This is a genomic window from Bacteroides sp. HMSC067B03, from assembly GCF_001811315.1.
Classification (GTDB): domain Bacteria; phylum Bacteroidota; class Bacteroidia; order Bacteroidales; family Bacteroidaceae; genus Bacteroides; species Bacteroides faecis.
This window is the reverse complement of the sequence record NZ_KV804410.1, coordinates 96,890-143,357: the sequence shown is the minus strand read 5'-3', so window position 1 is coordinate 143,357 and position 46,468 is coordinate 96,890. Positions and strand designations below refer to the sequence as shown.

Genomic DNA, 46,468 nt, shown 5'->3' with positions numbered 1-46,468 from the left:
AGAAATATGACAAGGCGCTGGGTGCTTAGCCTACTGCTACACCACAGAAGAAACTGAAAAACTGGAGCTTACCCGGCTTACGGAAAAGCTGGATGGAAACATCGAGCTGGCTATCAGACAGCTTGCCGAAAACAAGCGGCAGGAAAACAAACAATCCTTTAATCCATAAAACACAATGAGTAAGAAAGATTTATTAAGCCAATGCAGGGAAGCGCTCGGAGACGCCACCCTGACCAATCTGGACCTGCTGAACCTGATTGGGGAGATGAGAAAGGAACTGGAACATGACCGCATCTGCGGGCACTGAATGAACAGGGAAGGCGGCTCGACGCTGACCATCCGTAAATCCAACCGGGTGACGGACGGCTTCAAGGGATACAAGGCCACGCTGTTCGCCGGAGAAAGGGCCTACGTTGAAATCAATATCCCGCTGCGCGGCGGTGACGACCTTTTCCTGCACGGGAACAGGGATGCCGGATGCATCGGGTATTTTTCAGGCAGCGAGGTGTTGCTGTTCGGCAGTTACGGTCTGTTTGCCCGTGACGACGACAGCCGGTATTTACTGACTAAAGAAAGGAGATAGGGCATGAAGAAGAGAACGATAATTTTGTTTATGGCATTGTCATCCCTTTCAGTGACAAGCAAGGCGCAATGGACGGTGATAGACCCCACGAACCTCGCACAGAGTATCGTGAACTCGGCCAATGAAATCGTACAGACCTCCTCGACGGCACAGAACATGTGGAGCAATTTTCAGGAGACTGTAAAGATTTATAAGCAAGGGAAGGCTTATTACGATGGTGCGCCCGTATAGGTGATATAATGAATGTAGCATTGGCAAGCTATTAGGTATGTGTTCCAATAAATTACCTATCATCACCGGCTTATCTGCCCACGAAAGGACGGCAGGGAGTATAGCACGCCGGAAAACCATAAGCCAATTAGTTATCAAATTGCCGCTGAATGGAGAGATGAAACAGATAGATATGAGGATAAAATCCAAACTGATTAAATGATAGTCCAAGTGGTCATAGTACGGTCTATAGTGAAAGATAGCTTAACTCGCTATATCGTAACACCTCTGATGCGAGCGTCGTGTAGCAGAGGCAGGAACTTGTTACGACACAACTGCCATAAGCAGAAACGGACGGAAGTCATATCCGACAATCTATCACAGCCATGTTATTATATCATAAACGGGGATTGCCTAAACCGGAAAGCCAGTTGTAAGGCTATGAGGTACAGACCTCTGAATATTCGGCAAGGCAACGGAGCTTCCGTAGTAGTCCGAGCAAGGGAAAGCCTTGTACATGGCGAAGGGAAGCAGCTAATAATTTTAATACAAATAACGGAAAATGTGTGAGACATTATGAGAAGTCCAGCGAATGTATTAAACAGTTTGAATCGACACAGCAAGGACTTGAATTACAAGTACGAGCGTCTGTACCGTATTCTTTTCAATACGGAGATGTACGCCGTTGCCTACCAGCGGATTGCCCCCAAACAAGGCAATATGACGGAGGGGACGGACGGCAAGACCATTGACGGCATGAGCATCAAACGTATTGAAAACCTGATAGCATCATTGAAAGATGAAAGCTACCAGCCCAAACCGTCAAGGAGAACATATATACCCAAGAAAAACGGGAAAATGCGTCCTCTGGGTATTCCTGCTACGGAAGATAAGTTATTGCAGGAGGTGGTTAAAATGGTATTGGAAACCATATACGAGGAGAGTTTTGAATACACTTCGCATGGTTTCCGTCCCAAACGGAGCTGTCACACCGCCCTTAAGCAGATTGAAAAATCATTCTGTGGGGTGAAATGGTATATTGAGGGCGATATAAAGGGATTCTTTGACAACATCAATCACGATGTGATGATAGGAATCCTCGAAGAACGCATCAATGATGTCCGTTTCATTCGGCTTATCCGTAAATTCCTGAATGTAGGATATATCGAAGATTGGGAATATTTTCACACATATAACGGGACACCGCAAGGTGGCATCATCAGTCCAGTACTTGCCAATATCTATCTTGATAAATTGGACAAGTACATGGCAGAGTATGCAGCAAAATTTGATAGGAATGCCCGTAAAGAAGTGAACCCACAGTACAGACACTACCAACGTAAGAAAGAACGAGCTAAAAAGGCGTTGAAATCAGCAGTAAGTCTTGAAGAAAGAAAACTGCTGGTAGGACAAGATATAATTTAGTGCAAGGTGCAAGTATATATCTATATATATAGTTTGCACCTTTGTACTAAACGCTAAACATTGATATTCAAAGATTTGCATGAATCGGAACAGTGTTGTATCTTTGAACCGAAGTTTTAGGCAGACAATGAACAGCCAAAGGACGACAAACAAACGTCTTTTTTGAAACCTAAATTGTACCCCCTAAGGCATTGACGTATTGATAAAGAGTTGAATTAAAGCGACATAAGGAGATAGGTTCATTACCCTGTCTCTCCGCTCATGAAAAGTGAACAATGAAACAAATCCCTGTAAGCTAGATGCTTGTAGGGATTTTTTTTGTTTTAGTTTACACGAAAAGCTAAGAATAATGTATTTCTCCGGTGTACTGTTCGGTGTCCTTTTTTGCCCTGCATTTTTTTTTGCTACCGAATAGGATTATAATTCGTTGTTTTTCAGTGCTTTGTGCGCTGTTAGATTGCCTCTGATTTAGTTGTTTTGCTATGTGAAACTTAAAAATTAAAGAAAGATGGAAAGAGCAATTTTTAGCCTCTTGTTCTACATTCGTAGGACGAAATTAAATCGGCATGGTGAGGCGCCGATCCTGATGAGGATTGCTGTGAACGGTGTTCGTGCGGATGCATCAATAAAGAAAACGATTTTACCTCAACTTTGGGATGCCGATAAAGGCAGAGCCGTGGACAAAAAACGTGAGGAGAAGGAATTGAACCTGTACCTTGATGCGATTTATGGGAGGGTTCTCAAAATTCAACGTGATATGGAAATTGAAGGGGATAATGTAACTGCTTCGAAAGTTTTAGCCCGTTATCTTGGAAAGGGAGATTTTATTGACCGTAGTTTATTTGATATTTTCCGTGAACATAATGAGAAATGCAGGAAGTTGGTTGGTATAAGCATGGCCGATGCAACAGCGCAACGTTATGAGACAACATTAAAGGCATACACAGGATTTTGTGTGGGAAACTTATCGCAAGAAAGATTTTCTCTTGAGTGAAATGTCTCAGCAGTTTGTGGAAGACTATATGTTTTGGTTGTTGACTAAAAAAGAATGCTGCCATAATACTTCGATGCAATATTTGAAGAACTTTCAAAAAGATCATCCTTCTTTCCCTGACAAAAGGATGGTTGAAGAAAGACCCTTTCGCTGAATATAAATTCACGCTTGAGGCGGTAGACCGTGATTTCTTTGAAGATTCTGAAATTCAGAGAATACTCAGCAAAGAAATTGCAATATCCCGGTTGGCCCAGGTGCGTGATACTTTTATCTTTTGTTGCTTTACCGAGCTGACATTTTCGGATGTCAAGCAATTGAAGCAGGAAGATATTGTCGAAGATTCCAACGGGGTTAAGTGGATCAGGAAAGAATGTCAGAAGACCAAGATTATATGTAATATCCCTTTGAGGGATATTCCGCTGCAGATTCTGAAGAAGTATGAGAATAATCCTCAGTGTGTCATCAAGGGAGTGTTGCTGCCGATTCTATGTAATCAAAAAATGAATGGGTACCGTGTGCCCGTAAAGGTTGCGTAATGAATGTCTCTTTAGCAAGAGACTAGACTAGATTCTAAGTCTACTCCCAACCGACTTATCCGGCGGGGAAACCCAATGGGAGTGTCGCATGTCGGTTGCAGCATGGCCGCCCTAATTGCCAAGAGCGAGTGCATCGCTGGGGAGAAAGACAGACACGAGGATGAAGCCTATACTGGTTGAACGATAGTTCAGTGAGGCATGTTGGACTTGTGACGAAAGGCAGTTGTATTGTCACACCGTGGCTCTCTCATTTGTCAGGTAGCCTTTGAGAGCATAGAACATAGTTACGGCACAACCGCAATAAGCGGAGAAAAGAACGAAAGTCGCATCCGACAGTCTGTCGCGCTAATAGTCATTACGAAACTAAACGGGGATTTCCTAAAGCGGGATGCCTATGGAAACGGGGGCTATGTATGAAGATACTGAATACCCGATATGGAAACGGAGCTTCCGTAGTAGTCCGAGCCATTTACGAGAGACACTTTGAGGATACCTCGCATGGATTCCACCCCAATAGAAGTTGCCACACTGCATTAAGAGACATAAAGGCTACATTCAAAGGAACACGATGGTTTATTGAAGGCGACATCAAAGGCTTCTTTGACAATATTGACCATAACATTATGATTGATATCCTCAGAGAGCGCATCTCCGATGAACGGTTCCTGCGATTAATCCGCAAATTCTTAAATGCAGGCTATATGGAGAAATGGACATACAATAACACTTACTCGAAAACACCACAAGGCGGTATCATTAGTCCTATTCTAGCTAACATCTACCTTGACAAGTTCGACAAGTATATAAAAGAGTATGCCGATAACTTCAATAGAGGCAGAGGACGTAGACTAACCCAAGAGTATCAGCGTAACCGGAATCAGAGAAATGCATTACGATGGAAGCTAGAAGCAGAAACGGATGAAAATCGCCAAGTTGAACTGAAATCAAAAATTGCCGAAATGCGCAAGAAGACGTTGGATATTCCAGCAACAAGGGACATAGACGACGCGTTCAGAAGATTGAAGTATGTGAGGTATGCCGATGACTTTCTTATAGGGGGGATCGGTAGCAAGGAGGAATGCGAGAAAATCAAGGCTGATGTTACGACGTTCATGAGTGATAAACTCAAATTGGATATCTCGCAGGAAAAGACCTTGATTACCAACGCACAGGAACCTGCAAAATTCTTTGGATATGAAATCAATACACGCCGATCTATGGACCATACACGCACACGGAGTGGACTACAACGACGCCCGTGGCTGGGCACAATTGTGCTGAAAGTATCTTACGAAACCGTACTTAAGCGTCTTCAATCCTATGATGCTGTGCTTATCACACAAGTCAACAGGAAAGAGACACTTAAACCTTCGTCTCGTAAGTATATGGTAAATAGACAAGACGCAGATATCCTGGCGCAATACAATCTTGAATTGGGGGGATTCTACAACTACTATTCTATTGCGGACAGTATCGGCTATTTCGGTTGGAAGTTCAATTACTTCATGAAGTATAGCATGCTCAAAACTCTCGGTCGCAAGCACAAAAGAACCGTCGGACAAATACTTGAAAAGTACAAAGACGGAACGGATGTGATTATCCCTTATAAGGATAGCAAAGGCAACGCGAAACAAAGAGTATGGTATAACGGCGGATTCAGATGCAAACGCTTCACCGGCATCTATGAGGATAACCATTACGACTACATACCGAACACCATGTATCTCCCTACACTTGTGGAAAGGCTTAAAGAGAGAAAGTGTGAATTATGCGGTGCAATGGGAGATCTTGTGATGCATCACATACGTAACATCAATCAGCTTAAAGCTGACACAAAGTGGAATGTTGTGATGATTACAATCAATAACTTACATCCTGTGAGCCAATCAATAGGTAACGATTTAGAAACGAGCGAACTGCTTTGATACGCCTTATCTTGCACAATATTAAAGAGCGACTTAACTATTGGCAAAGATACGAAACTTATCTTATCAACTAACATTTTCCATACATTTAATCACCGTGATTATACCGAAAAACAATCTTATGAGAATTGCATTTTCCGGAAAAAAATTGTTTTTTTACTCAAACTCTCATTAAACTTAAAATTTTTTTTCCTGTTTTCGTTAAACGAAAACGAGACGGTTTAACGGCATTCCGCCGATAACCGTCCCCCAAGAGATAAGTTTTGGAGTCGGTTATCTTTAAAAAAGGAAAAATAAGAGAATGCCTTTAAAAAAAGTTATATCACAAACGTTTTATAACAGCCAATGGCAATTCTGCGCACTCTTTAATTGTCATAATATCCACATTCTTTTCCTTTAACTTTCTGGCGATCGTCAGTTTTTTCATTGTCATGAGACAATTCGGAAAATAATTTTTCGGACAAATAATTTATCGCATTGACAATTCTTTCTTTCCTCCCCCCAACTCTTTGGCCTCCATATATTTGCCCTTTTCCATAAAAAGGCGTAATTTTGCGGGGTGAAAAGTAGTGCGATTAAAAAAATGAGGTGTGAACACGCGGACATAGCATACAATGCCGTGCGCTCGATGGCAAATACGGTGGAGGAAAGAAAAAAATACGCTTTCCCCGCTATTTTTATGCCTGAAAATTTGGCGGTCTGCCAAATTCTTCTAAACACACATTGCGCCGTCTGTTCTTCGCGCGTAATATACTTATTTTCAGTTCCTACGCAAATAGCGTATCCTTTTCTTTTCTGGAAATATCCTATTCATTAGGCGAGAGGGCGGTATGTGGTTGAATATTTATACGCTCGTCACCGTTGTCTCGGCTATTATCCTGACAGCTTTTGGGTTCCAGTTATGCGGGGTCGATATTTCACGCAAGAAGGAAACGCGGAAACTGCGCACGTCACGCGCGATACTGACCGCCTCTTATTTCATCCTTGCCGGGGCGACTGTAGCTGAACTCCTCGTCAATAGGGAGGGCGACCCGAAAATCATAGCCACACTCACCATCGCGACCGCCGCTTATCAGTCGCTGCTGTTTACCGCCACGCTGTTCATCTTTATCTGTCCGCTGTATGTCACCCGGCGGCGGGTGTGGACGCAGGTCGGTATCGTGACGGCGGCAGTGGCCTTGTTCATGCCCGTTGCCCTCGCGACCGATATTCGCTGGATATTTCCGGCGGCACTGGCGGTTTATGCCGGGCAACTGACGTATTACACATGGCTCTTTCGCCGGAAGTATGCCGAAAGCCTCGCGCAGTTGGAGGATTATTACGACGAGGAGCAGGACTCGCGGCTGCGGTGGACAAAATTCGGGTTTTACGCCGCCCTTGCCGTCGGGGTGGCGGCCAGCGTGTCGATGTGGTTGCCGCCGATGGCCTATAATCTTTTCACGGTGGGATACGTCGTCTTTTACGGGTGGTTCTCCAGCCGTTTCTCCAACTACGCGGCAAAGGTGAATTATTACCTGCCCGCGCTGACGGAACAACCGGAAATAAAACCGGAATCGGAGCAGCCGTCCGTGCCGGAGGTTGCCGCCACGGAACTTTCCGATGCAGAACGGTGGGAAAAGACGGAACGGCTGCGCGTGACTCTCGAACAATGGGTGGCCGACAGGGGATATGCCGTGCAGGAAGATAGACGCGAACAGATTGCGCGGGAATTGGGCACGACCCCCAACTTCCTGCGGTGGTATTTCAGAGAGCAGATGTCGCAGGACTTCTTGTCGTGGCGTGTGGGGCTGCGCATCGAGTACGCCAAGGAATTATTGTCGGAAGAACTCGGCATATCAATGAACGAACTCGCGCAAAAGGTCGGGTTCAATACACGGGGAAATTTTTATACCTATTTCAGAAAGGTTATGGGAGAAACCCCGACCGAATACTTAAATCGGATAAAACTGAAAAACAGAACCGAAAGTTGATTCTCAAAAAAGCCTTTGCCGTACCTCCGCGGCAAAGGTTTTTTGCTTGTCCGAAGTGGTTTATTTCGTAATCGAATGAAATAAACCAGTTTATTTCGTATTGCCACACGAGATAAACCACCTCCGCTCTTGCCGTGAATGCGCGTTCCGGCTACATTTGCCTTCAATACGCAGGGGAAGACACGTCGTGACTGTCCCGCCCCGGCGGACACTCCCGAAGCGATAAAACAAAACATATCCTATTCATATTAAAAACAGAAACAAAATGAAGACAAGAACTCTATTGGCGGCAACACTGGCCGCAACGCTTGCCCTCGCGGGATGCAGTAAGAATGACGAGCCGGACGGACCAACCCGTGCCGCGGTGAACATCCGGACCTCCATCGGAGGAACTATCGATGCCGGAAACTTCGGCAGCCGTGCCGCCATCAGCGCGGACGGCAGCGGAAACTTTGAAGCGGGCGACGTGCTGGGGCTGTACGCCACCGTGGGCGCCACCGCCAAGCTCGCCAACAGCGCCTACACCGTAGGCTCGACCGCCCTCTGGTGGGACGAGTTGAGCATGACCGACCCCGTTGCCTTCGCCGCCTACTACCCGAAAGCGGAGGCTATCACAGACCCGGCGGCAACCATTTTCAACGCAGCCACAGCCACGAACCCCGACCTGTTGCTCGCCACGCCCGTCACGGCGAGTAAGGGTGAGGACGTCGCGCTCGCCTTCCGCCACGCCATGCACCGCCTCACGGTGAACCTCTCCACGGACATCGACGGCTGGGACATCGCCACGGCACGGGTATCGCTCGCGGGCATGAACGCCTCCGCCACGGTGAACATCACCGCAGGCACCGTCACCCCCGGCGAAGCTGACGCGACGGACGGCGACTACGGCACCAAGACCGGAGCCGCCGCCACTTTTGTCGTTGCCCCGCAAAAAGTGACCACCAATGCCGACTGGATTCAAATCACGATGGACGGCGAGCAGTATGTCTATAAAGTACCCGCCAACATCACCCTGCCCGGCGGCACTACGGCACCCCTCACCGCCCTCGAAAGCGGCAAGACGCTGACGCTGAATCTTGCCCTTACCCGTGACGGAGTTACCCTCACCACCGGCGACATCGCCGCATGGGACACGCAGGGCACCATCGACGGCGAGATTAACATTGGCGGAGGCGACACCCCCACCGACGGCAACATCGACATGACCGACATGACTGCCGACCAAGTAAAAGCCGCCATCGATGCCGCTATCGCCGCAGGCATCACCGAGTTCAAGCTGACAGGCCCTATCGCCAATTTAGGAATAAAGGAAGATTATACTCAATCAACGGGCAATCCTTTCTACAATACAGGAGTGACCAAGGTGGACTTGTCGGGCGTGACGGGCTGGCAAACCGTGGCATACAGCAACTTCCCGGATGTCACATCCTCTGTAGCCGGCCTCCCCGCCTATACCTTTTATGGGTGCGCGGCCTTGACGGAAGTCGTTCTTCCCGCCGAGGTAAAAGCCATTGGCCTCGGGGCTTTCCTTAGTTGCACATCGCTCTCCACCATCAATCTGAAGGACGTCACCCATATAGGAAAGCAGGCTTTTGGTTTCTGTGAGGCATTGACGGTCGTCGATTTGTCCGCGGTCATCAACCTTTACATGGAGGCTTTCCAAGAGACAGGCCTCACCGCCCTTTCCCTGCCCGAAGCCCTTGCCATCAGCGGCGGCCTTACGGCTAACAACTTCAGTAGCCATACCGGCTCTTTCGGGGATTGCGAATCGCTGGTTTCCGTCAATGCCCCGAAGCTGACAAGCACGGGATACAAATCATTTTCGGGTTGTTCGGCACTCACGACGCTGACCCTTTCCGCGCTGACGGAAATCAATGATGAGGCGTTCTACTCCTGTAAGAAGCTGACAACGGAGAATGAAGGCTTCGGCTTCGCGAAGGAGGTGACAACCGTAGGGGAGAAAGCGTTCGGTTATTGTACCGGGCTGACGAACCCGGAGTTGCCGGAAGCCACCCTGATTAACAGCTACGCTTTCACCGGATGTACAGCCATGGAGAGCTTGAAACTACCGAAGGCCACCCGATTCGGTGCCTACATCGCGAACCGTTGCAAGAGCCTCACACGGATAGAGGCGACCGCCTCCGGAGCATTAACGCTCTCCGACGGAGGTTCCTTGGACAATGGAGCTGTCTTCGGCAACCAAGGCACCACCGGCGATCTGTTCGATGCCGCCAACTGCACCCTCGTCCTCAACGCGGACAAAAACACCGGCGGCACGGGCAGCCCCACCGTGAACGGAACGACGTGGGCTAACGCCACGTGGAAGAGCATCACGAATCCGTAACGATCCAGCTCGTTTCCCGAAGTTGAACTTCGGCACGGTCAAAGCCAGACATTGGCATCGTCAACGTCAGACTTCGGGAAAGGGGAAGCGGAACGACAAAACCGGCAACGCCGGTGACGGTTTGCCGAACGGCGCGAACGATTATACACTATCCCCCCGTCCCGATACGGAAAGGAGCAGGCAAGGGCGGGGGCTATCGAAGCATTAAAACAAAAGTATTCACACTAAAAACAAAAGCTTATGACACTGATGAACAAATGGTACATCCGGCGTGACTTTTCAGTCGCTGCCGCCAAAATGGGCAAGAGAGGCATCGCCCTCTCCTCCGACGAGCCGCCCGCCGACGCTTTGTTCTGGGAAATGTGGAACGAATGCGAAGATATTGCCCGACAGGTGCTTGATACCGACTACTTCCGGGGCATACGGAACAACAACCTCGACCCGAACGCCTACGGCTCGCTGATGGTACAGGACGCCTATTACTGCTTCGAGGCGGAGAACGCTTATGCCGCCGCCGCATCCCATCCGTTGGACGACGTATGCAGCGACTTCCTGAAAGGCAAGTGTGCCAGCTACGAAGAGTACAACCTATACTACCACGGGCCGTGGCACATCCGCGACGCTTCAGGCGTCATCCCCGACGACCCCATCAAGTCCTACGCTGACTACGAAGCCCATGTGGCAGGCCACCTCGATTCGCCCTACCTCTTCTGCGTGATGCTCCCCAGCGAATACCTGTGGAACTGGATAGCGAACCAACTGCTTCCGACGGCTTCCCCCGACGGTCTCTACTACTTCTGGATAGAAGGCAACGGCGGAACACCCGATGGCGCCTACCAGATGGCGAATATGCTTGAAAACTACCGCACGCAGACGGATGAAGAGCAGGCTAAAGAGATATTCCATACCGCCATGCGGCACGAACTGGAAGTATTTTCAACAGCAACCCAATTAAATACCAACGTATTATGGCTTCGCAAAAATACATTTTAACGGAAATTAAAAAGGGCTACAACCTCTCATGGTATGTCTGCTCGCAGTGTTATTACACCGGAACGATAAAACTGTACGACGACACGGGAAAAGTATATTTCACCTGTTCCAAAACAAGCGGCGGCACCTCCTACCAGTCACTGGCACAGGGACATGTCGACTTCACGGGCAACGAACTGTACCTGTCCGTCGAAATTCCCCAAAGCACTGAAATCCGGCAAAGCATCACCGCCAACAGCGTCACCGACGCCCATGCGGTAAAAGTGGGACAGGTTTACGGCTTCTGCATCGAGGAATCCACCGACGAGGACTACAACGACTTTTATATCGACGTGGTGGGCTGGGCCAAAAAAGGATAAACCTCATTCAGCCGTCGAAATCCGCAGGATGAGGACACAGTGGAGAAAGTGGTATCCCGTGCAGCAAACCACCAAGCAGTCGGGCAACTCGCGGAACTGAGTTGCCCGACTATCAAAAGATAGTTGAGGGAGCAGTCGGTAAACGTTCCCCGCACAGATATTAGGAAGAATATAAATTTAGAAAAAGGATAAATGATGAAAACAATACAACTGATTACCCTCACTGCCACGCTTGCCCTCGCCGCGTGCAGCAAAGACAACATCCCCGACACCCCCGCGGACAACAGCGAACTGAAAATAGTAGCCACCATCGACGCGTCCCCCGATGCCGATGTCCTCCCCGCCGGGCGGTCGGCCGATACCCGTGCCACCTTCAACCCCGACGGCAGCGGCGCGTTCGCCACGGGCGACGTGCTCAGGCTTCGGGTGAGGGGAAGCGTCCCCGTCACATACCACGTGGAATATACGATAGGGACGACCGTTCTCCGTTGGGACGACTTCAAGGACATTGGCAACAAGGGTCCGCTCACCTTTGCGGGAGCTTATCCTAAAAATGCAGTGGACAACGATAATTGCTTCTATATCCTCCGCGCCGCCAACCCCGACCTGTTGATAGCTCCCACCGTCACCGTGGCGAAAGGCGAGCCCGTCCGTCTCGCTTTCCGCCACGTGATGCACCGGCTGGTGGTGAACCTATCGGGCAACGCGCTGACGGCGGACGAGTTGTCCCAAGCCAGCGTCCGGTTGAGTGAGAGTCTGTATTGCTGCGCGGTCGTAGATTTCACCAACGCCACGGCACTCGCCGACAACAGCGCTATATATGGTGATAATCCTCCCACGCGGACAGGGGCCACCACCACCTTTATCCTCGTGCCGCAAGACATACATTCGCTTAGCGAGAAGATAACCATCACCGCCGGCGGTCAGGAACTCACTTACACCTTCCCTGCCCAGCTGCCCGGCGCCACAGCCTACGACCCACCCCGCCGCCTGCAAAGCGGACGGACGCTCACGCTCAACCTCGCCATCAACACGGCAAACCGCAGCGCGGCAGCTTCCGCCAAGCCGTCCACCCGCGCCACGACAACGGACGACGCAGCCCTGACGCCGGAATGTACGGGGATAACCGTTTCCGCATGGTAAAAAAACAGCCGTCACCCGAAGCTACGCAACCGCGTCAGTCCGGCGGGACGGCAAACAATAAACTAAAATTATGGCAACACTTCCCGACCTGTCCGACCTGCCCGTCATCGCCGGCATCATCGCCGCCACCGTCTTCGCGACCTACGCCGTGATAAGCCTCACCCAGCGTCCTTACGAATCGCCCCAGTACGTGACGGCGAAGATGAAAAGTACCGTAAACCATCGCTACATCCAGTCGCGGCGATTGCTGGCGGTCGTCTACATCGCCTTTGCCGTCGCGGGGTGGTTCGTCGTCCCCCCGCTCGTCACCGCGTCCGCCGACGACAGACTCCCGTTCGTCTGACTCGTGTGCGTGAGCCTGTTTTTCGCCCTGCACGCCGAGGTACTCGTCGGGCTGTGCCTCCCCGACCGGGTCGTCTGGCGTAAGCGAATCCTGTGGTTCGTGCCCCTCGCGGTGATGTGCGGCGTCTGCCTCGCCTGGCCGCAAACCGCCACGATGCTCGCGTACATTCAGTTATGCCTCCTGTTGCTGCTCATCGGCTATTACACCCCCGCATTCTTCAAAGAATACGCCGACCTCACCTTCTTCTGCGGCGGGGACATGTGCAACGGCGACCCAGAAGACGACTTCCTGCCCGAAAGCCTCCCGTGGATTTCCCGCCTGTACGTCGCCCTGCTGCTGCTCGCCATCGCCTCGGCAGTCGGCTGCTTTGCCCCCCCGCGTCTGGTACGCGTGGCTGCTCTTCGCGCTCTACATCGCCTATGTCGTCTGGTTTATAAACCGGGTAGTCTCTACCTACACGTTGTATAGCAAGAAAATCAAACAGATGATGGGATAGAGGCTTTACTTCTTACCGCTCTGAAAAACGGGGATAAAGTACTCTCTCACGAATTAAAAATGAATAATCGGCATTTTTTATAATGATAGTAATATATATATTTTCATTAGTGTCTTCTTTACATATGATTATTGAGGTTAACGCAGACTCAGCTTGCGGACGCATCCGGACCCACAATCTGAAATATACAAATCTCCTTCAACAGTCAATCCTAATGGAGTTCCGCTTTGGTTACCTTGAACGCCTTGTCTGCCTACAACGGTAGTTATCATACCTGTATTCATATCTATTTTCCGGATAGTTTGAGTTCCGGCATCTGCAATATACATGCTTTTCTGTCCAGATTCATCTGCTATAATACTCATTTGGTTGTTCCAGCTGAATAAGCAGTCCGTCCGATACCCATTAATTACTTGAGTAGTGCTGCTTCCGTCAGCTCTCACATTAAGGTGTCCGGCATATATTTCTTCTTCCGATTCTGGTTTTGCGACATCTTGTACGCTTATGAGGGATGATACTCCATAAGAAGTATATAATTTCGTCGGATCAGTTGGGCCAAACATCATACTGACAATGTAGTTGTTTTCTGCTTCTGCCACAGATGTATTGTATTTATCATTCTTGATATATTCACATACCATATCTTCAAGTTTGAAGCGGAATAATTGTTTGGTTGCCGTACGGCCATAAAAGTAACCATCTACAGTACAATAAGCTATACAGGATGTGGAGTTGTAGTCAACTTGTTTGTCGGGAGGGTCCTGTGGCTTCAAGTAACGTCGCTTGACTTTCCAGTCGTTGGAAGGATCAATTTCATAAATGACGTTTTTTTGTGTGCTTACAGCATACAGTTTCTCTGTTACTTTATGATACATTACATCATTAACCAGTTCTGATATGATTTTCTTTGACAGGTTCTTTTTCTCACTGATTAATGCAAGACCCCCATTGTGTCCAAACCAAGAATAACATGAATAGTAATTACCTTCCGGATCACAACATCCTACTTTCAATCTCCAGCCTTCAATAGTTGTACTGGCGAGATCTCCGCCAATATTGTATCTACTTCCTGTTTTACCGCATACATTTTCCACTGTAAAACGGGAGATGTAACGGAATTTATTATCAAAAGTAAGAGCATCATTTCCTTTAACTACAGAAATGATGCAGGTATCTCCCGGCAATTTGGGAGCATAGACCATTAGAATATTTCCGACTGCTTGTGAGATGTAACCTTTCTTTTTATTAAAGTAGACTGATAATTTAGAAACATCTGTTCCCAGATTTTCACCTTCTATTATAATTTTGGAGGAAAGATATCCTGAATCCGGATAAAAAGTAGTTAGTTTTAGAGGGCCATTATAATTACTGCCTGATTTATTGTCATCCGAACAGGCAAACTGCGTTATTACGGATAATCCCATAATGATTGGCAGTAAAGTTTGTGTGATTCTCTTTTTCATAAATAGTATTTAAGTATTAACACTCCTTGTCAAGGAGAGATTTAAGTAACTTTATTTACACCAAGGAGAAGTAGAGAACTTCGCTTGATGAAGTTTCTGAACGGATTGCTAAGATGTATTTTCCATGAATCTGATTTTAGGTGAATGATTAAAGTTATATTATATGACTGCCTGTTTTTTTATGGGTATATAGGCAATATTTCATTGTGTTTTCCTAGATATAGGACTTTATCTTACTTTATACTTGATTGATCTTTAATCATGTATGCTTTTGTACTGTTATGCGTACATTAAATGGACTTATTTTTATGAATTCATAAGCATATTTGTTTATTTATTTGTGCTAAAAAAACAATATGTTATATCTTTTTTTCTTCAATTCTGAACTATGCTGTTTCGTTTCTATAAAAATACAAATTGTATCTTAGTTATTGTGGAACTTAATAGTATTATAGGGAGAAAAGATAAATAATAGTCAATGAGTGTATTATGAATAAGAATGACTTTTATTATGTTTTGAGTACTAAATTAGATGCTCAAATTGTAGTATTTTGATGAGTATTTGTTGGAAAAAACATTTTATTAGGAGGAAAATAAAGAAAAAATGAGGTTATTATATCATTCTTTAAAAAAAAAATATATTTGCACACGTAAAAATGAGATTATTGGTGAATACAAACAGTATTGGATCTATTTAAAGACAGAATCAACCAAGTTCCACAAGAACTTATTTGAAATATCAAAGTTGCCGCATCAAAAAAGTGTCCATTCCTTTATTCCGTAATGAATTAAAGCATCTATAAAACGAGAAATACTGAGTCATTATCAGATTCCTACAAAGACCTTTTATTCTCACTTCAATGAGAATAACTTCTCACCCCTATGAGAAAATTTTCTCATAGAGATGAGTATTTTTTCTCATTAAGGTGAGACTTTTTTCTCAAAGGCATGAGAATACTTTGAGAATATAATAATATATATCTGACTGTGTACTAGTATAATAAAGAATAGTAGTATGCTTCCAACTTTATATGCTATTTGAATAGCTACATAAATGTCCTATCCCTAAAAATAGATAGTTTTTGGCTTGTCTAGTTGGAATAGCACTTAAATGGCTTATAATTGAGATTTTACTTCCTGTCAACTATCTCAAAAGGCACACGTACCGAAACTCCTTTCTTCATCAGGTTAGTCAGATTGGGGTAAAGACGTTGTTTGAATGATTCCCAATTACGGGATTTCATTTGTGTCCATCCGGCTTCTGCCAATGCGAAAGCGCGGGGATATGCCATATAAGTTGCCCGGTTTATGTCCCGTATGGCTTCTCCCCATAAAGTTCCCATAACTCCGGTGATATGAGTCTGATCTTCAGCGGACACGCCATATCCCGGGTCGAATTGATACGACTTTTCCAAAGTGGTAACGGGCATGCCCCAATTATTAAACTCGGGAAAATCTCCTTTCAGTTGCGGATAATCCAGATAAGCGTACTCACCTGGTGCCATGATAAGCGGATTACCATGTTTTCGGGTGAGTTCAAGGCATGTAGGCGTCAATCCTCCGCGCCAACTTACTAAAGTCACGTTTTTGGGATAAGGAAAGAGATAGTCGTTGGCAGGTGGATAAATGTTATTCAGTTCGCACCAAAGTATAGGAGTCTTATCGTTTTCTTGGACGAATGAAAGCATGCGGCTGAAAAAAGGAATCATGAGCTGTGATGCTTTCTGATAACCTAGTTCTTTCATCATAGCCTGACAACGGGTACACTTGGTCCAGTTCTTTTCTATTACAGCTTCGTCGCCTCCTAAATGTATATAATCGGATGGGAACAATGAAGATATTTCTTTGATGATATCCTGATAGACGGAATACACTTTCTCATTATTCGCACACAACATTAAATCTGTAGTTTTACCTACTATCTTAGGCAGCGTATCGGTATGAGTACATCCCAATTCGGGATAGGCAGCTAATATAGCTACTGTATGTCCGGGGATATCCAGTTCGGGAATGACCTCGATATTCCGTTGGGCAGCATATTGGATGATTTCGGCAAGCTGCTCTTGCGTATAATAATCTTTGCCGACCAATTTAGGATGTTTTTTTATTTCGACTCTCCATCCCTGGTCGTCTGTCAAATGCAGTTGGAGTATGTTGTATTTGTAACGTGTCATCTGGTCAATGAAGAACTTCACATCATTTACCGGAAGAAAATGACGGGCAGGGTCGAGCATCAGTGCCCGATGAGAAAAGCGGGGCGCATCATCAATGTGGACAGGAGCAATCTCTTTTTGTGCAGTGGCGCACGCGTCACCTAAAAGAAGCTGATCCATCGTCATGATTCCATAATAGACTGCTCCTGCGGTAGCTCCGCTGATAGTTATTCCTTTGGAAGTTATTTCGATACGATAGTGTTCTTTTCCATCCATTGCAGGATCAATTAACAAGCGGATATCAGCATGGCCGGATTCGGAAGCAAGTGGGATTTCTACTTGCATTCTGTCATATAATATATTTTGCAGTGTATTGGCAGTAAACTGCAACTCCGGTTGACCCATATAGATGGCCGTTTTTCCGGAACGGACAGTGAAGGGTTTCCCTTTTACTGAGGTAATCTGATTGGGCATAGGCAACAATGCCGAAGTGTTATTCTGGGCAACCAGATAACCGGCTAAAAAAAGCAGGCAAAGACAAGTATAAATTTTCATGGTCGATTTGGGGGTAAATGTTTTTGTATTCATTAAAAATGGCATAAGTCCAAGTGTTGTTATTTGATTTTTATTAATCCATTCTCTTTGTCATATTTTAGCTGATAGCTATGTCCTTTTACAGTCTTGAACGAGATTGTTTTATCAGCATACTTCACGGTACAATTCTGTCCTGCCTTAGATAGGAGGGTAGCTTCTTTCAAGAGTCCGTCTTTCCATATAATACCTATCTCGAAATTTCCTTTGGCGCATACACCTTGAATTGAACCGTCTTTCCACGCATCCGGCAGGGCAGGCAGTAATTGGATGAATCCCATATGGCTCTGCAATAGCATTTCTGTAATACCGGCTGTGCCACCAAAGTTTCCGTCAATCTGGAAAGGAGGATGTGTATCCCATAAATTATCCATTGTTCCGTTCTTCAACAGATTGCCGAAAAGGGTATAAGCGTGGTTTCCATCTTGCAAGCGTGCCCATTGGTTCAGCTTCCATCCCATACTCCAACCGGTAGCTCCGTCACCACGATGTACCAATACTACTTTAGCAGCTTCTGCCAGTTCGGGAGTAGTGACAGGAGAAACGGTATGCCCCGGATGTAAGCCGAACAGATGGTTTACATGGCGGTGTTCATCTTTCGGGTCATCAATATCAACCGACCATTCCATTAACTGACCATAGCGTCCTATTTTATAAGGGGTGAGATTGGCAAGTACATGTTCCCATTGCTTACGCTCTTTTTTGTCTATTCCCAGTTCTTTACTTGCTTTGATGGCATCCAATAGGATTTCACGGATTACTGCGTGCACAAATGTAGCTCCCTGATCAATCGGACCGTGCTCCGGTGAAGTAGATGGCGCAGCTGTATATGTGCCGTCGGGCTTATGCCATAGATAATCAACTGCAAAATTCGCACTGCTCTTAATCAGTTCATATCCGGTTTCTTTCAGAAATTTCAGATTTTGGGTGTAATCATAATATTCCCAGACATGGGTTGCCAGCCAGGGACCTGCCATCGGATTAAAATTCCATGACATATCCTGACTTTCCAATGGGGTAGTAAAGCCGAAGATGTTGGCGGAGATAGATGCTGTCCATCCTCTTGCACCAAAATAAGACTGAGCGGTCTTTTCCCCCGGTTTCACTAAGGTGCGGATAAAATCGATTAACGGAAGCATACACTCATCCAGGTTTGTAGAGCAGGCCGGCCAGTAGTTCATTTGGATATTAATGTTGTTATGATAATCCACACGCCAAGGCCCGTCTATGTTGTTATGCCAGATACCTTGCAGGTTGGCGGGCATATTGCCCGGTCGTGAACTGGCTATCAGCAGATAGCGTCCGAACTGATAATAGAGTTTTTCCAAGTAGTAGTCCGGCTGTCCTTTCCGATAGTTTTTTAGTCGTTGTTCTGTCGGCAGATTTGCAGTTTTCACTGTAGGATTCAACTCCAGTTTCACCCGGTTGAACAAAGCGGCGTAGTCTTTATAATGCTCGTCCAGTAAGTTGGTATATCCTTTGGCTACTGCATCCTCCATCCATTGCTGCGTTGTTTCAAGTGGATTAACACCGACATATGTTTTAGGATCGGTGAAGTCCGGTGCGAAATTCATTTTATAATCGGTATCAGCAGTGACATAGAACACCGCTTCATCTGCGTCCTTTATTGTAAGTTTTCCATCTGAATTATTCAAAGTTCCGCCTTTCACTGTAGCTTGGATACGCACTGCATATTTCATTCCGTTGTTCTCCAGAAAAGCAGAATAAACAAGACCGTTACTGCCATCAATAGCGATTTGTCCGGTAGACATCGGATTGGGTGCATAACTGAAAATTAGATTCTGCTTACCTGGTTGGTCGGCACTGAAACGCATGACCATTACATTGGCAGGATAAGAAATAAAATAGTTGCGTTGATAAGCCACATTGTCTTTTTTGAATTGGACTACTGCCATTGCCGAGTCCAGCGACAAGATGCGTTTGTATTCGCTCATCTTTACTGTGTTCAATCCGGTTTCTATATAGAACTCCCCCATGGTGGTGAAATTACCGAAGCGGAAAGGCTTTTCTCCGGAATATTCATAAGGAACTTCACTGTTGAAATTCTCCCGTGTCAGCTTTTCTGCTTTCTGCTGGTCTCCCTCTATAAACGCTTTCCGTATTTCATCCAATATATGAGCCGACTGTTTGTTCACATTCCAATAATAATCCGCTCCCTTCGCTGTGTTAGGACCGCCACGCCAGAGTGTTTTCTCATTAAAAGTAATACGCTCCGCTTCTACTGAACCCAGAATATTGGCACCAATACTTCCGTTGCCGATAGGCAATGATTGTGATTCCCAACTGGTGTCTGATTTTCTACCGTGCCAGATTGCTTGTCCTTCCAAAGTGTTAGGGGTATCAAACCAAATAGAAAGTCCTTTAGTGTATTCTATACTTTCTGCATGTCCCGTAAGGAATGTAAATAAAATACAAAATAGAAACGAGCATTTTTTTCTCATCGTCGTTGTGTTTTTATTAATATTAGGTGTATAATGGAAAATATATTAGATGTCGGTCTTGTGACTCACCGCAAAAATAGTAAAAAAACGACTATCTCCTAAAAAAAATATTATTCTTTTCCATTTTGCTCTGGGTTTCGTTCTATATAGTATCTGATTCTTTCGGACCAGGGCTTGTTTTCGAGTGGAAACACATTAGACCGTTCCGCCCATTTATTCCACTTGATTTCCAGCTTTTTTACTAGTTTTGGATACTGGGCAGACAGGTCTTTCGTTTCAAACGGATCGGTCGATAACTCTATTAATTCCCATGGCTCATTCCGGCTGCCACGTACTAGTTTCCAGTGGTCGGAAATAATGGCGCAGTAGCTCTGATGCTCAAAAAACAGATCTCTGCCTGTGTTCTTGAACAGGCTGAAGCGGATACCATTTTCGGCGAGATTATTTATGTTGGGAGTCTGGATTTCACTTCCGTAACAACCTAGGTCGGAAAAGCCCATATCGTCGCATAAAATCAATACAATGTTAGGAGGAGTACTTGACTGGGCTTTTATGCAGGTGAAGCCTGCTCCTAATAAAAATGAAGTATATAATATTCTATTCATATTATTGCAATTTTAATAAGTTTGTGTTTATCCTATTTATAATGTGGTGATTATTCAAAATCACTCTGCTGTTTCTCTACTTCTCTCAGTTTCAGACGGTTTAATTCCTGTTGCAATTCACGGACACGCTTCTCGCAATCGGATGAAACGGTACTGGCTTTTTCATTGGTACGTCTGTCTGTTGATTGAGCTTGTATCATTTCTTCTTTATTCGTGATCAGAGTATATTCTGAGGGGAAAGTGTGGATAACCAGTTCGCTTGAAACCGGTGTATGTTTGCCTTGCCATACCACTGATGTACGAATCTTAATTTCTCCCGGTGTGGTGGTAGATCTTACAAGTACCGGAGCAGTTCCCCAGAGAACCGGACGGGGATTGGTAAAGGTTGCTTCGTCGGCAACAAGTTGCCCCTGCCCTTCAATTTCAAACTTTACTTCGTAATTGTTTAAACGTTTGATATTTCCGTTTTCATCTGCGATAGCTGCTATTACAGTCACGATGTCCGAACCGTCCGCTTTCATTTGTACTTTTTCATCGTCTGCCCAAAGTAATAATTTTGCAGGACGACGCGCAGGAGTTACTTTGTGTGTTGCAACCACCTTTCCATCCATTATTCCTTCTGCCAAGAGATAGGAATCTGCCTGTTTCCCTTTTCGCGCCAGCTTTTTGTCATACATGACATCAAAGACATCTTTGAATGTGATGATTGGCGAAGGCATGCCGGCTTCATTTACCGGCTTATGATAAGTATATTGTTTGCCTCCTTTACAATATGTAAGACGCACTTCGTCGCAGTTACTATATATTGTCACCTCTTTCGGAGAGAAAGGAGTCATGGCGTTGGCTATGTAAACCATCGGTCCGCTATCCGCTATCAGTCCTTTGTTGGGTTCGGCAGGACGCTGGGAACAGAACATATAATAAGATAGCTTAGGCTGTCGGAAAGCATCCATGATTCCTCCGTAGAATGGATCGGGGTGATACCCCCTCTGGTGGTCGAATGAATGCCAGAGGCAACCGCCCATATGCTGTCTGGAAGTTCTGTATAGTGCATCATAACTGGTGAGTTGATAGTCATTTTTGGCATATCCTTGTGCCTGTATCAACATGGGTACTTCTCCCCAGCCACGGTTGGCCCGACTGGGTGAGTTATGAGAATTCCAGTCGTCTACATTATCTCCCCATTCCCGGGTATAATAGCTGATTTTCGGGTCCAGAGATTCGGTATTAAAGGTTCCCCCGCCTCCATTTATAGGATGGGTAAAGTGGATTGGGAAGTATTCATGTCCTCTTGCAGTAACATCACATCCTGCATAACAATAGGGATACGGATATTCTTCGTTGAGAATATCCACTACATTCTTGGCAAAATCCGCAGGATACCAGGTTTCGTTCAATATAGGTTCCCACATCCATACACACGGATGATTCCGGTCTCGGCGTACCATATTACGGATATCACTAAATACCCGTTGAGCAAAAATCGGTTCGTCATTCCAGAACTGCCACCCCGGTGTGTTGACTATAACAAACAGTCCCAGTTCATCACAGGCATCCATAAATGCAGGGTCTTGTGGATAATGGGCATTACGGATGACACGCAAACCGGCATCACGTAGTTTTTTTGCATCGCGCCAGTGAAGGCTGTTAGGTAAAGCATTGCCTATTACAGCGTAGTCCTGATGGCGGTTTGCCCCAATGAGAGGATAAGGATAAGGCTTTCCGTTCAGCCAGAAACCGTCTTTACCTTTGAATTCAACGCTGCGAATGCCAATACGTCGGTAATATCCGTCAATAATGTTTTCGGCTCTATCTTTCACATAAACATGGAGCTTATAAAGGTAAGGGCTGTCGGGCGACCAAAGATGTGGTGTTTCTATGGTTGCCTTGCATGAAGATTGTTTGGCTTTCCCATTATTTACCGACAAATTAGTTTCTTTCGAAAGGACACGATTGTCGTTGTGGTCATAAAGTTCATAGACGATTTTTCCGCTGAATGACTTTTCTGAATTATTGCGTATATGGGCATCCAGTTTTAATAATGCTGATTGCTCGGATACTTTGTCAAAGGAGACAAACAATCCCCCTCCGGCAGTTTCATTTTCATAATTGGGATCGGTGATGAATACATGATTGTGGACTATCATCCAGCAATCCCGGTAAATACCTCCAAAGTAAGCAAAGTCGAGTGCATCTTGCGGTTTTCCGGGAGGATAGGAGGGATCATCGCTGTTATCCGCGCATACGGCAATCACATTATCCTCGCCATAGTTCAGATACGGAGTAACATCTACGATAACAGGCAGAAAACCGCCGAAGTGTTCTTTTAGTAATTTTCCGTTCACCCATATTTTCGACTTTCCCATAATGGCTTCGAAATGGAGGAACTGTTGTTTTCCCTTCCAGCTTTGTTCCGGAGTAAAGTGCTTGCGATACCAGACTTCGCCTTGATAATTGATGCATCCGCTTGCTTCTGTAGGCAGGTATTCTATGCCGTCGGGCAAGGATACGACATCCCAGCTTTTGTCATTAAATCCTGATTGCTCCGCTCCTTTGATGTTTCCTTTATGAAAGCGCCAGGCGGGATTCATACTATATACTGTACGTCCTGTGTTGGATAGTGAATAAAAGCCGGCTGTAGAGTAAGATGGTTGGTAGTTGTCTGCATAAGTTCCTGTTTTTCCGGCTAGCATCAGGCAGATGAGCACCGTTTTCCAGAAGATGAGGGGGTGTTTCATAATTCTTAGAGTTTACTTGATTGAGTTTTTTCTCGTATTAATAATTAGGTTATTTTGTTTTGCTATAGAACTTTGTCTGGGCAAGGTACAAATTTTCCTGTACTTCTAAACATTGGACGCTAAGCTTTATTCTTTCTTAAATATTTGCCTGGTTCGTTTGACAGTCTTTTATTATATGCGGGTGGCTTTGCACGGTAGTTAAAGAAGAAGTATTGCAGAAGTTGTAATTATCCTTATTTCCCTTTTTAGGATAATATATATTGTTGTTATCCAGTCTTTTGCAATAACTTCTTCTTCGTTTTTTAATTTTCTACTCTATATTGTCAGGTCCTTCATTGGCCTGGAGGGGCCATCCCGGATTCTGATAAATAATAGAAGTATTCAGATCATTAGGATTGGAGGCAGTAATTCTGAAGTGCGTGATAGCGATAGGATTCAGATAATGCGCTTCACACCATGAGTATCCTGCATCGTACATAAGATTATTTGTCTTCACAGTGCGGTAAGGGCATAGATATTTACCACTATTCACATAGCTTGAGACATTGGAAGTTTGTCCTTCCGTCCCTTCTTGTACCAGAAGATTTTTTCTATCCTGCATGTACTGATCCTTTAAATCGGATTCCCATATGTTAACTCCTTGAATTACAAAATGCTTAACTTGGTCCAGTGCTCTCCAGCGTTTCAAATCCAGCATGCGCAGACCTTCCGCCAGCAATTCACAACGCCGTTCACGACGGATATTGTATAATAGAGGAGAGACTTGCTTACCTGCCGAATATGCTGCCCAGTCAAGTTCTTTGGAGAGATCGGTATTGTTCACTGTTACTGTGTAGTCTCTCGGCAATCCGGCTCTTTCACGAAGATCTCCCCAATATCCTGCTGCCTCCGAACCTATGGAAGTGCCGTTATGTTCCATACAGTCAGCTTCGATGTAGTTGAGATAGGCCTCGGCTACACGATATACCGGACAACCTTCAATCGCTGTGTTACCATCACGATACCAGTTTCCTGAGAGTCCTTTACGGACCTGATAGCCTGTTACACATCTCTTTTCCGTTATATCCAAAAGTCCTGGAACCTCCGGAAGTAAATCAGGAGTACCATTCATCACATTCGGACTAAGAGTTTCATCTGGTGTCATCAGAAACAGTTGTAAACGTAAGTCCCTGTTTTTACGTACATCCAATAATGACTCGTCTCCTTTGTACTGGTCGGTTGCATAGATCGGTTTGCCATCACGACAAAGGAAACTTTCTACATATTGGCGGGTAAATCCGGTATTTCCGCCGACACGGATATAGAAAGGAGCTGAATGTACAATTTTATAATCGAGCAGATTATATGCACGCCACAATAATATTTCTGAATATCCTTCCAGGCTATTCGCTGAGAACTGAGCAAAATAGGGGTTGCTCATTTTATATTTATCTTCGTCCGTTTTAACTGTTTCATCCATGCAATCTTTCGCTGTATTCTGCACCAAAGCTGCGTTGCCGATTACCTCTTTAGTTGCCTCTTTGGCTTCTTTCAGGAAGAATGCAATTTCCGTGTCGATATTGAAGTCTGCAATGTCTTCTGCTTTTCCCGGCCATCCGCTACCACCCGGTACTAAGGCGGTACCTCTGTGATAAGTCAGCCAGGAGGCTTCGAACAGGGCTGCTCTGGATTTCAATAACAAGGCAGCATTTTTTGTGATTCGGTTCTTGCCACCGGATATATTATTGGTCAGTAAACCGATTGCCTGATCCAAGTCTTCTAAAATAAAGCGTGCTACTTTATGCCGGGGTTCCCGTTTGCTGGCCTGAGTCAGAGGTTCATTTTCATCCGGTAATGTGTTTTTTATAATCGGGAAGTCACCGAAAGTCTCCAGTTTTGACAAGTAATTCTTGGCACGAAGAAAATACATTTCACCAATATAGTGCTTGATGTTTACTTCCGAACCTTCTATCTCTCCTTTTTCAAAACGGGGAACTACTGTTTCGATAAAATAATTAGCTTCACGAATGGCTGCGAAATGCCACGGATCGTTGCTTGCAGGATTATCATAAGCTTCCGGAACTTTCCATTGGCCGGGAATCCACTTCTTATCGTAGTCAGTGGCGGCCTGATTATCAGTTGCATTATCATTCTTCCAGATACCGGCATTAAATCCCTCATGAGTCGTGAAGTTGTAATGCTTTACAGCATAGGCAGCCAAGTCATTTTCGGTAAAGAAAAAGTTGTCCGGGGTTACACTGTCCAAAGGTTCTCTATCCAGAAAATCGTTGCAAGAAGTGAGTATAAAGCTTCCCCCTGTCAGCAAAAATAAGTATTTAATTATCTTTTTCATATGTCATCAATTAAAAGTTAACACTAAATCCTGTGGAGAAAGTATGAGACAGCGGATAAGTCTTTCCCGAACTGTTCGATCCGTCCTTCGCTCCATAACCGGTATTAATCGTTTCCGGGTCAAATCCTTCGGGCAGTCCCGTAAGGGTGAACAAATTTTCTCCAGAGAAGAAGACCCGTAAGTTGGAAATACCAATTTTACGAGTAATCTGGGCAGGTATGGTATATCCTATCTGCAGATTCTTCAACCGTATATAGGCAGCATTCTGAAGATAGCGGGTTTGCGTCTTTTGATTTTTAGCAAAATTGTCAACCAATATACGCGGGAAATAGGCATTCTTGTTAGCGCTCCAGAAATCATCACCTTCCTCGCGGAAGAAATCAAGATGAGAAGTAAAGCAAGCCGACTGCCAGATACCCCCTGTGGCTCCCCAAAACATATTGTCGTTCAGCCAGGCATCACGTTTCGCCACTCCCTGAAAGAATAAACGTACATCAAAACCTTTCCAGGATGCATTTAGATCCAGTCCAAACCGGAACCGTGGAGAAGTATTACCGATGACCTTTTTGTCACCCGGATCGTTAAGGGTAGCTCCATCGGAAATCTTACCGTCGCCATTCAGGTCCCGATACATGATATCACCAGCGCCCCAGTTAGTTCCCAATGCATCCTGTCCACCTTTCGGAAGTGAAGCAAGATGAGCATCCATTTCCTCCTGACTCTTGGTTATGCCAATTGTTTCAAATCCCCATATATCACCGTTATATTTACTGACATACCAAGTAGCTATTTTGCCTGTAGTATTAGGATATTTCAAGATTTTCTGACGGTCATCGGAAAGTAACAGGTGTACTCCGTAATCAAAATCTTTAATACGATCTCTCCATCCCAAATCTAATTCAAAACCGGTAGACTGCATATCTGCATTGTTCATTTTAGGTACATTCGCCCCTAAAGTTACGGGAAGTTCGGGAGCCGGTCCTACCATATTAATCGTCTTTCGGTTGAACCAGTCGAAGCTTACGGTCAGGCGGTTATTCAACATACCTAAGTCAAAGCCTATATTCCATGACCGCATGGTTTCCCAGCCTAATAACGCTGAAATCAAATCCGGTGCATTCGCTGTGTTGGGGCGACTGTTGCTGATTAGCCAATGGGAATTAGGATCTTGAGCAACAAACTTCATTAACTGGATATACGGATATAGATTTTCCGTATTCTGGTTGCCCAGCTCTCCCCAAGAACCACGGATTTTTAGAGTATTGATGATATTGCCGGTAGATTCCATGAATGCCTCACGTGCCACATTCCATCCGGCAGAGAAGGAAGGGAACAAGTTCCAGCGTTTATCTTTTGCAAAACGTGAAGTTCCGTCATACCGGAGATTAACCTCCAACAGATACCGTTCTTTATAATCATAATTGAGTCGACCGAAGAACCCGGCTGTAGCCCAATGTGTCAGTTTGGATTTATCGATTGTCGATTCACCCGTAGCCGCATTAATATTAGGAACAGATTCTGAAATCAAGTCCAATTTGGACGCCTGTAACTGCCGCCATTTATTCACTTCGGCTTGGAAACCGACCATTCCTTTCAGATGGTGTGCATCGGCGAATGATCTGCTGTATTCACTGTATATGTTTGCATTGAAATAATTGGTACGCTCAGCCCCTTCGGTAACTTTCGATAGTATATTAAAAAAATACTACCCGATTCTTTGTGCGTATGGAAATAGGTTTGTGGACTATGAAGAGTCGAAAGAGATAGCTGGAGACGCTATTTTATGGCTGTGGGAACATCGCGAGACGCTTCAGGTCAAGACTTCTTTGGGCAGATATTTACTCAAATCAGTTTACCATAGATCTCTTAATTGTATAAAGCAAAGGCAACTGAAGAACCATGCTGATACTATGTTTTATGAAGAGATGGAAAAACTGATACATGACGTGGAGGCATACCAGTTTCAGGAACTTTCGAAAAGAGTGAAAGAGGCCATAGAGGCATTGCTTGCTTCCTATCGGGAGGCTTTTGTTATGCATCGTTTTACAAAAAAAAGCTATAAAGAAATAGCTGAGGATTCCGGGGTTTCAATAAAAACAATTGCTTACCGTATACAACAGGCAACAAAATTGCTTCGTAAAGATCTTGCAGATTTACTAACTACTATAATTGTTTGTATTATGTCGATAGTTCGTTGACTGTTGAACTTATTTTTCCGGCCGCAGACGCAGAAAAAAAGAACTTTCTTCAAAAAAGAATATTTAATTAATCAGAGAATGCTGTGATTGTATCGCAGATAAATAAAGAATAGAAAATCGCCTGCATTTGCTAAAATGAAAATCATCCTTTCTTTTATTTAAAGAATAAGCTGAATATATTGCTATGCTTTTACTTCTTTTAGCTGTCATTTGAATAATGAAATCTCTGGTAGATAGACATTGTGCTTAACTTAGTCTTTTCGGTATTTATGATTAACCAGTACGAAAACAATTTGCATATTGTTGCACTTATTTATGCATTTTTATTCTCTGTTTTGTTACTTTTAGTGCAACTGTATTTTGGATGTTATCTTAAAAATAGAACATTATTGTTTAGTAGTATATACCATGCTTGAAGTTGAATAGTGTCTCTCGAATGACGGAAAGTTATGTAAGAAGTAAAAGGAAGGTGTGTTGTATCCTCATTATTTGAATTAAAAAGTCATTTGCAGACAGAAAGATTCTCTGTATCTTTGCCGTCATGGCAGAAAGAAGTGAATTACATCCAAGAAACAAGCACAATGGGCAGTATGATTTTTCTCTATTGACGGAAAATTGTCCATCATTAAAGAAGTTTGTGCAGCTTAATCCTTATGGAAAACAAACAATAAATTTTTTCAATCCACAGGCGGTGAAAGCTTTAAACAAAGCGTTGCTAGTGACTCATTATGGTATCCGCTATTGGGATATTCCCAAGAACTATTTGTGTCCACCTATCCCTGGACGTGCAGACTATATTCATTATATTGCTGATTTGATTGATCCCGAAGGAGTAAATATGATGGTAAAAGAAGAATGTGACGACCAGCCAAGGAGACAGTGTAGATGTCTGGATATCGGTGTGGGTGCAAACTGTATTTATCCTATTATCGGGCATGTTGAGTATGGATGGACATTTGTGGGGTCTGATATTGATCCGCTATCTATAGAAAATGCACGAAAGATAGTGACTTGTAATCCTGTACTAGCGCATAAGATTGATTTGCGACTTCAGAAAGACAACCGGAAGATTTTTGATGGAATCATCGCTCCCGATGAATATTTTGATGTGACGATTTGCAATCCTCCATTCCATAGTTCGAGAGAAGAAGCGGAAGATGGGACATTACGTAAATTAAGTAGTCTGAAAGGGGAAACAGTAAAGAAAGCCAAACTGAATTTCGGTGGAAATGCGAATGAACTTTGGTGTGAGGGTGGAGAATTACGTTTTCTGCTGAATATGATTTCCGAGAGTCAGAAATACCGGGTAAATTGTGGATGGTTTACGAGTTTGGTTTCTAAAGAGAAGAATCTGGATAAACTATATGCTAAACTGAAAGTTGTACACGCATCGGAATATAAGATTATTCGAATGTATCAGGGTACGAAAAGTAGCAGAATATTAGCTTGGCGATTTGGGAAATAGAAAACTTTTTCTGGAATATTATCCGTTGAGGGATTGGCTTTTAGTCAATCCCTTATTTGTGTGTACACTCCTGGAATCAGATAGGTTGTTTTTAAAAAGAAAAATATGGTCTCTAATAAGATTCTAATAGGATTCTAACTATTCTCTAACAGGCCCTCCGAAAGAAGCCGTCTATCTTTGCGTCCGAAAATTCGGTTACTAACTTAACTTATGTTTGATTATGATGATGAAGAGAGAGTTACACATGTTCTTTGTTTGCAGTTTATTGTTTTTTACCGCATGTGGGAATAAGCAGGAATCAGAGCAAAAAAGTGGTTGTCGTATAGAAGGTGATACAGTCTATGTAACAGACCATTTCTTACTTGAAAAAATCAAAGTATCAGAGACAGAATCGGAACCCTATTCCAAGAAAGTGATAACATCCGGTATGGTACGTCCCATTCCTACCCGTTATGCTTACGTTGCTCCTCCATTTGCAGGGAGGGTCACAAAATCTTATGTACGAATCGGACAACCGGTACATCAGGGGACACCTTTATTTGAAATCAGTTCTCCTGACTTTACTTCCGCACAGAAAGAATATTTTCAGGCAGTTTCATCGAGGGAACTAGCGAAAAAAGACTTGAAACGTAAAGAAGACCTGATAAAGAATGGCGTCAGTTCACAGAAGGAACTGGAAGAAGCCCAGAATGCTTTATTGATAGCGGATAAGGAGTTTGAGAATGCTTCAGCCGCATTACGGGTATATCAAGTGGACAATCTTGGGGAAATGATATTAGGGCAGCCGTTGATTGTTCGTTCTCCTATTTCCGGTGTCGTGATCAAGGATAATATCGTTACGGGCCAGTATCTGAAGGATGATACGGAGCCGATAGCTATCGTTGCTGATTTGTCGGAGGTCTGGATTACAGCTCAGGTAAAGGAAAAAGATATCCGGTTTATAAATGAAGGCAGCAGTTTGGATATAGAAATTTCAGCATTACCCGGTACGGTTATTAAAGGTAATGTATATCACGTAGAGGAGGCGGTAGATGAAGAAACCCGTTCCATTCAGGTGCTTTCGGTCTGCGATAATTCGGGCGGACATTTGAAATTGGGCATGTATACTACTATGCATTTCCTGAGTGCTCCGGTCGAACAAATTCAAATTCCGGAAAAAGCATTATTACAGGGCGAAAAGGATAGTTATGTATTTGTGCAGATTGCTCCGGCAATTTTTGTACGGACGTCGGTGATGGTGGAGACAACAGAAAACGGAATAGCTGTAATTAGCCAAGGACTGTGTCCCGGAGATAAGATAATCAGTGAGGGAGGATATTATTTAAAATAAGAAATTATGAAGAAGGAATTAATGCTTTCAATTATACAGAAAAGATGGGTAATGCTTTGCTTGTTTGTGGTGATGTGTATCTTTGGATATTACTCATGGAAACAGCTTTCGATAGAGGCTTATCCGGATATTGCAGATGTCACTTCTCAAGTTGTCACTCAGGTGCCCGGGCTTGCTGCGGAAGAGGTGGAGCAACAGATTACTATTCCGTTGGAACGGGCCATTAATGGTCTGCCTGGTATGCACGTCATGCGAAGTAAAAGCACGTTCGGACTGTCGATGATTACCATTGTCTTTAAAGACGGGACAGAAGATTATTGGAGTCGCCAGCGTGTACAGGAAAGGTTGAATGAAGTAGAACTACCCTATGGAGCTACTTCGGGACTTGATCCGCTGACATCCCCTGTGGGAGAAGTGTACCGTTATATCGTGGAAAGTGACCAACATTCATTACGTGAATTAACCGATCTTCAGAACTGGGTAATTATTCCGCGTATCAAAGAAGTGTCGGGAGTAGCCGATGTGACTAATTTCGGCGGTATCACAACTCAGTTTCAGGTTGAAATAGACCCTTCCAAATTGGAACAATATAATTTATCTCTCAAACAGGTTATTGAAGCTATTGAAAATAACAATGCCAATGTAGGGGGGAGTGTGTTGAATCGTGGCGATCTGGGTTATGTGGTCCGGGGAATCGGATTGATCGGGAACTTGGATGACTTGGGGCATATTGTAGTGAGTACCACTTCCGGAGTTCCTGTCTTTCTGAATGACATCGGTTCCTTGAAATATGGAAATCTTGAAAGAAAGGGAGTTTTGGGGTATACAGACCGTACCCGCGACTATTCTGAAAGTCTGGAAGGAATCGTACTTCTTCTGAAACATGAGAATCCGTCTAAAGTATTGGAAGCTGTTCATACGGCGGTTGATGAATTAAATAATGAAACATTGCCGGAAGGAGCAAAGATACACACTTTTCTGGATCGTACCGATTTGGTGGACACTACTTTGAGCACTGTGTCTCATACCTTGTTGATGGGGATGGGTTTGGTAGTTCTGGTGCTTATATTGTTTCTGGGTAACTGGCGTGGCGCATTATTGGTTTCTATAACGATTCCTGTATCGTTACTTATCGCTTTTATTCTTATGCATCTGACGGATATTCCGGCTAATCTTCTGTCGCTTGGCGCTATTGATTTCGGTATTATCGTAGACGGCGCTATTGTTATGCTGGAAACGATCCTCAAGAAACGTGAAGATAATCCAGAACAATACCTTGAAGAAAAAAGCATCGCACAGCGTGCCAAAGAAGTGGGACGTCCTATTCTTTTCTCGACCATCGTTATTATTACGGCATATCTTCCGCTATTTGCCTTTGAACGTGTAGAACGCAAGCTTTTCACCCCAATGGCATTTACGATGAGTTATGCGATGGTTGGAGCACTTTTGGTTGCACTCTTATTGATTCCGGGACTTGCCTATGCCATATATCGTAAACCACGTAAGATATATAAGAATAAATGGCTGGATAAACTAAAAGATGAATATACTTGTATCGTTACTGGAATTTTGGAAACACCCTCAAAGGTCATTATGTCATCAAGCCTGGTCTTGGTAGGAGGCATAGTATTGAGTGCCGTTGTAGGAAAAGACTTTCTTCCGGAGTTGGATGAAGGTTCAATTTGGCTGCAAGTTAATTTGCCACCCGGAATTTCAGTAGAAAAGTCACGGGAGTTGTCCGATACCTTGCGTGCCCGTACAATGAAGTACTCCGAAGTTACCTATATGATGGTACAAGCAGGAAGAAATGATGACGGAACCGACCCGTTCACTCCTTCTCACTTTGAGGTATCTATCGGCATTAAGCCTTATGGGGAATGGCCGAAGGGAAAAACTAAAAAAGATTTGATTAACGAACTGGAGGAAGAATACAAGTCACTTTCAGGTTTTAAAGTCGGTTTCAGCCAGCCTATGATAGATGGGGTGATGGATAAAATAGCCGGGGCCCATAGTGAACTGGTAGTGAAAGTATATGGCGAAGATTTTCGTGAAACACGCCGTATTGCTGAAGAAATAACCCGGGTGTTGGGGACTGTGAAAGGTGCTGTCGATCTGGATATTGATCAGGAACCGCCTTTGCCGCAGTTACAGATTAGTATGAATCGTGATGCCATAGCCCGTTATGGCTTAAATGTATCTGATGTGGCGGATCTGATTGAAGTGGCTATCGGAGGTAAGGCGATTGCACAACTTTATCAGGATGACCGCCAGTATGACATCACTTGTAAGTATAAAGAAGAGGCGCGGAATACTCCGGAGAAAATAGCCGGACTTATGTTGACTTCTTCCACCGGTGCTAAAATTCCTCTTTCCCAGGTAGCTGATGTCAGATTGAGTCTTGGGGAGAGTACGATAACCCGGGAAATGAACAGACGGCATCTGACGGTAAAGCTGAATCTGCGTGGTCGTGATCTGGCGTCTTTTCTGAACGAAGCCCAAGCGACGATCAATGAGAATGTACATTATGACAAGAATAAATATACTGTCAAATGGGGTGGTGCTTTCGAAAATCAGAAGCGGGCTTATACACGTCTCTCCGTCATTATACCACTGACACTGGTGGGGATGTTTATACTGCTTTATGCCACGTTCGGAAAATTCCGGCAGGCGGGACTGGTATTATCTATTGTCCCTTTAGCACTTTTCGGAGGTATGCTTGCTCTTAATGTGCGTGGTATGACGCTGAATGTATCTTCTGCTGTAGGATTTATAGCGATGTTCGGACTTTCCATACAAAATGGAATTATCATGGTATCGCAGATCAATGGATTACGTATAAAAGGTATGGAACTCCGGAAATCGGTCATAGAAGGAGCGCGTCAACGTTTCCGCCCTATTCTGATGACTTCGGTTACTACGATACTCGGGCTTTTTCCGGCTTCGTTGGCAACAGGAATCGGTAGTGACGTACAGCGTCCGCTGGCAACAGTGATTGTATATGGATTGATGTTTTCAACACTTGTTTCCATGTTTCTGCTTCCGGCTTTCTATTATTTGGTTGAGAACAATGTTTTAAATAAAAAGAAGAACGATGAAAAAGAATATACGTTATAATGTGCTGCTTCTGTTGTTAGTTGTGGAAGTTGCGCTTATTCCGGCTTTTGCTCAAATGGCAGAAGTAAAGCCGGCTCAGTCTATTTCTTTCGAAGAATATCTGAATAGGGTAGGAAAAAATAATCTGAGTTATTTAGCTGAAAAACTCAATGTAAGTATAGCTGATGCAGAAGTGGTTGCCCGGAAAATATTCCCGGACCCTGAATTGGAGTTTGAAGCGGGTAATGAGACTTTTTCTTTGGGAGTTTCTTATTCATTAGAACTGGGAAATAAAAGAGGGGCACGTATTAAGTTGGCACGGACCCAGGCGGAGTTGGAAAGACTTGTTTTGCAACAAGGCTTTCAGGATTTGAGGGCGGAAGCTGCCGATCTTTTTCTAGATGCAATTCTTCAGCGCAACTTGCTTGAAGTACAAAAAAGTTCTTATGAGTATATGTATCAGCTGAGTCAGTCAGATAGTTTGCGTTATGTTTCGGGAGAGATTACCGAGAATGATGTCCGACAGTCAAAACTGGAGGCTCTTACTTTGCTTAATGCTGTTTACAGTCAGGAAGCAGTCTATCATTCTGCTCTGATTCAGTTGAATAAACACATGGGAATGGCTGCTGATACACTTCATGTTCCTTTGGGAAATTGGGAGAAGTTGAGCAGAGACTTTGCCCTGTCTGATCTGGTCGAAGCAGGACTAAATAATCGTATCGACCTGCTTGTCGCTCAAAAGAGCACGGAACTTACTACCGGGGAATATAAACTGACGAAAGCGGAACGAAAACCTAATATCGGAGTTTCGGTTTCTTATGAAAGAGACTGGAAAGGTTTTCTTCCTCCGGCTCGCTCTACTACTGCAGGTGTCTCCATTCCTCTGACATTCTCGAATATTAATAAAGGAGCTGTAAAAGCTGCAAAATTCCGAATTGCCCAGTCGGAAATAATGGAAAGAGACATGGAATTGCAGATACAGGCAGAGATAGCTCAGGCTTGGTTTTATTATGAGGCTGAGAAGAAAAAGGTGGCTCAATATAGAGCCGGGGTACTTGAAGATTCGCAGAAGGTACTCAATGGCATGGTATATAAATACAAACGGGGAGAAACAAGTATTCTCGATGTACTGGTTGCCCAGCGTACTTACAACGAGGTGCAACAGGAGTATCTGGAAACAATGAAAGGGTATGCTGCTTCGTTAGTGGCACTGGAAAAAGCATGCGGTATATGGGATATACGTTTTTGAGCGTTGAATAATCTGACTTTGCTGCTGGAAGAAGCAGCAAAGTCAGATATATACACTTGCCAGTCAGCAGCTTCGTTTTTTGTGCTAAATCATTGTGTGATATTCCTCTTGCTTTTTTTAGGAAGCTTTTTGATCACTTCTTCCACTGAATGGTCAATCAGTTCTTTGATAAGTTTATCATCCAGATCGCTTTCCAGATAGATACTTATCCAATATTTTTTATCGGAGTGATGCCCGAAAAAGATACCGTTATACTTCTCCATTAGCTCTGTAGATTTTTCAGGGTCACATTTCATATTAGCCCAAAACTCCCCATTCTTAGGTCGCAATCCTGTATAGGTAAACATCTTTCCCATCACTTTAAATACTAAGGTATCTTCGTCAAACGGCATACACTCCGTCGCCCCTTTTACAGACAGGCAATATTCTCTCAACTCTTCGATATTCATGATATTATCTCTAATGTATTTTCAAAAGACAAATATACCCATTTAAGTTTATCCGCTGATCTGTTTCCAAAACTTTAATCCGTAGTACTGTGTCATTTTGACGAGACAGGGCAGTGCTTAATTACTTTTGATTATGTATCTTTGCCGTTGCAAGAGCAGATGTCCTTGATTTATATACCGATAAATAGAATATGATGGAAGCGAAGTATATCACCCTGACTAAAGAAAATATAGAAAAAGAACACATTTGCTGTGCTTTCTCCGATAAGAAATGCAAGGACAGCTATGAGCTGAAAAAAGCATGGCTGAAAAAAGAGTTTGATAATGGTTATATTTTCAGACGGCTTGATGAGCGGGCAAAAGTGTTTATAGAGTACGTCCCTGCCGAAAAGGCGTGGATTCCTGTGACTGCTCCTAATTACTTGATGATAAACTGCTTTTGGGTATCGGGACAATATAAAGGACACGGACATGCTAAAGCACTACTACAATCCGCCATTGATGACGCCAGGGCGCAGGGGAAAGAGGGGTTGGTTACGGTAGTTGGTACATCAAAGTTTCATTTTATGAGCGATGCGAAATGGCTGTTACGGCAAGGATTCGAAACAGTCGAAAAACTTCCTTATGGGTTCAGCCTTCTGGCTCTGAAGATAAATCCGGCGGCTCCCGATCCAGCTTTTAAAGATTGTATATTAAGTGGAGTATGTGCGGATAAAGAAGGAGTAGTGGTTTACTATACACATCGTTGTCCGTTTGCAGAATTTCATGTTCGTAATTCGTTGGTGAATGTCGCTGAAAGTAAAGGTATTCCATTGAAAATAATTAGATTAGAGACGATGGAACAGGCACAGGATGCTCCTACACCAGCCACTATATTCAGTCTTTTCTATAATGGGAAATTCGTCACGACTGACTTAAGTGCATGCATTGACAAGCGGTTTGATAAAGCGTTAGGACTCTAATCTCTTATATTTTAGTATATGTTGTTTTTATTCAGTACTTTCGTGGTGTCTCCATAGGATGTGCGGATTCGGCTGAAAATTAAACTTTTATGGGGTTGTGCAAATGGTGATGAGTCAGTAAATTATAGTTTTACAATCACTAATGTTTCTTATTTCACTTCATTCCAATATATTCAATTCTTGCATTTTATAAAACTATGTTTTATTTTTGGGGAATAAAATTATTGGGATTATAATGAAAGGTATTCACTTGGTTGTTTGTGTTTGTTTGTTTTTATTTGTGTTTAACCAGTTCCTTTTTGCCGACAAAACTATGGAAAGTGATTCACTATATACCTATAAGTATATAAATGGGATCTATATGTCAGAGCCTGAACGTGCTTTAAATTTGTTGGAAGGTGCTGAAAGTAAAAAGACTCTGCCTCTGCGTATTATAAATGAATTACGCAGTAAGGCTTATCGTAATATGTATATGACTAAATTAGCTTTTGTGTATGCAAGGAAGTCATATTTATTAGATTCCATATCTCAGAAAGATCCTAAGCATTTGCTGAAGATGACAGTTGATTTGGCAGAACTGGCTCTGTTGATGAGTGATCATAAAGAGAGTATGAGATACGCTCTTGGTGGTCTTAAATTGGCACAAAAAGAGAAAGATAAAGGAGCGGAGGGTAAGTTGCTGTTTTGTATTGGTGAAAATAAATGGCAATTATCTTTCAAGGAAGAGGCGTATGATTATTTTGACAAAGCTATCAAACAGCTTCAAGGTGCGGAAACCAAATTGGAAATGGCTATGCTTTCATACTTCTATGGGATGAAAATGGATTATCTGCTAAATGATTCCCGGACTGAAGAAGCATTGGAGGTGGGGCTGAAATGTGAAAAACTGCTGAAAAGTATAGCTCGATTACCTGAAAAAAATGAAGCCTTTCTGGATTTGCAATATACTTATTTGTATGCTAAAATGTCATATATTTGCTATCTGGAAGGGAAGTATGAACAGGCTGAAAAATATTACCAGCAGTATTTGTCTACAAAGAATGCATATACCCCTGATGGTCAAACCTATGGAATCCCTTATCTGTTGAAATCGAAACAATATCGGAAAGTAGTAGATCGATGCCAGGATTTTAAGAAGCTTATGCAGCAGCAGCAGGATACTGTTAACTTACAGTATATTAGTATTCTTCAAAAAGAAGTAAAAGCTTATTTAGGACTGAAGGATTTTGAAAAAGTAGCCGCTTTGCGTGAGTCTATTATATCTATTACTGATAGTGTAAATAGTAAGGATAAACAAAATGCAGCTTTGGAATTAGACGCTATTTATAAGGCTACTGAGCAGGAGGAATATATCGCCGAACAGACTTTTCAGCTAAGAGTCAGAAACATATCACTTGCGTTTTTGGGATGCATTACTTTTCTGACATTATTTATGTTATGGCGGATATGGCGGCATAGCACGATAGTCAAGTATAAGAACAAAATGCTGGCGAAGTTTATTAATGAAAAACTGGCTCGGAAAGAAGACGCTGATGAATTATTGATAGAGGAGGAAACTGAAGATCCGGTAGTTGTTCCGTTGGACTTGGAACCAGACGAGGAATCATCAGAGAAAAATGATTTGTCTTTAGATGAAGTTTCCGAAAACCATGATGAAGAAGAGGCTGAGAATAAGAAAATTTTCAAAGACTTGAATCGTATCGTGGTTCAGGATCAATTGTATCTTTCTCCGGAACTGTCAAGAGAGGATCTGGCTCAGATTGTACACTTGAACAATGCGCGCTTTGCCCGGATGATAAAGGAAAATACCGGAACCAATTTCAATGGATATGTTAACGAACTTCGTATTAACTATGCAATTAAATTATTGAAACGGCATCCCAATTATACCATTCGTGCGATAGCCGATGAAGCCGGGTTTAATAGTACGCCTATTTTGTATAGTATGTTTAAGAAAAAAACGGGTATGACTCCCTATGAATTTAAGAAAGCGCAGGAGTCCTTAGGTTGATTTTGGCTTTTTCGTTAAACAAATTTCCGTTTTCTCGGTTTATTCTAATAATAAACTTAAATATAAACGGAAATGGTGCAAGTTAGGATAAAGCGAGTGTACGAAGACTTTTCAGAGAGAGATGGATATCGGGTGCTGGTAGATAAGCTATGGCCGCGCGGAATTAAAAAAGAATGGTTGAAGTACGACTACTGGGCAAAAGATATAACGCCTTCCGCTGCATTGCGCAAATGGTTTCATGAGGATATTCCGGGACACTGGAATGACTTTGTTGTGATGTATCAAAAAGAACTGGAAGCCTCTCAGGCTGTTGCCGATTTTCTGACTCTTATCAAACCTCATCCGGTGGTGACTTTGCTTTATGCGTCCAAGGAACCGGTGTACAATCATGCCCGAATCCTTCGTGATTATCTGGAAATACATCTGAAAGAGTGAAATTAAAGTAATTTTTATCTCTTTCCGCTTTCAGTCGTTCACTCAATTTCCTACCTTTGTAATCTAAATCAAAATCGTGTATCCATGAAGTATAAATTATTAGTTCTTGATGTAGACGGAACGCTTCTCAATGATGCAAAAGAAATTAGTAAACGTACGTTAGCTGCCTTGCTGAAGGTTCAGCAGATGGGAGTACGTATCGTGCTGGCATCCGGCAGACCTACTTACGGTCTGATGCCTTTGGCCAAATCCCTTGAACTTGGAAATTATGGTGGTTTTATTCTCTCTTATAATGGTTGTCAGATAATTAATGCGCAAAACGGAGAAATTTTGTTTGAACGGCGGATTAATCCGGAAATGTTGCCTTATCTGGAAAAGAAGGCAAGAAAGAATAATTTCGCACTGTTCACTTATCATGATGATACGATTATTACAGATACTCCGGAGAATGAACATATCCGGAATGAGGCCCGGCTGAATAACCTGAAAGTGATAAAGGAAGAAGAGTTTTCTGCGGCAATCGACTTTGCTCCTTGTAAGTGTATGCTGGTCAGCGATGATGAAGAATCGTTGGTCAGTCTGGAAGGACATTGGAAGAGACGGTTGAACGGTGCTTTGGATGTTTTCCGTTCCGAACCTTATTTTCTGGAAGTAGTACCATGTGCGATTGATAAAGCCAATACACTGGGTGCTTTATTGGAGCAACTGGATGTGAAGCGTGAAGAAGTCATAGCTATCGGTGATGGGGTATGCGATGTAACCATGATTCAACTGGCCGGATTGGGAGTAGCCATGGGGCATTCTCAGGATTCTGTAAAGGTATGTGCGGACTATGTGACTGCTTCCAATGAGGAAGACGGAGTGGCTGTAGCTGTCGAGAAGGCAATTATAGCGGAAGTTCGTGCAGCGGAGATTCCGTTGGATCAGTTGAATGCGCAGGCACGCCATGCGTTGATGGGTAATTTAGGTATTCAATATACATATGCCGATGAAGACCGCGTAGAGGCAACGATGCCTGTAGATCACCGGACCCGTCAGCCTTTCGGCATTTTGCATGGAGGAGCTACACTTGCGTTGGGAGAAACAGTTGCCGGACTTGGCTCGATGATTCTCTGCCAGCCGGATGAAATCGTGGTAGGAATGCAGGTCAGCGGAAATCATATTTCTTCTGCACACGAGGGTGATACGGTACGGGCGGTAGCGACGATCGTACACAAAGGACGTTCTTCCCATGTGTGGAATGTGGACGTTTTTACTTCAACCAATAAACTGGTGTCCTCCATACGAGTAGTCAACAGTGTGATGAAAAAAAGATGACCGACGAAAAAAAGAACTTGACAACTATTGATGCACTCATTCAGCGGAAACAGCCATTTGCTGTTTATCGTGTTCCGGGGGAGAGATTTCCTCGTCTGTTGACAGAAGACACCGGAGCCGTCCGCTTGATTTACGATTTGAAAGAACTGAACGGACAAAGGGGATTTGTGATTGCTCCGTTCTGTGTAGAGAAGTCATGTCCGATTGTATTGATACAGTCGGATAAGACAGGGCAGCCACTGCCTGTGGAAACCGATACGGATGAAGAGGAAGAACTAAACTTGCAAACCTATCCGAAGGAATCTTTTTTAACCCTTTGTTCAGAGAAGTATGCGACCTGTTTTCATACATTTATCGAAGCCTTGCGTGATGCTACTTTTGATAAACTGGTGCTTTCCCGAAGTCTTACTATTGGAAAGCATCCGGAGTTTTCCCCTTCAGCCGTTTTTCGTGCTGCCTGTCAACGCTATATTCATTCTTATATTTATCTGTGTTACACTCCTCAGACTGGCATTTGGCTGGGAAGTACTCCTGAAATCATATTGTCGGGCGAAAAAAATGAATGGAACACAGTCGCCTTGGCAGGAACCCAACCTTTGCTGGATGGTAAACTGCCGCAAGAGTGGGATGATAAAAACCGTCAGGAGCAAGATTATGTAGCATCTTATATTCGTCGCCAGCTTCTCTCGTTGGGTATTCATTCTACAGAGAAGGGACCTTATCCGGCTTATGCCGGTGCTTTGTCGCATCTGAAAACCGATTTTCATTTCTCATTGAAAGATAATAGAAATCTGGGCGATCTTCTGAAAGTTCTTCATCCGACTCCTGCCGTATGCGGACTGCCTAAAGAGGAGGCTTATCGGTTTATTCTGGAAAATGAAGGATATGACCGCAAGTACTATTCCGGTTTTATAGGCTGGCTCGATCCGGAAGGACGGACTGATTTATATGTGAATCTGCGCTGCATGCACATTGAAGACGAACAGCTGACACTTTATGCGGGTGGCGGATTGTTATCCTCTTCGGAGTTGAATGATGAATGGCAGGAAACGGAAAAAAAATTGCAGACGATGAGGCGTATTCTTGTGTCTGCCCCCCATAATGATTAATCACTAACAAGCTAATCACTATCAATATGTATTCGGATAAGAAAAATATACTTCAGCTAGTTGCACTGCTTGAGGCGCATGGAATTACGAAAGTAGTGTTGTGCCCCGGTAGCCGTAATGCACCTCTTGTGCATACATTGTCTACTCATCCGGGTTTTACTTGTTATGCTATGACGGATGAACGGAGTGCCGGTTATTTTGCAATGGGTCTTGCACTGCATGGCGGGCATCCTGCTGCCATTTGTTGTACTTCCGGTACGGCGTTGCTCAATCTTCATCCTGCTGTGGCAGAAGCGTACTATCAGAATATTCCTCTAGTCGTTATCTCTGCCGATCGTCCTGCTGCCTGGATCGGACAGATGGCCGGACAGACTTTGCCACAACCCGGTGTTTTTCAGACATTGGTCAAGAAGTCGGTAAACCTGCCGGAGATTCAGACAGAAGAAGATGAATGGTACTGCAACCGCCTGGTAAATGAAGCTCTGCTGGAGACGAACCATCATGGAAAAGGTCCGGTACATATTAATATTCCTATTTCCGAACCCTTATTCCAGTTTACGGTGGAATCGCTGCCCGAAGTACGAGTTATCACGCGCTATCAGGGGTTGAATGTATACGACCGGGATTATAATGATCTGATCGAACGGCTGAACAGGTATCAGAAGCGGATGATGATTGTCGGTCAGATGAATCTGATTTACTTGTTTGAGAAGCGGCATACCAAATTATTGTATAAACACTTCGCCTGGCTGACGGAGCACATTGGTAATCAGACAGTGCCCGGTATTCCGGTAAAGAATTTCGATGCGGCGCTTTATGCAATGCCCGAAGAGAAGATCGATCAGATGACTCCCGAGTTGCTGATTACCTATGGTGGACATGTCGTTTCCAAGCGATTGAAAAAATATCTTCGCCGACATCCGCCTAAAGAACACTGGCATGTATCTGCTGATGGAGAAGTGATTGATCTTTATGGTTCTCTGACTACCGTTATCGAAATGGACCCATTTGAGTTTCTGGAGAAAATAGCTCCTTTGCTCGATAACCGTGTGCCGGAATATCCTCGTGTATGGGAAAATTATTGTAAGACCATTCCCGAACCGGAATTCGGATATTCCGAGATGTCGGCTATCGGTGCATTGATAAAAGCATTGCCGGAATCCTGTGCATTACATCTGGCAAACAGTTCTGTGATCCGTTATGCCCAGTTGTATTCGCTGCCTTCTACGATTGAAGTGTGCTGCAATCGGGGTACCAGCGGTATCGAAGGATCATTGTCTACGGCAATAGGATATGCCGCAGGTTCGGATAAACTGAATTTTATAGCTATAGGCGATCTTAGCTTCTTCTATGATATGAATGCTTTGTGGAACATCAATGTCCGTCCCAATTTACGTATTCTTCTGTTGAATAACGGAGGGGGGGAGATATTCCATACATTACCCGGACTGGATATGTCGGGTACTTCGCATAAGTACATCACAGCTGTTCATAAAACATCAGCCAAAGGATGGGCAGAAGAACGCGGATTCCTTTACCAACGGGTAGAGAACGATGAACAACTCGCCGAAGCGATGAAGACCTTCGCACAACCGGAGGCCTTGGAACAACCGGTTCTGATGGAAGTATTCACCAATAAGAACAAAGATGCGCGTATTTTGAAAGATTATTATCATCAACTAAAACAAAAATAGATTATGCCAACACAAAGAGAATGGACAACCATCAGAGAATACGAAGATATTCTCTTTGATTACTATAATGGAATTGCCCGTATTACTATTAACCGTGAACGTTATCGAAATGCATTTACTCCGACTACAACGGCAGAAATGAGTGATGCACTGCGTATTTGCCGGGAAGAAGCGGATATTGATGTGATAGTGATCACAGGTGCCGGTGACAAAGCTTTCTGTTCGGGTGGTGACCAGAATGTGAAAGGGCGTGGCGGATACATAGGCAAGGACGGTGTTCCTCGTCTGAGTGTTTTGGATGTACAGAAGCAAATCCGCAGTATTCCTAAACCGGTAATTGCTGCTGTCAACGGCTTTGCTATCGGAGGCGGACATGTACTTCATGTGGTATGCGACTTGTCCATTGCCTCGGAAAATGCAATCTTCGGACAGACCGGCCCTCGCGTGGGTAGCTTTGATGCCGGATTTGGAGCGTCTTATCTGGCGCGTGTGGTAGGACAGAAAAAGGCACGCGAGATATGGTTCCTCTGCCGCAAGTACAATGCACAGGAAGCTTTGGATATGGGATTGGTGAATAAAGTCGTCCCATTGGAGCAACTGGAAGATGAATATGTGCAATGGGCGGAAGAAATGATGCTGCTCAGTCCGTTGGCTTTGCGTATGATTAAGGCCGGACTGAATGCGGAACTGGATGGTCAGGCAGGTATTCAGGAACTGGCAGGAGATGCGACATTGCTTTACTATCTGACAGATGAGGCTCAGGAAGGAAAGAATGCATTCTTGGAGAAACGCAAACCCAACTTTAAGAAATATCCGAAGTTCCCTTAATTTAAAAAACAATTTATGCTATAAAAGATGTATGAGGTCAGCTTCCGGGCTAAATAAAAACATGGTTATCTTTTGAGAATTTCTCTTTATGTTTTAATAATTTCCCTTTATAAATTGTAAAAGGGAAAACATGTTTTTATTGTTTGGAGTTATTCTGCTGAGATAGTAATCATATTTTTTATAGCATTCTTTTTTATTGAAAATGAATTGTAAGATAGAAATTGTTCCTCGGTTGCTTCATTTCAAGCAACCTGCAGGAACCTCGCGAGGCGTATATACTACGCGGAAAGTCTGGTATGTTCATTTTACTTCGCCAGAATTTCCCGGACGTGTGGGAGTGGGGGAATGTGCTCCGTTACCCAAATTGAGTTGTGACGATCTCCCGGACTACGGGAAAAGACTGGCTGACGTATGCCGATGGGTAGAAGAACAAGGAGGAAAGCTGGATGGAGAGGCTTTACGTGATTACCCCTCTATTCTTTTTGGACTGGAGACTGCTATCCGGCACTTTTTTGAAGGTACTTGGGCTTTATGGAATACAGCTTTCTCACGTGGAGAGGCAGGTATTCCTATAAACGGACTTATTTGGATGGGAGATTTTGATAAAATGCTTGTCCAGATTGAAGCAAAAATGAAAGAGGGATTTCGCTGTATCAAGCTAAAAATAGGAGCTATTAACTTTGAAGAAGAGTTAGCTTTGCTCCGTCATATACGTGCCCATTTTTCAGCTGGAGAAGTTGAGTTACGTGTAGATGCCAATGGTGCTTTTTCTCCGGTTGATGCAATGGAAAAGCTGAAACGTCTTTCCGAACTTGACATACATTCTATTGAACAACCGATCCGCGCCGGTCAATGGGAAGAAATGGCACGTCTGACTTCAGAATCCCCGTTACCGATCGCATTGGACGAGGAGTTGATAGGCTGTAATACCTTGGAAGGAAAACAAAGACTTCTTTCAGCCATCCGTCCGCAGTACATTATTCTCAAACCTTCCCTTCATGGTGGGTTTACAGGGGGAGAAGAATGGATTGCAGAGGCAGAAAAGCGAAATATAGGCTGGTGGGTAACCTCTGCTTTAGAGTCGAATATAGGTCTGAATGCCATTGCACAATGGTGCGCAACTTTTAATAATTCGCTTCCACAAGGATTGGGAACAGGAATGCTTTTTACTGACAATGTAGATATGCCCCTTGAAATAAGAAAAGACTGTTTGTGGTTTTGTAAATGACGACTCCCGACAATGATATTTGACCGGCAAAAACAACGTTTACTGTTAGAGGGAAGAGAATATACTCCCGATGATATAAGCAGACTTCTGGCAGAGGGCGAAAATGCATATCCTTCTGCCATACGAGATTTGTTCCTTTTTCTTCGTGAGTGGTTTAATGATTCACCCTTTATGAAGGTTCATACCTCCGGCTCCACTGGTACGCCTAAAGAATTAACCGTTCGTAAGGAGCAGATGATGCAGAGTGCACGTCTTACCTGCGAATTTTTAAATTTGCAACCGGGAGATAAAGCGCTGCTGTGTATGAATCTTCGTTATATAGGAGCAATGATGGTAGTGGTGCGGTCTTTGATTGCAGGTCTGAATTTATTTGTCCGTCCTGCTACCGGTCATCCATTGGCGGATATCAACGAATCATTGAAGTTTGCAGCCATGGTCCCTTTACAAGTTTATAATACGCTTCAAGTTTCTGTAGAAAAAGAACGGTTACAGCAAACGGATATTCTGATTATTGGTGGCGGAGCAGTTGACAGTGCTTTAGAAGCAGAAATCAAAAGACTTCCGGGAGCAGTTTATTCTACTTATGGCATGACTGAGACATTATCTCATATAGCCCTTCGCCGGTTGAACGGAGCATCAGCTTCAGAACACTATTATCCTTTTTCTTCCGTCAGGTTATCTCTGTCTTCTGAAAACACGTTGGTCATTGAAGCACCTCTTGTTTGCGATGAGGTTTTGCAGACAAATGATATGGCACGTATCTATTCCGATGGAAGTTTTATGATTTTAGGACGGAAAGATAATGTGATCAACAGTGGAGGAATTAAAATTCAGGCAGAAGAAATGGAGAAACGACTCCAGTCATTGATTGATGTACCCTTTGTCATCACTTCGGTTCCGGACCGGCGTTTGGGACAGGCTGTAACTTTATTAATAGAAGGACGGTTGCATTTGACAGCGATAGAAGGCAGGATACAGGCTGTGTTGGAACCGTATTATCGCCCCCAATATATCCGAATGGTTAATCATATTCCTCGGACGGAAAATGGTAAGATTAATCGTGCAGAGTGCCGCATTTTGGCACAGAACTTACATCTCGGGGGAAAGGAAGAATAAGAGTAAAGGTAGATAATCTTTCAATTCATTTCGTAAAAGTTCCATAGTCTTTTGTTTGTACCGGTTGATGGATTTTACACTGAGGTTCATTTCTTCTGCAATCTCTGCATGTGTTTTACCTTCGAAGAAACTTTTGTGAAAAACTGTGCGATAGTTTTCCGGGAGTTTGTTCAAAGTATCGTATAGCATTCTGTATAACTCATCGAGTGTATATACACTATCTGATTCTGTTTCATAGAGAGGAGCTTTCTTCTGGATTGTTTCGGCATAACTCCATTCATACTCCTGATGTTTCAGAAAGTTCAGGCAACTGTTTTTT

At 43.9% G+C, this 46,468-nt stretch carries 35 protein-coding genes and 4 pseudogenes; 30 read left to right on the top strand and 9 right to left on the bottom strand.

Annotated elements, in window-relative coordinates; translation table 11 throughout:
• Positions 1–34 precede the first annotated feature (34 nt).
• The 16 genes and pseudogenes from HMPREF2794_RS29975 to HMPREF2794_RS18845 form a co-directional block, all read left to right on the top strand.
• A pseudogene (locus HMPREF2794_RS29975) lies at positions 35–169 on the top strand (TraG family conjugative transposon ATPase); the annotation flags it as partial.
• 6 nt (positions 170–175) lie between these two features.
• On the top strand, positions 176–307 hold the full coding sequence (locus HMPREF2794_RS29820; RefSeq protein WP_005655090.1) for a hypothetical protein: 132 nt from the start codon (positions 176–178) through the stop codon (positions 305–307).
• Positions 308–583: a hypothetical protein gene (locus HMPREF2794_RS18910; protein WP_070752222.1), complete on the top strand. Its 276-nt coding sequence runs from the start codon at positions 308–310 to the stop codon at positions 581–583.
• Between the two features lie 3 nt (positions 584–586).
• Positions 587–802 (top strand): annotated as a pseudogene (locus HMPREF2794_RS18905) (DUF4141 domain-containing protein); the annotation flags it as partial.
• 567 nt (positions 803–1,369) lie between these two features.
• A pseudogene (locus HMPREF2794_RS18900) lies at positions 1,370–2,090 on the top strand (reverse transcriptase domain-containing protein); the annotation flags it as partial.
• A 636-nt stretch (positions 2,091–2,726) separates the two neighbouring features.
• A complete protein-coding gene (locus HMPREF2794_RS29635; RefSeq protein WP_070752217.1) occupies positions 2,727–3,212 on the top strand; it encodes an Arm DNA-binding domain-containing protein in 486 nt (161 codons plus the stop codon).
• Between the two features lies 1 nt (position 3,213).
• Positions 3,214–3,366, top strand: a complete 153-nt coding sequence (locus HMPREF2794_RS29630) for a phage integrase SAM-like domain-containing protein (protein ID WP_240052988.1) — start codon at positions 3,214–3,216, stop codon at positions 3,364–3,366.
• Positions 3,344–3,748: a site-specific integrase gene (locus HMPREF2794_RS29625; protein WP_070752215.1), complete on the top strand. Its 405-nt coding sequence runs from the start codon at positions 3,344–3,346 to the stop codon at positions 3,746–3,748. Before HMPREF2794_RS29630 ends, HMPREF2794_RS29625 begins: the two co-directional genes overlap by 23 nt.
• Positions 3,749–4,161: 413 nt before the next feature.
• Entirely contained in the window at positions 4,162–5,673 is a 1,512-nt protein-coding gene (locus HMPREF2794_RS18885; protein ID WP_240052987.1) for a reverse transcriptase/maturase family protein, read from the top strand.
• Positions 5,674–6,503: 830 nt separating this feature from the next.
• On the top strand, positions 6,504–7,643 hold the full coding sequence (locus tag HMPREF2794_RS18875) for a helix-turn-helix domain-containing protein (protein ID WP_070752211.1): 1,140 nt from the start codon (positions 6,504–6,506) through the stop codon (positions 7,641–7,643).
• A gap of 265 nt (positions 7,644–7,908) precedes the next feature.
• Positions 7,909–9,987, top strand: coding sequence for a leucine-rich repeat protein (locus tag HMPREF2794_RS18870; RefSeq protein ID WP_070752209.1), 2,079 nt, complete (start codon positions 7,909–7,911; stop codon positions 9,985–9,987).
• A 240-nt stretch (positions 9,988–10,227) separates the two neighbouring features.
• Positions 10,228–10,980: a hypothetical protein gene (locus HMPREF2794_RS18865; protein WP_168166613.1), complete on the top strand. Its 753-nt coding sequence runs from the start codon at positions 10,228–10,230 to the stop codon at positions 10,978–10,980.
• Positions 10,956–11,339 (top strand): hypothetical protein, encoded by a 384-nt coding sequence (locus tag HMPREF2794_RS18860; RefSeq protein WP_070752207.1) that lies wholly within the window; start codon positions 10,956–10,958, stop codon positions 11,337–11,339. The genes HMPREF2794_RS18865 and HMPREF2794_RS18860 overlap by 25 nt, the downstream gene beginning before the upstream one ends.
• Before the next feature lie 192 nt (positions 11,340–11,531).
• Entirely contained in the window at positions 11,532–12,482 is a 951-nt protein-coding gene (locus HMPREF2794_RS18855; protein ID WP_070752205.1) for a fimbrillin family protein, read from the top strand.
• A gap of 70 nt (positions 12,483–12,552) precedes the next feature.
• Positions 12,553–12,825, top strand: a complete 273-nt coding sequence (locus HMPREF2794_RS28555; RefSeq protein ID WP_139147274.1) for a hypothetical protein — start codon at positions 12,553–12,555, stop codon at positions 12,823–12,825.
• Between the two features lie 9 nt (positions 12,826–12,834).
• Positions 12,835–13,293, top strand: coding sequence for a hypothetical protein (locus tag HMPREF2794_RS18845; protein ID WP_139147273.1), 459 nt, complete (start codon positions 12,835–12,837; stop codon positions 13,291–13,293).
• A 165-nt stretch (positions 13,294–13,458) separates the two neighbouring features.
• Here HMPREF2794_RS18845 and HMPREF2794_RS18840 read toward each other — a convergent pair whose 3' ends face one another.
• From HMPREF2794_RS18840 to HMPREF2794_RS18810, 7 genes are all read right to left on the bottom strand, one after another.
• Positions 13,459–14,784: an IPT/TIG domain-containing protein gene (locus HMPREF2794_RS18840; RefSeq protein ID WP_083312131.1), complete on the bottom strand. Its 1,326-nt coding sequence runs from the start codon at positions 14,782–14,784 to the stop codon at positions 13,459–13,461.
• A gap of 1,130 nt (positions 14,785–15,914) precedes the next feature.
• Positions 15,915–17,492, bottom strand: a complete 1,578-nt coding sequence (locus HMPREF2794_RS18835; RefSeq protein ID WP_070752234.1) for a beta-N-acetylhexosaminidase — start codon at positions 17,490–17,492, stop codon at positions 15,915–15,917.
• Between the two features lie 59 nt (positions 17,493–17,551).
• A complete protein-coding gene (locus tag HMPREF2794_RS18830; RefSeq protein WP_010537371.1) occupies positions 17,552–19,990 on the bottom strand; it encodes a glycosyl hydrolase family 95 catalytic domain-containing protein in 2,439 nt (812 codons plus the stop codon).
• Between the two features lie 110 nt (positions 19,991–20,100).
• Positions 20,101–20,595, bottom strand: coding sequence for a sulfatase-like hydrolase/transferase (locus HMPREF2794_RS18825; protein WP_010537372.1), 495 nt, complete (start codon positions 20,593–20,595; stop codon positions 20,101–20,103).
• A 50-nt stretch (positions 20,596–20,645) separates the two neighbouring features.
• Positions 20,646–23,333: a glycoside hydrolase family 2 protein gene (locus tag HMPREF2794_RS18820; RefSeq protein ID WP_083312129.1), complete on the bottom strand. Its 2,688-nt coding sequence runs from the start codon at positions 23,331–23,333 to the stop codon at positions 20,646–20,648.
• Positions 23,334–23,643: 310 nt separating this feature from the next.
• Positions 23,644–25,665, bottom strand: a complete 2,022-nt coding sequence (locus HMPREF2794_RS18815; RefSeq protein WP_070752197.1) for a RagB/SusD family nutrient uptake outer membrane protein — start codon at positions 25,663–25,665, stop codon at positions 23,644–23,646.
• A gap of 10 nt (positions 25,666–25,675) precedes the next feature.
• Positions 25,676–27,304 carry a SusC/RagA family TonB-linked outer membrane protein gene (locus HMPREF2794_RS18810; protein ID WP_229137690.1) on the bottom strand — a complete coding sequence of 543 codons (1,629 nt, stop codon included), beginning with the start codon at positions 27,302–27,304 and terminating at the stop codon, positions 25,676–25,678.
• Between the two features lie 16 nt (positions 27,305–27,320).
• Here HMPREF2794_RS18810 and HMPREF2794_RS18805 point away from each other — a divergent pair, with 16 nt between their 5' ends.
• The 5 genes from HMPREF2794_RS18805 (at position 27,321) to HMPREF2794_RS18785 (ending at position 35,000) form a co-directional block, all read left to right on the top strand.
• Entirely contained in the window at positions 27,321–27,863 is a 543-nt protein-coding gene (locus HMPREF2794_RS18805; protein ID WP_055269899.1) for an RNA polymerase sigma-70 factor, read from the top strand.
• Between the two features lie 541 nt (positions 27,864–28,404).
• Positions 28,405–29,328, top strand: a complete 924-nt coding sequence (rlmF, locus tag HMPREF2794_RS18800; RefSeq protein WP_055269901.1) for a 23S rRNA (adenine(1618)-N(6))-methyltransferase RlmF — start codon at positions 28,405–28,407, stop codon at positions 29,326–29,328.
• Positions 29,329–29,548: 220 nt separating this feature from the next.
• Positions 29,549–30,658, top strand: coding sequence for an efflux RND transporter periplasmic adaptor subunit (locus HMPREF2794_RS18795; RefSeq protein ID WP_055269902.1), 1,110 nt, complete (start codon positions 29,549–29,551; stop codon positions 30,656–30,658).
• Between the two features lie 6 nt (positions 30,659–30,664).
• On the top strand, positions 30,665–33,772 hold the full coding sequence (locus tag HMPREF2794_RS18790; RefSeq protein ID WP_055269904.1) for an efflux RND transporter permease subunit: 3,108 nt from the start codon (positions 30,665–30,667) through the stop codon (positions 33,770–33,772).
• Positions 33,750–35,000 (top strand): TolC family protein, encoded by a 1,251-nt coding sequence (locus HMPREF2794_RS18785; RefSeq protein WP_010537379.1) that lies wholly within the window; start codon positions 33,750–33,752, stop codon positions 34,998–35,000. Before HMPREF2794_RS18790 ends, HMPREF2794_RS18785 begins: the two co-directional genes overlap by 23 nt.
• 84 nt (positions 35,001–35,084) lie before the next feature.
• On the opposite strand, the pseudogene HMPREF2794_RS18780 reads toward HMPREF2794_RS18785, so the two are convergent.
• Positions 35,085–35,449 (bottom strand): annotated as a pseudogene (locus HMPREF2794_RS18780) (MmcQ/YjbR family DNA-binding protein).
• 194 nt (positions 35,450–35,643) lie between these two features.
• Here HMPREF2794_RS18780 and HMPREF2794_RS18775 point away from each other — a divergent pair.
• The 9 genes from HMPREF2794_RS18775 to HMPREF2794_RS18735 all read left to right on the top strand — a co-directional run bounded on the left by HMPREF2794_RS18775 (position 35,644) and on the right by HMPREF2794_RS18735 (position 46,149).
• Positions 35,644–36,411: a GNAT family N-acetyltransferase gene (locus HMPREF2794_RS18775; protein WP_029425451.1), complete on the top strand. Its 768-nt coding sequence runs from the start codon at positions 35,644–35,646 to the stop codon at positions 36,409–36,411.
• A gap of 235 nt (positions 36,412–36,646) precedes the next feature.
• On the top strand, positions 36,647–38,422 hold the full coding sequence (locus tag HMPREF2794_RS18770; RefSeq protein WP_070752193.1) for a helix-turn-helix domain-containing protein: 1,776 nt from the start codon (positions 36,647–36,649) through the stop codon (positions 38,420–38,422).
• A 72-nt stretch (positions 38,423–38,494) separates the two neighbouring features.
• A complete protein-coding gene (locus tag HMPREF2794_RS18765) occupies positions 38,495–38,857 on the top strand; it encodes a DUF488 domain-containing protein (protein WP_022300792.1) in 363 nt (120 codons plus the stop codon).
• Between the two features lie 84 nt (positions 38,858–38,941).
• Positions 38,942–40,174, top strand: a complete 1,233-nt coding sequence (locus tag HMPREF2794_RS18760; protein ID WP_022300791.1) for a Cof-type HAD-IIB family hydrolase — start codon at positions 38,942–38,944, stop codon at positions 40,172–40,174.
• Positions 40,171–41,283, top strand: a complete 1,113-nt coding sequence (locus HMPREF2794_RS18755; RefSeq protein ID WP_010537385.1) for an isochorismate synthase — start codon at positions 40,171–40,173, stop codon at positions 41,281–41,283. The genes HMPREF2794_RS18760 and HMPREF2794_RS18755 overlap by 4 nt, the downstream gene beginning before the upstream one ends.
• Before the next feature lie 26 nt (positions 41,284–41,309).
• A complete protein-coding gene (menD, locus tag HMPREF2794_RS18750; RefSeq protein ID WP_010537386.1) occupies positions 41,310–42,977 on the top strand; it encodes a 2-succinyl-5-enolpyruvyl-6-hydroxy-3-cyclohexene-1-carboxylic-acid synthase in 1,668 nt (555 codons plus the stop codon).
• 3 nt (positions 42,978–42,980) lie between these two features.
• Entirely contained in the window at positions 42,981–43,805 is an 825-nt protein-coding gene (menB, locus tag HMPREF2794_RS18745; protein WP_010537387.1) for a 1,4-dihydroxy-2-naphthoyl-CoA synthase, read from the top strand.
• Between the two features lie 202 nt (positions 43,806–44,007).
• The gene (locus HMPREF2794_RS18740) at positions 44,008–45,033 is read left to right on the top strand and encodes an o-succinylbenzoate synthase (protein ID WP_022300790.1); all 1,026 of its coding nucleotides are present in this window, start codon (positions 44,008–44,010) and stop codon (positions 45,031–45,033) included.
• A 12-nt stretch (positions 45,034–45,045) separates the two neighbouring features.
• Complete coding sequence (locus HMPREF2794_RS18735; protein ID WP_022300789.1) at positions 45,046–46,149, top strand: AMP-binding protein; 1,104 nt, start codon at positions 45,046–45,048, stop codon at positions 46,147–46,149.
• Here HMPREF2794_RS18735 and HMPREF2794_RS18730 read toward each other — a convergent pair.
• Positions 46,123–46,468: sigma-70 family RNA polymerase sigma factor (locus HMPREF2794_RS18730; protein WP_139147275.1), on the bottom strand; the 346-nt coding region annotated here is incomplete at its 5' end. The two genes, HMPREF2794_RS18735 and HMPREF2794_RS18730, sit on opposite strands and share 27 nt — an antisense overlap.

Excerpts from the sequence above, each read along its gene's own strand:
- HMPREF2794_RS18785 (WP_010537379.1), top strand. The coding sequence starts at position 33,750 with ATGAAAAAGAATATACGTTATAATGTGCTGCTTCTGTTGTTAGTTGTG.
- HMPREF2794_RS18860 (WP_070752207.1), top strand. The coding sequence starts at position 10,956 with ATGGCTTCGCAAAAATACATTTTAACGGAAATTAAAAAGGGCTACAAC.
- HMPREF2794_RS18770 (WP_070752193.1), top strand. The coding sequence starts at position 36,647 with ATGAAAGGTATTCACTTGGTTGTTTGTGTTTGTTTGTTTTTATTTGTG.
- HMPREF2794_RS18790 (WP_055269904.1), top strand. The coding sequence starts at position 30,665 with ATGAAGAAGGAATTAATGCTTTCAATTATACAGAAAAGATGGGTAATG.
- HMPREF2794_RS18885 (WP_240052987.1), top strand. The coding sequence starts at position 4,162 with ATGAAGATACTGAATACCCGATATGGAAACGGAGCTTCCGTAGTAGTC.
- menD (WP_010537386.1), top strand. The coding sequence starts at position 41,310 with ATGTATTCGGATAAGAAAAATATACTTCAGCTAGTTGCACTGCTTGAG.
- HMPREF2794_RS28555 (WP_139147274.1), top strand. The coding sequence starts at position 12,553 with ATGGCAACACTTCCCGACCTGTCCGACCTGCCCGTCATCGCCGGCATC.
- HMPREF2794_RS18830 (WP_010537371.1), bottom strand. The coding sequence starts at position 19,990 with ATGAGAAAAAAATGCTCGTTTCTATTTTGTATTTTATTTACATTCCTT.
- HMPREF2794_RS18870 (WP_070752209.1), top strand. The coding sequence starts at position 7,909 with ATGAAGACAAGAACTCTATTGGCGGCAACACTGGCCGCAACGCTTGCC.
- HMPREF2794_RS29635 (WP_070752217.1), top strand. The coding sequence starts at position 2,727 with ATGGAAAGAGCAATTTTTAGCCTCTTGTTCTACATTCGTAGGACGAAA.
- HMPREF2794_RS18865 (WP_168166613.1), top strand. The coding sequence starts at position 10,228 with ATGACACTGATGAACAAATGGTACATCCGGCGTGACTTTTCAGTCGCT.
- HMPREF2794_RS18740 (WP_022300790.1), top strand. The coding sequence starts at position 44,008 with ATGAATTGTAAGATAGAAATTGTTCCTCGGTTGCTTCATTTCAAGCAA.
- HMPREF2794_RS18735 (WP_022300789.1), top strand. The coding sequence starts at position 45,046 with ATGATATTTGACCGGCAAAAACAACGTTTACTGTTAGAGGGAAGAGAA.
- HMPREF2794_RS18855 (WP_070752205.1), top strand. The coding sequence starts at position 11,532 with ATGATGAAAACAATACAACTGATTACCCTCACTGCCACGCTTGCCCTC.
- HMPREF2794_RS18835 (WP_070752234.1), bottom strand. The coding sequence starts at position 17,492 with ATGAAAATTTATACTTGTCTTTGCCTGCTTTTTTTAGCCGGTTATCTG.
- HMPREF2794_RS18765 (WP_022300792.1), top strand. The coding sequence starts at position 38,495 with ATGGTGCAAGTTAGGATAAAGCGAGTGTACGAAGACTTTTCAGAGAGA.
- menB (WP_010537387.1), top strand. The coding sequence starts at position 42,981 with ATGCCAACACAAAGAGAATGGACAACCATCAGAGAATACGAAGATATT.
- HMPREF2794_RS18825 (WP_010537372.1), bottom strand. The coding sequence starts at position 20,595 with ATGAATAGAATATTATATACTTCATTTTTATTAGGAGCAGGCTTCACC.
- HMPREF2794_RS18815 (WP_070752197.1), bottom strand. The coding sequence starts at position 25,665 with ATGAAAAAGATAATTAAATACTTATTTTTGCTGACAGGGGGAAGCTTT.
- HMPREF2794_RS18795 (WP_055269902.1), top strand. The coding sequence starts at position 29,549 with ATGATGATGAAGAGAGAGTTACACATGTTCTTTGTTTGCAGTTTATTG.
- HMPREF2794_RS18755 (WP_010537385.1), top strand. The coding sequence starts at position 40,171 with ATGACCGACGAAAAAAAGAACTTGACAACTATTGATGCACTCATTCAG.
- HMPREF2794_RS18875 (WP_070752211.1), top strand. The coding sequence starts at position 6,504 with ATGTGGTTGAATATTTATACGCTCGTCACCGTTGTCTCGGCTATTATC.
- HMPREF2794_RS29630 (WP_240052988.1), top strand. The coding sequence starts at position 3,214 with ATGTCTCAGCAGTTTGTGGAAGACTATATGTTTTGGTTGTTGACTAAA.
- HMPREF2794_RS18840 (WP_083312131.1), bottom strand. The coding sequence starts at position 14,784 with ATGAAAAAGAGAATCACACAAACTTTACTGCCAATCATTATGGGATTA.
- HMPREF2794_RS18910 (WP_070752222.1), top strand. The coding sequence starts at position 308 with ATGAACAGGGAAGGCGGCTCGACGCTGACCATCCGTAAATCCAACCGG.
- HMPREF2794_RS29820 (WP_005655090.1), top strand. The coding sequence starts at position 176 with ATGAGTAAGAAAGATTTATTAAGCCAATGCAGGGAAGCGCTCGGAGAC.
- HMPREF2794_RS18820 (WP_083312129.1), bottom strand. The coding sequence starts at position 23,333 with ATGAAACACCCCCTCATCTTCTGGAAAACGGTGCTCATCTGCCTGATG.
- rlmF (WP_055269901.1), top strand. The coding sequence starts at position 28,405 with ATGGCAGAAAGAAGTGAATTACATCCAAGAAACAAGCACAATGGGCAG.
- HMPREF2794_RS18760 (WP_022300791.1), top strand. The coding sequence starts at position 38,942 with ATGAAGTATAAATTATTAGTTCTTGATGTAGACGGAACGCTTCTCAAT.
- HMPREF2794_RS18775 (WP_029425451.1), top strand. The coding sequence starts at position 35,644 with ATGGAAGCGAAGTATATCACCCTGACTAAAGAAAATATAGAAAAAGAA.